The 57671-nt window shown below is 43.1% G+C and carries 53 protein-coding genes, 3 tRNA genes, 1 rRNA gene and 9 pseudogenes (1 of these 66 running past the window's edge); 23 read left to right on the forward strand and 43 right to left on the reverse strand.

The genetic code is table 11. The features are described from left to right. Nucleotides 1–511 precede the first annotated feature (511 nt). The 5 genes from F973_RS00010 to F973_RS00030 all read right to left on the reverse strand — a co-directional run bounded on the left by F973_RS00010 (nt 512) and on the right by F973_RS00030 (nt 4307). Nucleotides 512–587, reverse strand: a tRNA-Ala gene (locus F973_RS00010). Nucleotides 588–658: 71 nt separating this feature from the next. After that, nucleotides 659–735: transfer RNA gene (locus tag F973_RS00015), tRNA-Ile, on the reverse strand. A 177-nt stretch (nt 736–912) separates the two neighbouring features. Beyond that, nucleotides 913–2449, reverse strand: a 16S ribosomal RNA gene (locus F973_RS00020). A 520-nt stretch (nt 2450–2969) separates the two neighbouring features. Beyond that, a complete protein-coding gene (locus tag F973_RS00025; RefSeq protein WP_004758535.1) occupies nt 2970–3665 on the reverse strand; it encodes an ion channel in 696 nt (231 codons plus the stop codon). 45 nt (nt 3666–3710) lie between these two features. Beyond that, nucleotides 3711–4307: a TetR/AcrR family transcriptional regulator gene (locus tag F973_RS00030; protein ID WP_004674047.1), complete on the reverse strand. Its 597-nt coding sequence runs from the start codon at nt 4305–4307 to the stop codon at nt 3711–3713. A gap of 85 nt (nt 4308–4392) precedes the next feature. Here F973_RS00030 and F973_RS00035 point away from each other — a divergent pair, with 85 nt between their 5' ends. Continuing rightward, on the forward strand, nt 4393–5601 hold the full coding sequence (locus F973_RS00035) for an oxygenase MpaB family protein (protein ID WP_004758539.1): 1209 nt from the start codon (nt 4393–4395) through the stop codon (nt 5599–5601). Nucleotides 5602–5654: 53 nt separating this feature from the next. Here the strand turns inward: F973_RS00035 and F973_RS00040 are convergent, their stop codons facing one another. Together F973_RS00040 and F973_RS00045 are read right to left on the reverse strand one after the other, a co-directional pair. Continuing rightward, nucleotides 5655–7370 (reverse strand): cation acetate symporter, encoded by a 1716-nt coding sequence (locus F973_RS00040; protein ID WP_034430970.1) that lies wholly within the window; start codon nt 7368–7370, stop codon nt 5655–5657. 1 nt (nt 7371) lies between these two features. After that, nucleotides 7372–7704, reverse strand: a complete 333-nt coding sequence (locus tag F973_RS00045) for a DUF485 domain-containing protein (protein ID WP_004674054.1) — start codon at nt 7702–7704, stop codon at nt 7372–7374. A 184-nt stretch (nt 7705–7888) separates the two neighbouring features. Here F973_RS00045 and F973_RS00050 point away from each other — a divergent pair, with 184 nt between their 5' ends. Then, nucleotides 7889–11383 (forward strand): hybrid sensor histidine kinase/response regulator, encoded by a 3495-nt coding sequence (locus F973_RS00050; protein WP_171062279.1) that lies wholly within the window; start codon nt 7889–7891, stop codon nt 11381–11383. 312 nt (nt 11384–11695) lie between these two features. After that, nucleotides 11696–12457 carry a hypothetical protein gene (locus F973_RS00055; RefSeq protein WP_004758546.1) on the forward strand — a complete coding sequence of 254 codons (762 nt, stop codon included), beginning with the start codon at nt 11696–11698 and terminating at the stop codon, nt 12455–12457. A gap of 49 nt (nt 12458–12506) precedes the next feature. Here F973_RS00055 and F973_RS14150 read toward each other — a convergent pair. The 3 genes and pseudogenes from F973_RS14150 to def form a co-directional block, all read right to left on the reverse strand. After that, nucleotides 12507–14705, reverse strand: a pseudogene (locus F973_RS14150) (TonB-dependent copper receptor). 73 nt (nt 14706–14778) lie between these two features. Beyond that, nucleotides 14779–15189, reverse strand: coding sequence for a DUF2946 family protein (locus F973_RS00070; RefSeq protein WP_004680035.1), 411 nt, complete (start codon nt 15187–15189; stop codon nt 14779–14781). A 50-nt stretch (nt 15190–15239) separates the two neighbouring features. Further along, entirely contained in the window at nt 15240–15770 is a 531-nt protein-coding gene (gene def, locus F973_RS00075; protein ID WP_004674064.1) for a peptide deformylase, read from the reverse strand. Between the two features lie 120 nt (nt 15771–15890). Here def and F973_RS00080 point away from each other — a divergent pair, with 120 nt between their 5' ends. The 3 genes from F973_RS00080 to F973_RS00090 are packed head-to-tail and all read left to right on the forward strand — an operon-like array spanning nt 15891 to nt 18801. Beyond that, nucleotides 15891–17042 carry a LysM peptidoglycan-binding domain-containing protein gene (locus F973_RS00080; RefSeq protein ID WP_004758551.1) on the forward strand — a complete coding sequence of 384 codons (1152 nt, stop codon included), beginning with the start codon at nt 15891–15893 and terminating at the stop codon, nt 17040–17042. A gap of 13 nt (nt 17043–17055) precedes the next feature. Next, a complete protein-coding gene (gene dprA, locus F973_RS00085) occupies nt 17056–18195 on the forward strand; it encodes a DNA-processing protein DprA (protein WP_004680041.1) in 1140 nt (379 codons plus the stop codon). A 36-nt stretch (nt 18196–18231) separates the two neighbouring features. Continuing rightward, nucleotides 18232–18801 carry an L-threonylcarbamoyladenylate synthase type 1 TsaC gene (locus F973_RS00090; protein ID WP_004758553.1) on the forward strand — a complete coding sequence of 190 codons (570 nt, stop codon included), beginning with the start codon at nt 18232–18234 and terminating at the stop codon, nt 18799–18801. A 411-nt stretch (nt 18802–19212) separates the two neighbouring features. On the opposite strand, the pseudogene F973_RS00095 reads toward F973_RS00090, so the two are convergent. After that, a pseudogene (locus tag F973_RS00095) lies at nt 19213–19452 on the reverse strand (EamA family transporter); the annotation flags it as partial. On the opposite strand from F973_RS00095, the pseudogene F973_RS15620 reads away from it, so the two are divergent. The 4 genes and pseudogenes from F973_RS15620 to F973_RS00110 form a co-directional block, all read left to right on the forward strand. After that, nucleotides 19451–19539, forward strand: a pseudogene (locus tag F973_RS15620) (AraC family transcriptional regulator); the annotation flags it as partial. The pseudogenes F973_RS00095 and F973_RS15620 overlap by 2 nt on opposite strands. Nucleotides 19540–19654: 115 nt before the next feature. Continuing rightward, nucleotides 19655–20200 (forward strand): glutathione peroxidase, encoded by a 546-nt coding sequence (locus F973_RS00100; protein ID WP_004758558.1) that lies wholly within the window; start codon nt 19655–19657, stop codon nt 20198–20200. 103 nt (nt 20201–20303) lie between these two features. Beyond that, complete coding sequence (locus F973_RS00105; RefSeq protein ID WP_004680047.1) at nt 20304–20999, forward strand: phospholipase D family protein; 696 nt, start codon at nt 20304–20306, stop codon at nt 20997–20999. Nucleotides 21000–21158: 159 nt separating this feature from the next. Further along, complete coding sequence (locus tag F973_RS00110; RefSeq protein ID WP_004758559.1) at nt 21159–21758, forward strand: hypothetical protein; 600 nt, start codon at nt 21159–21161, stop codon at nt 21756–21758. A 76-nt stretch (nt 21759–21834) separates the two neighbouring features. On the opposite strand, the gene F973_RS00115 is transcribed toward F973_RS00110, so the two are convergent. The 10 genes from F973_RS00115 to F973_RS00160 form a co-directional block, all read right to left on the reverse strand. Beyond that, complete coding sequence (locus F973_RS00115) at nt 21835–22254, reverse strand: F0F1 ATP synthase subunit epsilon (RefSeq protein WP_004674078.1); 420 nt, start codon at nt 22252–22254, stop codon at nt 21835–21837. Between the two features lie 28 nt (nt 22255–22282). Next, on the reverse strand, nt 22283–23677 hold the full coding sequence (atpD, locus tag F973_RS00120) for a F0F1 ATP synthase subunit beta (RefSeq protein ID WP_004665200.1): 1395 nt from the start codon (nt 23675–23677) through the stop codon (nt 22283–22285). A gap of 29 nt (nt 23678–23706) precedes the next feature. Continuing rightward, nucleotides 23707–24576 (reverse strand): F0F1 ATP synthase subunit gamma, encoded by an 870-nt coding sequence (gene atpG / locus F973_RS00125; protein WP_004674080.1) that lies wholly within the window; start codon nt 24574–24576, stop codon nt 23707–23709. Between the two features lie 77 nt (nt 24577–24653). Continuing rightward, the gene (atpA, locus tag F973_RS00130; RefSeq protein ID WP_004758561.1) at nt 24654–26198 is read right to left on the reverse strand and encodes a F0F1 ATP synthase subunit alpha; all 1545 of its coding nucleotides are present in this window, start codon (nt 26196–26198) and stop codon (nt 24654–24656) included. A gap of 42 nt (nt 26199–26240) precedes the next feature. Then, the gene (locus F973_RS00135; protein WP_004758562.1) at nt 26241–26777 is read right to left on the reverse strand and encodes a F0F1 ATP synthase subunit delta; all 537 of its coding nucleotides are present in this window, start codon (nt 26775–26777) and stop codon (nt 26241–26243) included. Nucleotides 26778–26788: 11 nt separating this feature from the next. After that, a complete protein-coding gene (locus F973_RS00140; RefSeq protein ID WP_004680057.1) occupies nt 26789–27259 on the reverse strand; it encodes a F0F1 ATP synthase subunit B in 471 nt (156 codons plus the stop codon). Nucleotides 27260–27298: 39 nt separating this feature from the next. Next, nucleotides 27299–27544: a F0F1 ATP synthase subunit C gene (atpE, locus tag F973_RS00145; protein ID WP_000424060.1), complete on the reverse strand. Its 246-nt coding sequence runs from the start codon at nt 27542–27544 to the stop codon at nt 27299–27301. An 82-nt stretch (nt 27545–27626) separates the two neighbouring features. Continuing rightward, nucleotides 27627–28502 carry a F0F1 ATP synthase subunit A gene (atpB, locus tag F973_RS00150; RefSeq protein ID WP_004758565.1) on the reverse strand — a complete coding sequence of 292 codons (876 nt, stop codon included), beginning with the start codon at nt 28500–28502 and terminating at the stop codon, nt 27627–27629. A 100-nt stretch (nt 28503–28602) separates the two neighbouring features. Beyond that, complete coding sequence (locus F973_RS00155) at nt 28603–29001, reverse strand: ATP synthase subunit I (RefSeq protein WP_034422563.1); 399 nt, start codon at nt 28999–29001, stop codon at nt 28603–28605. A gap of 171 nt (nt 29002–29172) precedes the next feature. Continuing rightward, a complete protein-coding gene (locus F973_RS00160; protein WP_004758567.1) occupies nt 29173–30012 on the reverse strand; it encodes a metal ABC transporter substrate-binding protein in 840 nt (279 codons plus the stop codon). A gap of 225 nt (nt 30013–30237) precedes the next feature. Between F973_RS00160 and F973_RS00165 the strand changes: the two genes are divergently transcribed. The 5 genes from F973_RS00165 to F973_RS00185 all read left to right on the forward strand — a co-directional run bounded on the left by F973_RS00165 (nt 30238) and on the right by F973_RS00185 (nt 35000). Then, nucleotides 30238–30735, forward strand: coding sequence for a transcriptional repressor (locus F973_RS00165; protein WP_004758569.1), 498 nt, complete (start codon nt 30238–30240; stop codon nt 30733–30735). Further along, nucleotides 30708–31496 (forward strand): zinc ABC transporter ATP-binding protein ZnuC, encoded by a 789-nt coding sequence (znuC, locus tag F973_RS00170; RefSeq protein WP_004758571.1) that lies wholly within the window; start codon nt 30708–30710, stop codon nt 31494–31496. Before F973_RS00165 ends, znuC begins: the two co-directional genes overlap by 28 nt. A 3-nt stretch (nt 31497–31499) precedes the next feature. After that, a complete protein-coding gene (gene znuB, locus F973_RS00175) occupies nt 31500–32303 on the forward strand; it encodes a zinc ABC transporter permease subunit ZnuB (RefSeq protein ID WP_004674090.1) in 804 nt (267 codons plus the stop codon). A gap of 101 nt (nt 32304–32404) precedes the next feature. Next, a complete protein-coding gene (gene argS / locus F973_RS00180) occupies nt 32405–34204 on the forward strand; it encodes an arginine--tRNA ligase (protein ID WP_004758573.1) in 1800 nt (599 codons plus the stop codon). Between the two features lie 190 nt (nt 34205–34394). Continuing rightward, nucleotides 34395–35000 carry an SPOR domain-containing protein gene (locus tag F973_RS00185; RefSeq protein WP_004758575.1) on the forward strand — a complete coding sequence of 202 codons (606 nt, stop codon included), beginning with the start codon at nt 34395–34397 and terminating at the stop codon, nt 34998–35000. Between the two features lie 33 nt (nt 35001–35033). Here the strand turns inward: F973_RS00185 and F973_RS00190 are convergent, their stop codons facing one another. The 8 genes and pseudogenes from F973_RS00190 to guaA all read right to left on the reverse strand — a co-directional run bounded on the left by F973_RS00190 (nt 35034) and on the right by guaA (nt 40036). Then, nucleotides 35034–35687, reverse strand: a complete 654-nt coding sequence (locus F973_RS00190) for a glutathione S-transferase family protein (protein ID WP_004758577.1) — start codon at nt 35685–35687, stop codon at nt 35034–35036. A gap of 95 nt (nt 35688–35782) precedes the next feature. Next, nucleotides 35783–36005 (reverse strand): annotated as a pseudogene (locus F973_RS14195) (OsmC family protein); the annotation flags it as partial. Continuing rightward, nucleotides 36001–36135: pseudogene (locus F973_RS15320) on the reverse strand (hypothetical protein); the annotation flags it as partial. The pseudogenes F973_RS14195 and F973_RS15320, both read right to left, overlap by 5 nt. A 150-nt stretch (nt 36136–36285) precedes the next feature. Further along, nucleotides 36286–36564 (reverse strand): annotated as a pseudogene (locus tag F973_RS15155) (DUF2798 domain-containing protein). A 2-nt stretch (nt 36565–36566) separates the two neighbouring features. After that, nucleotides 36567–36872: a DUF3861 domain-containing protein gene (locus tag F973_RS00200; RefSeq protein WP_004758584.1), complete on the reverse strand. Its 306-nt coding sequence runs from the start codon at nt 36870–36872 to the stop codon at nt 36567–36569. 33 nt (nt 36873–36905) lie between these two features. Beyond that, nucleotides 36906–37439 (reverse strand): PadR family transcriptional regulator, encoded by a 534-nt coding sequence (locus F973_RS00205; RefSeq protein WP_004758585.1) that lies wholly within the window; start codon nt 37437–37439, stop codon nt 36906–36908. A 180-nt stretch (nt 37440–37619) separates the two neighbouring features. After that, on the reverse strand, nt 37620–38408 hold the full coding sequence (locus tag F973_RS00210) for an aminoglycoside nucleotidyltransferase ANT(3'')-IIc (RefSeq protein ID WP_004758588.1): 789 nt from the start codon (nt 38406–38408) through the stop codon (nt 37620–37622). A gap of 59 nt (nt 38409–38467) precedes the next feature. Then, entirely contained in the window at nt 38468–40036 is a 1569-nt protein-coding gene (gene guaA, locus F973_RS00215; RefSeq protein ID WP_004674096.1) for a glutamine-hydrolyzing GMP synthase, read from the reverse strand. Nucleotides 40037–40471: 435 nt separating this feature from the next. Between guaA and F973_RS00220 the strand changes: the two genes are divergently transcribed. After that, complete coding sequence (locus F973_RS00220) at nt 40472–41698, forward strand: DUF445 domain-containing protein (protein WP_171062281.1); 1227 nt, start codon at nt 40472–40474, stop codon at nt 41696–41698. Between the two features lie 105 nt (nt 41699–41803). On the opposite strand, the pseudogene F973_RS14205 reads toward F973_RS00220, so the two are convergent. Further along, a pseudogene (locus tag F973_RS14205) lies at nt 41804–41920 on the reverse strand (transposase domain-containing protein); the annotation flags it as partial. A gap of 113 nt (nt 41921–42033) precedes the next feature. Then, nucleotides 42034–42109 (reverse strand) — tRNA-Gly (locus F973_RS00225). A gap of 227 nt (nt 42110–42336) precedes the next feature. On the opposite strand from F973_RS00225, the gene F973_RS00230 reads away from it, so the two are divergent. From F973_RS00230 to F973_RS00250, 5 genes are all read left to right on the forward strand, one after another. Beyond that, nucleotides 42337–42645, forward strand: coding sequence for a BolA family protein (locus F973_RS00230; protein WP_004758590.1), 309 nt, complete (start codon nt 42337–42339; stop codon nt 42643–42645). Between the two features lie 9 nt (nt 42646–42654). Continuing rightward, nucleotides 42655–43047 carry a SirB2 family protein gene (locus tag F973_RS00235; RefSeq protein WP_004758591.1) on the forward strand — a complete coding sequence of 131 codons (393 nt, stop codon included), beginning with the start codon at nt 42655–42657 and terminating at the stop codon, nt 43045–43047. Between the two features lie 80 nt (nt 43048–43127). Next, on the forward strand, nt 43128–43970 hold the full coding sequence (locus tag F973_RS00240; protein ID WP_004680085.1) for a ParA family protein: 843 nt from the start codon (nt 43128–43130) through the stop codon (nt 43968–43970). 9 nt (nt 43971–43979) lie between these two features. After that, on the forward strand, nt 43980–44369 hold the full coding sequence (locus F973_RS00245; protein WP_004680087.1) for a hypothetical protein: 390 nt from the start codon (nt 43980–43982) through the stop codon (nt 44367–44369). A 209-nt stretch (nt 44370–44578) separates the two neighbouring features. Continuing rightward, the gene (locus tag F973_RS00250) at nt 44579–45169 is read left to right on the forward strand and encodes a LysE family translocator (RefSeq protein WP_034432032.1); all 591 of its coding nucleotides are present in this window, start codon (nt 44579–44581) and stop codon (nt 45167–45169) included. Nucleotides 45170–45181: 12 nt separating this feature from the next. Here F973_RS00250 and F973_RS00255 read toward each other — a convergent pair whose 3' ends face one another. After that, nucleotides 45182–45820, reverse strand: a complete 639-nt coding sequence (locus F973_RS00255) for a DedA family protein (RefSeq protein ID WP_004675267.1) — start codon at nt 45818–45820, stop codon at nt 45182–45184. A 103-nt stretch (nt 45821–45923) separates the two neighbouring features. On the opposite strand from F973_RS00255, the pseudogene F973_RS15375 reads away from it, so the two are divergent. Both F973_RS15375 and tnpB read left to right on the forward strand, forming a co-directional pair. Beyond that, nucleotides 45924–46118, forward strand: a pseudogene (locus tag F973_RS15375) (DoxX family protein); the annotation flags it as partial. 245 nt (nt 46119–46363) lie between these two features. After that, complete coding sequence (gene tnpB / locus F973_RS00260) at nt 46364–46630, forward strand: IS66 family insertion sequence element accessory protein TnpB (protein WP_004756707.1); 267 nt, start codon at nt 46364–46366, stop codon at nt 46628–46630. Between the two features lie 66 nt (nt 46631–46696). Here the strand turns inward: tnpB and F973_RS14210 are convergent. The 11 genes and pseudogenes from F973_RS14210 to F973_RS00305 all read right to left on the reverse strand — a co-directional run. After that, nucleotides 46697–46852, reverse strand: a pseudogene (locus F973_RS14210) (IS982 family transposase); the annotation flags it as partial. 212 nt (nt 46853–47064) lie between these two features. After that, nucleotides 47065–47730 carry a pseudouridine synthase gene (locus F973_RS00265; RefSeq protein ID WP_004758593.1) on the reverse strand — a complete coding sequence of 222 codons (666 nt, stop codon included), beginning with the start codon at nt 47728–47730 and terminating at the stop codon, nt 47065–47067. 95 nt (nt 47731–47825) lie between these two features. Continuing rightward, on the reverse strand, nt 47826–48275 hold the full coding sequence (locus F973_RS00270; RefSeq protein WP_004758594.1) for a hypothetical protein: 450 nt from the start codon (nt 48273–48275) through the stop codon (nt 47826–47828). Between the two features lie 590 nt (nt 48276–48865). Then, on the reverse strand, nt 48866–49753 hold the full coding sequence (locus F973_RS00275) for a DMT family transporter (RefSeq protein ID WP_004758595.1): 888 nt from the start codon (nt 49751–49753) through the stop codon (nt 48866–48868). Nucleotides 49754–49908: 155 nt separating this feature from the next. After that, nucleotides 49909–50487: a DUF4126 domain-containing protein gene (locus F973_RS00280; protein WP_004758596.1), complete on the reverse strand. Its 579-nt coding sequence runs from the start codon at nt 50485–50487 to the stop codon at nt 49909–49911. Between the two features lie 125 nt (nt 50488–50612). After that, nucleotides 50613–50756, reverse strand: a complete 144-nt coding sequence (locus F973_RS14215) for a zinc ribbon-containing protein (protein ID WP_004665293.1) — start codon at nt 50754–50756, stop codon at nt 50613–50615. A 121-nt stretch (nt 50757–50877) separates the two neighbouring features. Then, complete coding sequence (locus F973_RS00285; protein WP_004758598.1) at nt 50878–52317, reverse strand: P-loop ATPase, Sll1717 family; 1440 nt, start codon at nt 52315–52317, stop codon at nt 50878–50880. Between the two features lie 78 nt (nt 52318–52395). Then, nucleotides 52396–55014 carry a Fe/S-dependent 2-methylisocitrate dehydratase AcnD gene (gene acnD / locus F973_RS00290; RefSeq protein WP_004758600.1) on the reverse strand — a complete coding sequence of 873 codons (2619 nt, stop codon included), beginning with the start codon at nt 55012–55014 and terminating at the stop codon, nt 52396–52398. Beyond that, complete coding sequence (gene prpC, locus F973_RS00295; RefSeq protein ID WP_004675296.1) at nt 55014–56171, reverse strand: bifunctional 2-methylcitrate synthase/citrate synthase; 1158 nt, start codon at nt 56169–56171, stop codon at nt 55014–55016. Before prpC ends, acnD begins: the two co-directional genes overlap by 1 nt. A 158-nt stretch (nt 56172–56329) precedes the next feature. After that, complete coding sequence (gene prpB, locus F973_RS00300) at nt 56330–57211, reverse strand: methylisocitrate lyase (RefSeq protein ID WP_004665301.1); 882 nt, start codon at nt 57209–57211, stop codon at nt 56330–56332. Then, nucleotides 57204–57671, reverse strand: partial view of a GntR family transcriptional regulator gene (locus F973_RS00305; RefSeq protein WP_004665303.1) — the 3' portion only. Its footprint extends 243 nt past the window's final position; the window shows 468 of its 711 coding nt (coding positions 244–711); its start codon lies off the right edge, out of view; its stop codon occupies nt 57204–57206. The genes prpB and F973_RS00305 overlap by 8 nt, the downstream gene beginning before the upstream one ends.

A 57671-nucleotide genomic window follows, 5' to 3' on the forward strand; every position in this document is an offset into this window, starting at 1 on the left:
CGCAGGCTATCACGTCTTTCTTCGCCTCTGACTGCCAAGGCATCCACCACATGCACTTAATTACTTGACTATACAACCCCAAACAGTCGTTAACACATACAAGTGAGTGTTATCGTTGCAAACTTAATTGCTACTGGTTTGTTGTCTGTGAATTTAATCACCGTACAGCTTCAATCTAAATTCATATACCAAAACGCTTGATTCAGTGTTTTTGCTAGTTCTCATTTCATTCAAATTAAACATTGAAATGTTTAAATCAAAGAATGAGTGAACAATTTATTTCAGACTCAATTTTCTAATCTGTTAATGATTAACTACAGCCTCGTCAGCTTGCAGTAAACTGTGATAAATCACAGAAGTTAATAAATCTAAATCAATCTCTTGATTCACCTTATTTATTAAGTTCTATAATTTAAAAATATCTTTCACTACCATATTAGATCAGATACTACGCGCAGCATAGCTGCTTGTCTTGCGCTTCGGCAAAGCGTTGCTTTGCTGATCGAAGCTCTGGTGGAGACTAGGAGAGTCGAACTCCTGACCTCCTGCGTGCAAAGCAGGCGCTCTACCAACTAAGCTAAGTCCCCAGCTTACAATCATAATGAACGATATATCTTCTCATCTAGTAGCTTGTGATTATTCATCACTTCGTCAGTAGTGGTGGGTCTGACAAGACTTGAACTTGTGACCCCACGCTTATCAAGCGTGTGCTCTAACCAACTGAGCTACAGACCCTGAGAAATAAAAGAAGAGATCGTTGATCTCTTCTTTTATTTCGCAAGACAAGCGCAGCGCGTAGTGCACGACTTATCTCTAAAATTAAAAAAGAGAAACAATACTTTTTCTATCTTTCATTCGATATATCTCGAAGAACAACTTGTTGTGGATTCTTACCGATCGTCAATCTTTCGTTAAGGAGGTGATCCAGCCGCAGGTTCCCCTACGGCTACCTTGTTACGACTTCACCCCAGTCATCGGCCACACCGTGGTAAGCGTCCCCCCTAAGGTTAGACTACCTACTTCTGGTGCAACAAACTCCCATGGTGTGACGGGCGGTGTGTACAAGGCCCGGGAACGTATTCACCGCGGCATTCTGATCCGCGATTACTAGCGATTCCGACTTCATGGAGTCGAGTTGCAGACTCCAATCCGGACTACGATCGGCTTTTTGAGATTAGCATCCTATCGCTAGGTAGCAACCCTTTGTACCGACCATTGTAGCACGTGTGTAGCCCTGGCCGTAAGGGCCATGATGACTTGACGTCGTCCCCGCCTTCCTCCAGTTTGTCACTGGCAGTATCCTTAAAGTTCCCATCCGAAATGCTGGCAAGTAAGGAAAAGGGTTGCGCTCGTTGCGGGACTTAACCCAACATCTCACGACACGAGCTGACGACAGCCATGCAGCACCTGTATGTAGATTCCCGAAGGCACCAATCCATCTCTGGAAAGTTTCTACTATGTCAAGGCCAGGTAAGGTTCTTCGCGTTGCATCGAATTAAACCACATGCTCCACCGCTTGTGCGGGCCCCCGTCAATTCATTTGAGTTTTAGTCTTGCGACCGTACTCCCCAGGCGGTCTACTTATCGCGTTAGCTGCGCCACTAAAGCCTCAAAGGCCCCAACGGCTAGTAGACATCGTTTACGGCATGGACTACCAGGGTATCTAATCCTGTTTGCTCCCCATGCTTTCGTACCTCAGCGTCAGTATTAGGCCAGATGGCTGCCTTCGCCATCGGTATTCCTCCAGATCTCTACGCATTTCACCGCTACACCTGGAATTCTACCATCCTCTCCCATACTCTAGCTGACCAGTATCGAATGCAATTCCTAAGTTAAGCTCAGGGATTTCACATCCGACTTAATCAGCCGCCTACGCACGCTTTACGCCCAGTAAATCCGATTAACGCTCGCACCCTCTGTATTACCGCGGCTGCTGGCACAGAGTTAGCCGGTGCTTATTCTGCGAGTAACGTCCACTATCTCAGAGTATTAATCCAGGTAGCCTCCTCCTCGCTTAAAGTGCTTTACAACCAAAAGGCCTTCTTCACACACGCGGCATGGCTGGATCAGGCTTGCGCCCATTGTCCAATATTCCCCACTGCTGCCTCCCGTAGGAGTCTGGGCCGTGTCTCAGTCCCAGTGTGGCGGATCATCCTCTCAGACCCGCTACAGATCGTCGCCTTGGTAGGCCTTTACCCCACCAACTAGCTAATCCGACTTAGGCTCATCATTTAGCGCAAGGTCCGAAGATCCCCTGCTTTCCCCCGTAGGGCGTATGCGGTATTAGCATCCCTTTCGGAATGTTGTCCCCCACTAAATGGCAGATTCCTAAGCATTACTCACCCGTCCGCCGCTAAGATTAGGTGCAAGCACCCAATCCCCGCTCGACTTGCATGTGTTAAGCCTGCCGCCAGCGTTCAATCTGAGCCATGATCAAACTCTTCAGTTTAATATCATTTGTGCTTTATTCTAAGCACCAAATCTGGCTCATCAATTTTCTGACTAAAAATTCGCTCAAATAAACTTCGAGTAATTTCTACCATTCAATCAATGATAATATATCGATCAATCAATCAGTAAAAATCCACACAAGTTGTTCTTCTATTCTCTTAATGATCTTCTCGATGATTCGTCATCATCAAGCTAGGTCGGCTATGTTACTCTAATCTAAATTAAAGTCAACAGGCAATTTCGATATTTTTAAAACTTATCTTAACCTAAACAGACCTGACCAATCCAGCCTACAACCTAGACTATCTTAATCAAACCATTGTTTATCAACAAGTTTTTATCTGTATCACCGCCGATGAGTGGGCATTCTACAGCATTTCAGGGCGCTTGCAAGAACTTTTAAAAATTTAATTATTCGGTTGTTGTATTTTTAAACTTTAACTTATCTAATATACTGATTTATATAATTTAAAATTAAATAATGTGAAAAATAACGCAGTAGTAATGCTGTAACAGGGTTATTCCTTATGGCTGGATTGCTTGGGTAAATGGGCAATATATTGCAGTGCGATCAAGCGTGACACCACCACCGCAAGGTACATCACCCCACCAAACATTTGTAGCATTGTTAATACTCTAGCCGCTGGACTAATTGGCATCAAATCAGATAAACCCGTTGCTGATTGCAGACTAAAACTCAGAAATAATAAATCGAGCCAAACTTGTAAATCTTGTGGCTGATTTGGGTTTTGAAAACTATTAGGTAAAAGCAACTGGCAAATACTATATAAAAAGGCGAATGCCCAAGCGATGAGAGTAAAAACTGCACCCGCAGCAAATAGCTCATCCTTGGTGAGGTAACGGTCGGCAAACATATAACGTAGCACTCCATAGGCGGCATAAAAATAGGCAAGCGCCTCAAAGCTATAGGCCGTGACCTGAATGGCTGGTGTGCCATAGCCAATAAAAATCAGGATGGAAAACAGGAAAGCGCCACTGACAAAAACCAGTCCCCAAAAGGTAAATACAGGAGTTTGGCGAATGACCTTGGCAATAATCAGTAGTGCCAATACACCCAGCGACCAAGTCAGGGCACGATATTCACTGTCACCAGAAGTCAGCATATATAAAATCAACAGGGCCAGTTGCACCAGTAACAGCCATGCGGATGGGAGTAAACGAAACGTTTTCCAAAATTCCCTCAAGGTTTGCATGTGGTTTCCCAAAGTCTTGTTATCGTTTTCATTATGTTTATAGCATCATACTGCATCCAGAAAGGAAATGATCATTTTAGAGAGTTCTTGTTGCAAACGCTGTTCTTCAATTAAAAAGGTGTTTTTACTCGCATAACGCATCATGGTAAACAGAGTGCTGTTAATGATCACGAATGATTTATGCTTGAGTGTTTCAAAGTCCCAGTGTGGATAGTAACGCCCAAACAGGTACATCCCAATTTCCAGAAAATGTCTTTCCAGCACCTGTGCCGCATCTGAGTCACTGTAGGCATGCCAGTTCTTTAAGATTTCAATAAAAAAGCCCTGATCAGACTTCAACGATTCAAAGCCAAAGGCAATGCTTAATGTGATGACGTCCTGAATACTGGTTTGCTGTTGCAGCATCACCAACTGTTTCAATGCCTGCCCTAGATCCTCACTTTTACGTAGCAGCAGTTCCGCCACAATCTGTTCCTTGTTTTCAAAATATTGGTAAATCGAACCAACACTTACCCCTGATTTTTCAGAGATTTTAGGTGTCGTGACATGCAACACGCCATATTCAGAAATGCATTTTTGTGTACCCTGTAAAATGCTTTCCACGATCATTTTGGCACGTTGCTGCTGTGGTCTTTTTCTCATGCTCAGCCTCAAGGGAAATGCGAATTGAATACGAATATTTATTCATATTAAGCTTTGATTAAATAACAATCAGGGGCTTTATGCAATGCAAAGCATCGTTAAACCTAAACGTCTGGCTTCTTTTGAAGACATGATTCAGTCGAATGTGAAATCCAAAATATTAAGCTATATGACTCGTCAGGAGGTCCAGCCGAGTTATGCGGACTATCTGGCATTGAATACCGCCCTGCAAAGTGGTGATGAGCCGATGGATCAGGTGTTGCGCTGGGTATTGCAAAACCCAAAACAGCACCGTAAGTATTTTGAAACGGCGCTGTATGAGGGTTTGGACAAGCTACCGCATGAGATTCCTGAACTCACTAAGTTTTTTCAGCTCATTGAACAAAAACCCGTTTGGTACGATCAAGGCAAGATTGATGAAGCCCTGAAATTTACCTATCGTTTGGGTGTAAATAATGGCTTCATCCTGAGAGATGTTTCCCTCATGACAGGTTATCTGTATCCTGGCTTTAACCAGCCATTGGTATTGACAGGCGCATTAAAGAAACAGGCGGGCACCCGTCTGGCTGAAACCACCAAATGGTGGGTGGATATCACTGAACAAGGTGGTTTTGAACGCTTTAGCAAAGGTTTTACCTCAACCATTTTTGTACGTTTTATTCATTCGCTGGTGCGTCATCAACTGCAAAAATCTGAAAAATGGGATGCTGAGACCTGGGGTTTGCCCATCAACCAATATGATCAGGCCATGACCAATATTGCCTTTAGCGGTGTGGTATTGCTGGGTATTCGGGCTTTAGGTATTTTTCCGAGTAAACAAGAAGTTGATAGCTTTTTGCATTTTTGGAAATATGCGGGCTGGTTGATGGGCATTGAAGAAAAATGGTTAGTGAATAATGAAGCTGACGGCTGGAAAATGATTTACTGGATGCAGTTTGCACATCCTCAATCGGATGAGAGCAGTATTTCTCTGGGATCTAGTCTTTCCAAAGAACCCTTTGAACGGAAATATCGTTACCTACGCTCTTTTCAGCAAAAACTAGCCTACAAACAACACCTCGAAATTACCCAATTCTTTATTGGTCGTAAAAAAATGCAGAAATTGGGTTTGGCACCACAGTCAGCCTCATGGTTTGCTTATTATTTGATTGGTCGCAATCTAGCACTCTATACAGGCGCCAAACATATTCCAAAATTAAATCATTTCCTTGAACAGAAAGGACGGCATTTACAGAAAATTGGTCTGTCATTGTATCGCAATCAATCACAGCAACTGGCCAGTATGCATCAATAAACCATAAAAAAGCCCTCAATTGATGAGGGCTTTGATTTAGATATCGAATTTAATTAGTGATCTGATGCACCAGAGATACCAATACCTGTTTGCGAACGAACAAACTGAGCATCGAAAGCTTTACGTTCTTTCTCTGCACGTGCTGACTTGTCAGTGACTGAGAACAACCAGCAGCAGAAGAATGAGAGTGGCATTGCGAATAATGCTGGACCATTGAATGGGTTTGGCGCAGTTTCAGAAATACCCAAAGTATCAACCCAAACTGCTTTTGATAAGATAATTAAACTTACCGCACCCACCAAGCCAACCACACCACCAATTACTGCACCACGAGTCGTTAAACCTTTCCAGAACATAGATAACACCAGTACTGGGAAGTTTGCACAACATGCAACTGAGAATGCCAAACCAACCATGAACGCAACGTTTTGTTTTTCGAACAAAATCCCTAGGACCATGGCAAAGATTGCTAAACCTAAAGTCGCAATTTTTGACATACGTAATTCAGATTGAGGCGTAGTTTTACCTTTTTTGAATACGTTTGCATATAAGTCATGTGAAATTGCAGATGCACCTGAAAGCGTTAAGCCTGCTACAACCGCAAGGATTGTGGCAAAAGCAACTGCTGAGATGAAGCCCATGAACAGGTCACCACCAACAGCATCACTCAGGTGAACTGCCGCCATATTATTACCACCAACCAACTCTAATTTTCCTGTCATAGCCGCTTTCGCAACATCAAGGAACTGAGGATTGTTTGCAACGAATAAGATTGCACCGAAACCAATAATGAAAGTTAAAAGATAGAAATAACCAATAAAGCCTGTTGCAACAACAACTGATTTACGTGCTTCTTTCGCATCTTTTACTGTGAAGAAGCGCATTAAGATGTGCGGCAAACCTGCTGTACCAAACATCAAGGCAAGACCAAGAGAAAGTGCATCAATTGGATTCGCAGCAAGCTTGCCTGGCCCCATGATTTTTGCAGCTTCATCCCAGCTCATATTATGCGCTTGGCTGTATACACCAATCGCTTGGTTAAACATATTGCTAAAGCTAAAGCCCACAGCTTTCATCACCATGAATGCCATGAATGTTGCACCACTGAGTAGCATCACCGCTTTGATGATTTGAACCCAAGTTGTTGCCAACATACCACCAAACATCACGTATGCCATCATCAATAAACCGACAATCACAACCGCGATATTATAGTTCAAACCAAATAGTAGTTTGATTAACTGACCTGCACCCACCATTTGAGCAATCAAATAGAAAGCAACAACAACCAATGAACTCACTGCCGCTAAAGTACGAACTGGCTTCTCTTCCAAACGGAACGACACTACATCAGAAAGGTTATATTTTCCTAAGTTACGTAAGCGCTCAGCAACAAGGAATAGAACAATCGGCCAACCGACCATGAAACCCAGTGAATAGAGCAAACCATCAAAGCCTGAACTAAACACTAGTGCTGAAATACCCAAGAACGATGCTGCTGACATATAGTCACCCGCAATCGCTAAACCGTTTTGGAAACCACTGATTCCACCACCCGCAGTATAGAAATCTTGGGTAGATTGTGTTTGCTTAGCTGCCCATTTGGTAATAAAAAGCGTGAAACCAACAAAGATCATAAACATAATGATCGCATGCCAGTTGGTGGCTTGCTGCTCCGCAGCTCCTAAATCAGGACCAGCAAATGCAATACCAGAGCTACACAAGGTTGCAAGTGCGAAAATGATCGCTTTAATAGACGTCCCTTTCATCTCAGTGCATCCCTTTTTCATGTGTGATTGCCTCAACTTCCTTGAGTGCTTCTTCATTGAGTTGATCGAGTTTCGTATTGGCGATATATGAATACACACCACATAATAAAAATGACAACACGATGATGCCTAAACCGAGGGGCATGCCCCAGGTTGTAATGCCACCACTAAATGAACTTGCTAGAAACTCTTTGTTATAGCCAACCAAAAGCATAAAACCAACGTAGATAAACAGCATGATTGCTGTTAATGTCCAACTCAGTGTGCGTTTTTTGCTGACCATCTCTTGAAACTTTGGATTATGTAGAATTCGATCTACCTGTGAATCATCCATAACCAACTCCTTATTTTTGTGTCCAACCGTGGACGCCTTTTTCGAATGGGATTTTTCATTATTCAAATTAGCAAGATTCCACTTGACTCGTAACTTAGACTTTGGTCTCTAAATGTAATCTTGTTTTAACGCACGTTCCGCGCTTCGCGGTATGATAAAAATGGGACTTGATCACGTGAGCAATATGAACAGTTGGCTGATTATTGGGGTACTTGCCCTGTATATTGTGGTGCTATTCGGCTGCGCGTTTTTCGGAGAGAAACACGCCAGCCGCCTTAGCCCGCGCGGCCGCATGTTGCTGTTCAGCCTGACCCTGGGTGTGTACTGTTCATCATGGACTTTCTACGGTGCCACAGGTGCCGCAGTTCGTGAGGGGGTGATTTTCCTGCCGATCTATCTGGGTCCGCTGTTGTTTATCTGGTTCGGTTATGACATCTGGAGACGGCTAGGCCGTATTCGTCAGCACCACGCCATTTCCTCGATTGCCGACTTTGTCGCGGCCCGCTACGGAAAAAGTGGCAGTCTGGCTGCACTGGTCACCATCCTTGCCGTGATTGCCATTGTGCCCTACCTTGCCCTGCAACTCCGTGCCATTGCGCTGAGTGCATCAGTGATCCTTGAGCAAAATGCCCACATCCATACCACCACCAACAGTGTGCTGGTGCTGACAGGCGTACTTGCGATTTTGGCGATGATCTTTGGCACACGTCATATTGCCCATACCGAACAGCATGGTGGCCTGATGCTGGCGGTGGCGTTTGAATCTTTCGTCAAGCTGTTTGCTCTGCTCTGCGTCGCGGGTTTCTTTTTATTGCAGTCACCTGAAAATATCAGACAGGTCAGCAGTGATGTCAGCCAGCATTTTCATGACCTCCAGCAGCTTGGTGTACCTGAAACATTCTGGATTCAAACCCTGCTCGCCGCACTGGCAATGATTTGCCTGCCACGCCAGTTCCATGTGGCGGTGGTCGAGTTACGCGATGAAAAGCATATTCGTGGTGCACGGCGCTGGTTTGCAGCGTATTTGATTTTGACCATCATCGCGATTATTCCAATTGCCAGTTGGGCGCTACACTCGCTGCCTGAGTCACTGGGTACACCTGATATTGCGGTATTGGCCCTGCCGCTCAGCTACCAACAGGACTGGTTGACCCTGCTGGCATTTCTGGGCGGTTTCTCCGCCTCCACAGGTATGCTGCTGGTGGCATCCGTTGCCCTCTCGATCATGCTCAGCAATGACCTGATCATGCCCGCACTATGGCGCTTTAAGATTATTTCCCGACAAGACCAGCAACTTCCCCGAGTGCTGAAACTGACACGACGCTTCAGTATTGTCAGCGTGATGTCATTGGGATTTTTATTCTTCCATTTCTTCAATGACATTAACCAGCTCTCGGTTTTTGGTCTACTGGCGTTTAGTGCCGTTGCACAGTTCTCGCCAGCCCTGATTGGTGGTCTTTACTGGCGTGGCGCAAGCCGTCAGGGCGTGTATGCAGGCCTGTTGATCGGCTTTGCCATGTGGAGCTACACCTTGCTTTTCCCAACGGTGTTGCGCAGCCTGCCTGAGCATTATCAGGCTTTTGCCCAACATTTGTTGCTGTTTGGCCCATTTGACATCAACGCCCTGCGTCCAGAAGCGCTGCTCGGCTTTGAGTCCTTTGCGCCTTTGACCCACGGGGTGCTGTGGTCTTTGGGGTTGAACGTGGTTTCATATATCTGGGTCTCGCGCCTGTATCGCCCAAGCGTTGCTGAACAGATTCAGGCGGAAAGCTTTTTTTACTATGAAAGCAAGCCTTTGCCATCCGCTCAGTCCAATACCGACCTGACCGACCTACACCAAAATGGGGCACGGCTTAAAGTGGGTGACCTGCTTGCTTTGGCAAAACGGATTACGGGTGACCGACCAACCATACAGGCGTTCCAGCAATTCTGTGAGCAAAACCATACCATCCTCAATGAAAACCATGTTGCAAATGGCATGTGGTGGCGTTTTACCGAACAGTATCTGGCAGGCATTATTGGCGCGGCCTCTGCCCGTACCTTACTCACGACTGCCATGATCAATAACGGTCTGGCTTTGGGGCAGGTGGCGAATATTCTGGATCAAGCCTCCCAGTGGCAGCGTTTTAACCAAAACCTGTTGATGACCATGATTGACCACATGACACAGGGGGTCAGTGTGGTGGATAAAAATATGTGTCTGGTGGCGTGGAACAATCAGTACCTGAAACTGTTTGATTATCCCAAAGATCTGGTTTATGTGGGATGCCCCATTGCTGATTTAATCCGTTATAACGCGGAACAGGGTGAATGTGGACCAGGTTCGGTTGAAGAGCATGTAAATAAACGGATTCACTGGATGAAAGTCGGCAGTGCGCATGAATTTGAACGGATTCGCAAGGATGGTCTGGTGATCCAGATGCGCGGCACCCCAATTGAGGGTGGCGGCTTTGTCACCACCTTTGCCGATATTACCGCATTCCGTGAAAATGAAGCTGTGCTGGAAGAACGGGTCAATGACCGCACTCAACAGCTTGCCAATGCCCTGACCGAACAGAAATTGGCACTGGAACAAGCCGACAGGGCCAACCAGTCGAAAAGCCGTTTCCTTGCCGCAGCAAGCCACGACCTGCTGCAACCGATGCATGCAGCACGCCTGTTCAGTACCGCACTGGAGCAGAGCGTTGAAAAAACTGAGGATCTACAAACCTTGCAGCAACTGGACCGTGCCCTGTATGGTGCGGAAAGCATGCTCTCTGCCCTACTGGACATCGCACGTCTGGAGGGCGGAACCATTCAGCCAAAACGTCAGGCCTATTCACTGCATGACCTGTTAAATGACCTCGAACTACAATTTAAGTCGATTGCCGCACAGCGCAATATCCAGTTGTCTGTTCACGACACCAGGTTCTGGGTGGATACCGACCCGCAATGGATGCGCCGCATCATCCAGAACTTTGTCAGCAATGCTCTGCGCTATACCGCACAGGGTCGTGTGGTGGTGGGTGTGCTGCGTTCGGCACAACGTCCAAACCATATTCGAATCGGTGTTTGGGATACAGGACCTGGCATCAATGAACAGCAACGCGTGAAACTGTTTCAGGAATTTGAGCGTTGCGGTCATACCTCGCCCTGGGGTGAGCAGGGTCTGGGATTAGGACTTGCAATCGTGCAGCGTATGACCAGCCTGCTGGATTTCCCAGTGCATGTCTATTCAGAATTAGGTAAAGGCTCTTGCTTTATGATCGAAGTACCGCTCGCCGAAGCACCAAAAATTGAAGCGACTACACCGCATGTGACCGCACTGCAACACACTGCTTATAAAGTGCTGTGTCTGGACAATGATGAAACCATTCTGCAAGGCATGCGTACCTTGTTGAGCAAGTGGGGCTACCAGATTTTTACCGCGACTGAACCTGCGGAGGCGCTCAGGCTGATTGAACAGGAAGATATTCAGGTCTGGCTGATCGACCAGCATCTCAATAATGAGCAGCGCGGACTGGATTTCATTGAAAAGTATCGTCCAGCCCATATTCCTGTTGCCCTGATTACTGCAGATTCCGATCCAGAACTTCCTCAGTGCCTAAAGCGACAGAATATTGTTTTGCTGAGAAAACCACTGAAACCTGCTGGATTACGCGCATGGTTATCAGGCTTAAAAATCATGCCGATGGGCTAAATGGCAAAATATTTTGAAACATAGGCAAAAATTATCAAAAAAAGAGTACTAAAATGACAAAAAATTGACCAAAGTGCTCAAAAATTTATTGGCTATGGCAAAAACGTTCACTTACATTAGTGAACGTTTGTACACTTACTTACAATTAATTAAAATATTGTTTTTATTAATAAATATTCCCATAAAAACCACGTATACAACTTTAGCCGTATTCTACTTGCATCCATAAACAGGCAAAAATTGATCAACTTGATAGAAGCCATTTTTCATGCGTTTAGGTTTCTAGCAAAACTATCACAAAGGACATTGATCATGAATAGTAGTCACCTCACCTCTGAGCATACCTCACAACAATTTTACCGCCAATACAGTGCCAACGCCTTATTACCAGAGCTCAACTGGCAGAATATTTTTGTACAGAGCAACTTAAATGATACTCATCTAAAAGCCTTGAATACACTTTATCAAGCAGCCGTCCCCCTTGCCCTCAATGTATTCCATGAGCTGAATTTTGATGTATTTGCACCAGCAGCTTATCAGCCACAAGGTCTAGGGCTATTTGAAAAGCTAGCGTTACAAGAACAAAAATTCTTGGATGTATTAGAAACAGAATCCGCTCATTTGGATCATGAAACTCGTCATCAAATCTGGAGTATGCTACTTCGTGGTGGTGCTGTGCTGGTCTTCAAAGCATGGTTAGGTCATGTCAAAGATGGCGAAAATCAACTGGATAAAAGTCAGTTCGATGAACTATCAGATTTATTATTTATCAAAACTCGCCCAGAACAATTAGCTCAACGATTAAACGTAGATGCTAATGCAGAACTGACACACATTTTTTTGATGCACGAAAATGATGTTTTTCTTGATCATTTTAATAGCCTTGAAACAGCAGCTTTATTTGTAGATTTAGGTGTTTATGATGCTGCATTTTTAAGTTTACGTGATGATCGCGTCGCCGAATATCTCATCGCAAAAAACTATGTAACTCAAGAACAAATTGATGATTTGCAGTGCGCATTAAATCCACTGTATTGCGATAGCTTAATGCCAAAACAGGATTGTTTGGCTTAAGGTCGGATAAAACAAGGTGGAATTCCCACCTTGTTTTTTTAAATGCAATTTAGAACTTCATGCTCATCCGCATCCAGTAATTACGTCCAATATTATTAAACTGCTCACTGGCCGCATAACCAAACATAGACGCACCCGCTTTATTTAAGTGCTCTGTATAAGCCGTGTCTAAAACGTTATCAACGCCTACCGAAACATCGACTGCATCAGTGAGCCTATAAGTTCCATTTACAGCTAGGGTATCGAATGCTTTACTTTCATTCATGTCATAGCCGACCACATTACCCTCATTCAAACTGATACGATTTTGTTTTGCAACAGCACGCCACAATAGACCTAAGCTATATTTTTCATCAACATAGCGTAAATTTAGTCGACCCTCTAAAGGTGCAATTTGCGGTAATGCGCGATGATCCGATGTATTTTCTCCCCAAGCATACATAGTTGAAATATCCGCTTGGAAATGATCAGTGAATTGATAACCTAAACCTGCCTCAGCACCCGCAATCGTGGCATCAACATTACGTGCCAATGGCTGTCTCATGGTTGGCGTATTATATTCCAACAAAATAAAATCTTTGATTAAACCTGCATAAGCTGATGCCCACGCACTCCAAGCACCCTGTTCAGCTTGGAAGCCAAGGTCAAGTTGTGCCGTACGCTCAGTTTTGAGATTATCTAAATTATCGAGCATGCGATAGGTGGTCATTCCCATCATGTCAGTTGAGCCAACACCACGATCTGTTGAGGTGCTATACAGCTCCCAAAAATCTGGAGTACGCTCCACATAACCCAGCCCTGCGTAAGTTTTGAGACCATGTTCAGGCAAGGTTTTTTCGATACGGATAAAACCACTTGCTAAAGTATCTTTACGGTTCTTACCATCTTCAAGATTATTAATCTTTATTTGATCGACGCGCGCGCCCGCAACTAATAGACCTCTTGCGAAAGTATCGTTTTACCTAATTTTTGAATTGGCTAAAACCTTATAAAATGTAGCTTTGGGCTGTTTAAATTTTGACTAACGCAAGAAGTCTAATTTTTGATCTGATTTAAAGGCATAAGTCCACTCACTAAATGCACCATAAGATTGAAATTTCAAATCTTCCGCATAAGGTGAATTCATTGATGGCATGGCATACATGACCATATCACCACCATGCTTATTCTGCTGCGTATCTACACCTGAAATGACGCTAAATTTATCCCAATCTGTCGTTACAGCTAAACGGGTATTTAAAGTACGACGATCAAGCCGCATCGACATTTTATTTGGCACAGTCATATTCATTCCGTGCATATTCATTGTCGTCATTGGCGGCGTACGTAAGCTAAAATTATCCATGACATGATCGTTATAGCTGTAGTCCACTTGGGCTTCAACTTTCTTGATCACCTCTGTAATATTTTTTTGTTCAGCGTGTAGACCAAGACTTTCTCGTTTAAACTGCGAACCATCCATGCTACGGCCAGCGTAGGCAGCCTCACCATCACCTTTACCTGCACGCAATTCTAACCAAGAATCATCTGTTGGCTTCCAACCCAATGCCAAGTCAGTATTCCAGCGCTCCCAATTTGAATGAATGCTTTTATCGTTGCCATCTTTGTAATCATCTGCAACAGAACGATTGGCATTTAAACGAGCATATTTGCTTTCATCGCCAATTGCCGCTTCAATATTATGATCTAGACGACCATATGAACCCATCAAAACACTGGCTTGGCCACGATAAGGCTGTTCTTTGCTGAGATTTTCAGGTTGACGCTGAAAAATGACAGTTGCAGCCGAACCAGGTGTTGCGTACTGAACAGTTTGCGGCCCTTTAATCACCGTAATTTGATCAAAGCTTTCTGGCTGAATATAAGAAGTTGGTGCATCCATACGATTCGGGCACGCACCTAAATTTTCACTACCATCAACCAACATTTTAATCCGTGAACCAAACATGCCACGGAACGTCACATCACCATTCGTTCCACCATTTTTAATGGAACTAAATCCCATAATATTTTGTAAATAGTCTGCACCATCCGTTGCAGGAATAGGTTGAATTGCTTGCTTAGGGTCAGCGTGAATAATCAATCCATTTGCATCATTTGGCTGCTGTGCGGTAACGACAATAGGTGCTAATACAACAGGGGTTTTATGTTCGGACTGAGCATCCATATTTGCCCATAATAATGTGCTATTTGAGGCAGCAAGAATCGCAACCGTGAGGGGTTGTAATAAAAATTTAGGTTGAGCCATGATTGGTCTCTCTTAAAACATAAGTAAAACGAGGCTAGAGTTTTAAAAACCCTAATGAAATTGACGTTTTAATTTATGCAAAGAGTGGCGGTGCTCGCCCTTGAGGTAATAAGAATAGCCGTTGCAGTGCAAAATAAATATGCTTAAATGCCTGTTGATACGCGACTAAACGGATTTGGATTCGGACTAAAACTTCTTTCACGCCGAATTCTGGTGGTAATACCAGATTGGCATAGACAGTACAGTACTGACATTGATGGTTTGGATCGTGGTGGTCATGTTTCGACATCAAGCTTTGATGTTGTTCAAGCTGATGTGAATGATGATGCATATTGTGCGATACAGACTGCTGTTCAGCTTTTAATTTAGGCAACAATAACGCTTGGGTAATCGTTTCACAGACGGGTGCAATCTGATATTGCTTCGGCAGTAGAGGCTGCAAAAACACCGCAATCTGTAAACAGACTGCGGTAAATGCAAGCATTAAACCACTACGAAACAATAAGGGCACTTTTAATAACCGAAAAACATGTGTTAACGTTTAACCGCAACTTTTTCCTTATCGCGTTGACGTACAACTTTTTCAACTTTTTCACGTGCACGCTGTCGCTTTAATGGCGATAAATAGTCTACAAACAGTTTTCCATTTAAGTGATCCATTTCATGTTGGATACAAACTGCGAGAAGTTCGTCAGCTTCTAACTCAAATGCTTGACCATCAAGGTTAATTGCTTCAATTTTTACACGTGACGGACGCTCAACTTTATCGTATATTTGAGGCACAGAGAGACAGCCTTCTTCGTAGGGCTGTGTCTCTACGGTCAGTGGAGTGACTTTGGGGTTAATGAACACCATCGGTTGGTTTTTCTCTTCAGAGATGTCCATAACAATAAGCTGAATATGATGATCAACCTGAGTTGCCGCTAAACCTATACCCGGTGCCTCGTACATGGTTTCAAACATATCTGCTGCAAGCTGACGAATATCATCAGTGACTTCTTCGACTGGCTTAGCAATGGTACGAAGACGGGGATCAGGAAAACTTAAAATAGGTAATAAGGCCATACTGTTCCTCACTTATGCCATTGATCAAAAAACCAACTGAAGGGAATGCTTGATCAAAAAATTGTGTGTAAAGTCGTTATTATAGCGCAACTACACAGATAATTTTTAGGAATTATGATAATGAAAAAGGTTTTAAACGGCATACAATCATTTCATGCCTTGGGGTTAAAAAAACAACTAATTGCTGCTGCAATTTGTGCTGGATTGGGCATGACGGTAAACCTGACCCATGCAGCCAGTCCGAATGTCAGCCCACCGTCAGTGAAAGCAGGCGCACCGCATGTTTATGTGGTGAAAAAAGGCGATACCCTCTGGGACATTTCGGGCAAGTTTTTAAGCAAGCCGTGGCGCTGGCCTGAAATCTGGGCAAGCAACAAACATGTTAAAAACCCACACTGGATTTATCCTGGTGATCGCTTGCTACTTTGTAGTTTGAACGGTAAACCACTGATCGGTAAAGATGAAGGTGATGGTTGTGACGGTATCATTCGTCGTTACTCTGGCAATACTTCTACTTTACGTCCAAAGGTTCGCATTGAAGCTTTGAATAATAGCGTCCCGGTTATTCCATTAGCTCATATTCAACAATGGCTGGAACGCACCTCGGTACTTCCAGCCGATGCGATTGCCAATACACCGTATATTCTGGGCACCGCAGACAACCGCGTTCTTGCAGGCAAGGGCCAGAGCGTTTATGTCCGTGGTCAGGGTCTTGAAAATGGTCAACGCTATGGTGTGTTCCGTGAGGGCGAACCATATGTGGTGCTGGATGAGAAAGGCAAAAAACAGGTGCTTGGCATTGAGTTAACCCAAGTCGCTTCGGGTGTTGCCATTCGCAACGAAAATGACATCACTACGGTTGAACTGACCGACAGCTACAATGGTGAAGTCCGCCGTGGCGACCGCGTCATGGCTGAACAGGATGCCATGCTGCCTACCCTGTTCTACCCAACTGATGCAGGTCAGGTCAAAGATGGCGGCAAGATCATTCGTGTCATGGGTTCAATTGGAACTGCTGCGAAAAACGGCGTGGTGACCGTAGACCGTGGTACGGCTGACGGTATTGAGATCGGACAGGTTTTCAGCACCTATCAGGATGGTGAAACTGTTCGTGACCCTAAAACCAAGGAAACCGTTAAACTTCCTGGACAATATGTGGGCAGTGTCATGATCTTTAAGAGTTTTGACCGTATCAGCTATGCCTATGTGCTGGAAAGTGAGCTACCAATCAAGATTGGTTCAAACATCAAGCCACCTCGTCTTGACGACTAAGTCCTAAAGCCCCATGTTGGATCAATTATCACCTCAGCACTACGCCACTGTTTTGGTGTGGTATTTGGTTCAACATTCGCTCTCCAGTTTTCCAAAAATTCTTCATCACTTTGGCAGTTGTGAACAGGCAACTCAACCCAACCGCTTTGCAGAATGGCAGCAACTTGGCCTACATGCCAGTCATTTAAAACGTTTGCAGGAATTCCAGACTGCGCAGGGGCAGCAACAATTTGCACAGACCGTTCAACTCATTCAAAAACACAGTGACTTCATCTTAACGCCTGACGATATCGGCTATCCAACCCAGCTATTGCCCTATTCAGACCACCCACCGATTTTATTTGGGCAGGGACAGGCATCGGCACTGTTACAACCCCAAATCGCTGTAGTGGGCAGCCGCAAGCCCAGCCCTCATGGACGGCAAATGGCCTATGACTTTGGCTATTATTTAAGTGAAAAAGGCTTTTATATCAGCAGTGGTCTGGCACATGGTATTGATGAGGCAGCACATCGTGGTGGACTGGCGCATCAGCGAACCATTGCAGTGATGGGCACAGGACTGGATACCATTTATCCTGCCCAGCATAAACAATTAGCCGAAGAAATTCGTCAATCGGGCGCAATTGTGACTGAGTTCTTGCCTGCCACCCTGCCTTTAGCCGCGTTTTTTCCACGGCGTAACCGTATTGTCAGCGGCTTGAGCCTTGGCGTGTTGGTGGTGGAGGCGGCATTAAAAAGCGGTTCCATCACCACGGCAAATGCAGCGGCAAATCAGGGCAAAATGGTCTTCGCCATTCCTGGACATATTTACAGCGAGCATCATCAAGGTTGCCATCAACTGATTCGGGAGGGTGCAACCCTGGTTGACCATCCTGAACAGATCATTGAAGATCTGGCTTTACCAACCCAATGGCAAGCCCAGCAACAACGTGTTGAAGAACCCAAAGAAACAGTACCTCCACCACCCAGCCTGCCTACGCACCTGATCGAACTCTACCAGATACTGGACTGGGTTGGACAAGACCTCGACCAACTTGCCCAGCGCTATTCAGCATCGATTGCTGACCTCACCGCCCAGTTAATGGAACTGGAATTGCTCGGTTTATGTATCCAGCAAGGTGGACGCTATTTACGTTGCCGCCCAATGCATTAAACTAGCAACATCTATCCCTTGATTCTCAGTTTTCGCATGATCACATCCTCCATTTCTGAAGCGGCACAACTATTAAAACAGGGTGAAGTGCTTGCCTATCCCACTGAAGCCGTCTGGGGGTTGGGCTGTGATCCATTCAATGAACAGGCGTTTCAGCACATTTTGGAACTGAAACATCGTCCAATGGAAAAGGGGGTGATTTTACTGGCTGGGCACCTTGATCAGGTTGAACACTTACTACAAAGCTTAACAGCCGATATTCGCCAGCAAGTCATTGCAAGCTGGTCCAACCGTTTGCCGACAGAGCGTGCCACCACCTGGCTACTCCCTGCGGATCAGCACATTCCAGACTGGATTAAGGGACAGCATCCCCTTGTCGCGGTACGTGTGACCACCCATCCCCTGTGTGTTGGGCTGTGCAACAGCTTTGGTGGCTTTATTGTTTCAACCAGTGCCAATCCTGCGGGTTTAACACCTGCACATAGCCTGCAACAGGCACAGGATTACTTTGCCTCATCGCTGCATTACCTAAAGGGTGATCTGGGACTGAGCCAGCAACCGAGCCGAATCTTAAATGCACTTACAGGTGAAGTGATTCGTGCTTAGTACATTAATCATATAATTCGGTGAAGAGCAGACAAAAAAAAGCTCAGTTATATAGGGATAACTGAGCATAAAAAGGATGTGGATAATCACATCCAGAGGGTTCACAAATTTGGCAAGCAACTTCTTCATTCTCATAACGAATCAGCTTGCTGTGGGCGGTATTATGGAACAATTGTTCAACTTATACAAATATATTATTTATCTAACAAAAAATGTGAAAAGCGTACCATTTTTGTCACTTTCATTATTTTAATAAAATTATATTTTTATTTTTATTCAGCTTTTTTTAAATGACAAATTTAGTCACACTTTAAAATATATTTGTAAATCATATAGAAAGAATGCTCATTAGATAAATTTTTTGGTGTGTTTGTTTTTATTTTCAACAAACACACCTTTATGGAACCTGAATTAGGCTGATTCCACCCGTCTGGCTGGTGCTTTCACCGTTTTCTTCTGTGCCATCACAATACCCACCAGAATCATCACACCACCAATGCTATGGTAGATCATCCATTGTTCAGACAACCAGAGGCTGGCAATAATTGCGGTAAACACAGGCATCAGGTTGATAAAAATACTGGTACGGTTTGGGCCAATCGCCTGTACTGCCAGCATCCATAATAATGGTGCGATCAACGATGGAAAGATAGGCTACCACCACAGTTCCAGCTTTATTGAGTTCTTTAAACGCTATACAGGCCAGACACCATCCAGCTTAAAAACGCCTCCATTTAAAGAACGCCCTGTTTTCATGGATTATTTGTATGGATTCATCTCAACAGCATTGCACTCTGGCTGAATAGCAGTTAAAACAAACAGGTCTTGCACAACAACAAATTAGGATAATCACATGAGCCAATCGGTTTACCACATTCCAGTTAAGGACATTAAGGGTCAGGATGTTGATCTTGATCAATATCAGGGTAAAGTCCTATTGATCGTCAACGTTGCGTCAAAATGTGGTTTGACACCACAATATGAGGGTTTGGAAAAACTTTATCAGACCAAAAAAGATCAGGGGCTGGAAATTTTAGGTTTCCCTGCCAATAACTTCTTAGAGCAAGAGCCAGGCACAAACGATGAGATTGAACAATTCTGCTCTCTCAACTTTGACGTGCATTTCCCACTTTTCGCCAAAATCTCTGTTGCAGGTGATGATAAGCACCCACTTTACCAGACACTGACTCAGGCGATTCCTGAACGTACGGGTGAGGGTCCTTGGTGGAAAGACCTTGTTGACTATGGTTTAACCCCAAACAACCCACCTGAAGTGTTGTGGAACTTTGAAAAATTCCTCATCAATAAAAATGGCGAAATCGTTGCACGTTTTGCACCAGACATCACAGCCGATGACGAACGTATTGTCAGTGCGATTGAAGCTGAGCTAGCCAAATAATTCTTATATATTTAAAGAAAAGAATAGTTTACCTCTTCTTTTCTTTTGAATAACTATTATAATTTTACTTTAATTTATATATATAAAATAAAGATGGAATTTTATGGCAAAGTTTCTTAATACCAGCGCAACTAATTTTTATTTAGAGGAACTGATCAAGAATGCTAAAGAAAGATTGATTTTAATTAGTCCTTTCTTAAAACTGAATGATCGTATCAAAGAACTTTTAGAAGACAAAAATCGTTTAAAAATAGATATTCGTATCATTTATGGAAAAAGTGATTTGCATCCTGATGAAATTAAATGGATGCAAAAACTCGATTATGTACGAGTCAGCTTCTGCAAAAATCTACATGCCAAGTGTTATATAAACGAATCAACTTGCATTATCTCTAGTCTAAATCTTTATGAATTTAGCCAAGTCAACAATAATGAAATGGGTATCCTGATAGAAAAAGATCAAGATGCAACCGTATTTAAAGACGCCTACGAAGAAGCTCAACGCATTATTCGGATCAGCGATGAAGTTCGTATTTCTCTTGATGAAGTTAAAGAGTTCGAGACTGTTCAAGACAATAATGAACAAGAGGATTTCAGCAAATTAACCACCTCTAAACTTGCGGCAAAACATAAGCTCAAAACCAATGAACTTCTTGAACAATTTGTCCAAAAAGGTTTTTTAGTAGTTAATGATAAAGGTAAACACCAATTAACCGAGCAAGGCAAAAATATTGGAGGAGAATTCAAGTTCAATAGCTATGGTGGCTACTTCCTTTGGCTTGGAGATATGAATATCTGAACAACATCATTTACCTAAATCATCAAAAGATTTTGGGCTATAATCTTAGTAGCCCCCTCTTCTTTACATAAGCAATCTTAATGAATTACAAAAATCACTTTTTTATTCATATTTTTTCATTATAGTGACGTTATTCACATATTTTGGTGCAGTTCAGCCATGATGGAAAACCAGTCGATCAAAGCCATCCTTTCAGCCATGACACTTGTTGCTGCATTTACACTGACAGGCTGTGATCAAGTTCCTCATGACAATGAGCAGGTGGAACAAGAGTCTGAATTTGAACAGCCTGCTACAACAGCGAATCAGGATAACAGCATCGAAATGATCAAGGCACAGGACACTCAAAACCTGAGTCGTGGCAATATGCTCAACATCGCACGCGATATTGCAAAGTTGCAGCTTGAGACCGATGATTATGTGACCTTGTTAAAACAGTCACAAAGCAGCCTTGAACAGGCAATTCAGGATCAAAATGTTCAGCAACTGCAAAATACCACAGGTGAACTTAAGCAGGAATTACACGGACTGCATGACACTTTACTTTCACTAAACCTAAAAAGTAATGAGGTTGACCAGATTCGCCAGAGTCTACTTACAGCCAACCAGCAGCTTCTGAGCATGCCCTTGCTGCATGGTCAACTGGACATTGCCCAGCTAGATTTTGCAAAAATTGAAAAGCAGTTCAACACCATTCAAATGGATATGGTCAAACTGGCAACCTTAGTACTCGGCAATAAAGATGATTCAAACGCTTAAACTATATTTATTTTAATTTTCGATGCAGCATAAAAAAAGCCACCTTTCGGTGGCTTTCTCAATCTTAAATCTGCAATTACATTGCGCGATTCTTGATTTTACGGATGGTTTCAAGCTGAGCCGCAGTTTCTGCAAGCGCAGCAAGAGCAGCAGCCGAGTCCAAATCACTCTTTTGGTTGGCTAACAATTGTTCAGCTTGTTTACGAGCTTCCATAATTGCAGCCTCATCCAAGTTGTCAGCGCGAATTGCAGTATCTGCAAGCACAGTCACAACGTGAGGTTGAACTTCTAACACACCGCCTGATACATAAACGATTTCTTCTGTACCATTTTCCAACTGAACACGAATCGGGCCCGGTTGGAGCAAAGTTACGAGTGGCGCATGTCCTGGTAAAATACCAAGCTCACCGCCCGCACCTTTTGCGATTAACATCGTAACCTGTCCAGAGTAAATCGACTCTTTAACACTTACAACATCGCATTGCATAATCGCCATGAGAATCTCCTTAAATTAGAGTTGCTAATTAAAGTTTCTCGGCTTTAGCAATCACTTCGTCAATACCACCAACCATATAGAACGCTTGTTCTGGAATGTGATCGTATTCACCAGCTAATAGACCTTTAAAGCCACGAATCGTTTCTTTAAGTGGTACTAATTTACCAGGAGCACCAGTAAACACTTCAGCTACGTGGAATGGTTGAGAGAAGAAACGTTGGATTTTACGCGCACGGTAAACAACCAATTTATCTTCTTCTGCTAACTCGTCCATACCCAAGATTGCGATGATGTCTTTAAGCTCTTTATAACGTTGCAATACGTTCTGTACAGAACGTGCAATTTCATAATGCTCAGTACCAACAACCAATGGGTCTAACTGACGTGAAGTTGAGTCAAGTGGATCGATCGCCGGGTAAATACCAGAAGATGCGATGTCACGGCTCAATACGACTGTTGCATCTAAGTGAGCAAACGTTGTTGCAGGTGATGGGTCAGTCAAGTCATCCGCAGGTACGTATACAGCTTGGATCGATGTGATCGAACCAGACTTGGTAGACGTAATACGCTCTTGAAGAACACCCATTTCTTCTGCAAGTGTCGGTTGGTAACCTACCGCAGATGGCATACGACCTAACAATGCTGATACTTCAGTACCTGCAAGTGTATAACGGTAGATGTTGTCGACGAATAATAATACGTCACGACCTTTACCATTTTCGTCTTTTTCATCACGGAAGTATTCAGCCATCGTCAAACCAGTTAACGCTACGCGTAAACGGTTACCTGGTGGCTCGTTCATCTGACCGTAGACCATTGCTACTTTGTCAAGAACGTTAGAATCTTTCATTTCGTGATAGAAGTCGTTACCTTCACGAGTACGCTCACCAACACCAGCAAACACAGATAAACCTGAGTGTGCTTTCGCGATGTTGTTGATCAACTCCATCATGTTAACGGTTTTACCAACACCCGCACCACCGAATAAACCAACTTTACCACCTTTTGCGAACGGGCAAAGCAAGTCGATGACTTTAATACCTGTTTCTAAAAGATCAGTAGAAGCTGCTTGTTCAGCATAAGAAGGCGCTTGACGGTGAATTGGCAAACGCGCTTCAGTCGCTACAGGACCTGCTTCATCAATAGGGCGACCTAAAACGTCCATGATACGACCAAGCGTAGCTGGTCCAACTGGAACAGAAATCGGTGCATTTGTACTGGTTACATTAAGACCACGTTTAAGACCTTCTGTAGAACCCATTGCGATGGTACGAACAACACCATCGCCAAGCTGTTGCTGAACTTCTAGTGTAGTTTCAGTACCGTCAACTTGGAGAGCGTCATAGATCTTAGGAACGCTATTGCGCTCAAACTCGACGTCGATAACCGCGCCGATGATCTGAATGATACGACCGCTACTCATTGCTGTCTCCTCAATTCAAACTAATAATGTTAAACGGCAGCGGCACCGCCAACGATCTCGGAAATTTCCTGAGTAATCGCGGCTTGACGCAGCTTGTTGTAAATGAGCTGTAGGTCTTTAATCAATTGTCCTGCGTTGTCTGTCGCCGCTTTCATCGCGACCATACGAGCTGACTGCTCACATGCAACGTTTTCAATCACACCTTGATAAACCATAGACTCGATATAGCGAACCAACAAACCATTCAACAATACTTCTGCTTCTGGTTCGTAGATATAGTCCCAACCATAAGTACGGTTGAGATCATCGCCTGCTTGTGCTGGTGCCAAAGGAACAAGTTGTTCTACTTTAGGCTGTTGGGTCATCGCATTGACGAAACCATTTGATACGAGATAGATACGATCTAATTCGCCTTTATCAAATGCATCAAGCATAACTTGTACAGAGCCAGTTAACTGTTCCAAACTTGGCGCGTCGCCAAGTTGGGTCGTTGCACCAAGCACTTTACCGCCGTAATTCTTAAAAAACGAAACCGCTTTTTGACCAATCAAAGCAAATTCAACTTCAATTGACTGCTGTTGTTGTGCTTTGACATGCTGCACAACTTTCTTGAACAAGTTAATGTTCAAGCCACCTGCCAAGCCACGATCTGAAGACACCACGATATAGCCAACGCGCTTAACAGGGCGATCAACCATATAACGGTGTTTATATTCAGGGTTTGCTTGAACTAAGTGAGCAATTACACGGCGCATATTATCGGCATACGGACGGCCCTGAGCCATGCGCTCTTGCGCACGACGCATTTTAGAAGCAGCTACCATTTGCATCGCGCGAGTAATCTTTTGCGTGCTCTTGATACTAGCTACTTTGGCGCGAATTTCTTTTAAATTTGCCATACGCTTAACCTAGTATTCGAAAGCCCTTTCGAGCTTCCGAAGGTTGATCCGTGAACCAAACTTAACTAAAGCTTAACTTAGTAAGTTTGAGTCGCTTTGAAGCTCTCAATACCTGCTTTGAATGCTGCTTCGATGTCTTTGTTGTAATCACCAGTTTCATCGATCTGTTGCATTAACGCAGCATATTCAGAACGGAAGTAAGAAATTAACGCAGCATCAAAGTCTACGATTTTCTTCACTTCTACGTCAGCCATATAGCCTTCGTTAGATGCATAAACAGATACAGCTTGGTCAGCAATTGAGTAAGGAGCATATTGTTTTTGCTTCATTAACTCAGTTACACGTTGACCATGCTCAAGTTGCTTACGGGTTGCTTCATCAAGATCAGAAGCGAACTGAGCAAACGCAGCCAATTCACGGTATTGTGCCAAAGCAGTACGGATACCACCAGACAATTTTTTGATGATCTTCGTTTGAGCAGAACCACCAACACGCGATACAGAGATACCCGCGTTCACTGCAGGACGAATACCTGCGTTGAATAATGATGTTTCTAAGAAGATCTGACCGTCAGTAATCGAAATTACGTTGGTTGGTACGAATGCAGATACGTCACCCGCTTGAGTTTCAATGATCGGCAACGCAGTTAAAGAACCAGTTTGGCCAGTTACTGCACCGTTCGTGAACTTCTCAACATAGTCAGCTGAAACGCGCGAAGCACGCTCAAGAAGACGTGAGTGAAGATAGAATACGTCACCTGGATACGCTTCACGACCTGGTGGACGACGTAATAACAATGAAATTTGACGGTAAGCAACAGCTTGCTTAGACAAATCATCATAAATAATTAACGCATCTTCACCGCGGTCACGGAAGTATTCACCCATTGTACAACCTGAGTACGGAGCTAAATACTGCATAGCTGCAGGATCAGCAGCCGCAGCAGCGACAACAGTTGTATACGCCATAGCGCCAGTTTCTTCTAGCTTACGTACCACGTTTGCAATTGTTGATTGTTTTTGACCAATCGCAACGTATACACATTTAATGCCAGAGTTTTTCTGAGCGATAATCGCATCGATCGCCATCGCTGTTTTACCAGTTTGACGGTCACCGATGATCAACTCACGTTGGCCACGACCCACAGGGATCATGGTATCAACTGATTTATAACCAGTTTGAACGGGTTCGTCCACTGATTGACGCCAAATTACACCTGGTGCTACTTTTTCAACAGCATCAGTTAGTTTTGCATCAATTGGGCCTTTGCCATCAATTGGGTTACCCAAAGCATCTACGACACGACCAAGAAGTTCAGGACCAACTGGAACTTCTAATACGCGACCAGTACAGCGAGCTTTTTGACCTTCTTGCAGGCTTAGGTAGTTACCTAAAACAACGGCACCCACTGAATCCTGTTCTAGGTTCAGTGCCATACCAAATAAGCCGCCGTCGAATTCGATCATTTCACCGTACATTGCATCCGCAAGACCGTGAATACGCACGATACCGTCAGATACCATGACGATGGTACCTTCATTCTTAGCGGTCGCGCTGGTGTCCAGATCGCCGATACGCTGTTTAATGAGCGCACTGATCTCGGATGGATTCAGTTGTTGCATTGCGCTATTCCTCAATCTTTTTTAAGTTCAGTCTTTTTGCTGTTAGGCAAGAAGACGAGTCCGCATTTTTTCAAGCTTGTTAAGCGCAGAGTCATCTATCACTTGGTCGCCTGCACGAATCACAACACCTGCGATCAACGCTGGATTAACGCTAACAGTCACATGAACAGTTCTGTTAAAACGTTTTTCAAGCGCATGAGCTAAAATATGCTCTTGTGTCGCATCCATTGGAAAAGCAGATTCAATTTCCACTTCCAATGAGTTGTTATTCTGCGATTTAAGTTGTTCGTATTCTGTTGCAATTTCAGGCAATAAGATAACACGATCATTTTCAGCAAGCAGTGTCAGAAAATTAGACAGCGCTGCTGATTGATCTTCACCTAAAACTTTTGTAAACAGACCAACTTGCTCCGCAGGAGTCAATTCAGGACGATTTAAATAAGCGGAAAATGCTTCATCTTGCACCGCAGCACTGAGCAATTGTAATGCATTTGACCAAGTGTCAGTTGCATTCTGCTCAGATGCATAAGCAAACGCTGCTTTAGCGTATGGGCGTGCCAACGTCAAGAGTTCAGCCATATTTCCCTCGCTTAAAGTTTAGCAGCCAGCTGATTCAGCATGGCATTATGAGCTTCTGCGTCAACTTGTTGGTTCAGAATTTTTTCTGCACCAGCAACTGCCAAGGCAGCAACTTGTTGACGTAATTCTTCGCGAGCAGCATTGATGTCCTGATCAACAGTTTCTTTCGCCTGTTGACGAATACGCTCACCTTCAGCAGATGCTTGGGTACGCGCTTCTTCGACCAATTGCGCTGCACGACGGTTCGCTTGTTCGATCAATTGAGCCGCTTGTGCTTTTGCTGCGTCTAATTCTGCCTTAACTTGTGCTTGCGCATCAGCAAGGTCAGCTTTTGCTTTTTCAGCAGCATTTAAGCCATCAGCGATTTTACGCTGACGCTCACTAATCGCATTGATTAGTGGTGGCCAAACAAACTTCATGCAGAATGCGACAAAGAACGCAAATGCAATCGCTTGACCAATCAATGTGAGGTTGATATTCATTTCGCTATTCCTCAATATGTGGATTTAGGAATTAAGCTATTAACCTACAAATGGATTAGCGAAGATGAAGAACAAGCCAATACCAACACCGATCATAGGCACAGCATCAAGAAGACCCGCAATTAAGAACATACGAGTTTGAAGTTGTGGAGCCAATTCTGGTTGACGAGCAACAGCTTCTAAGAAGCGGCCACCTAAAAGACCGAAGCCAATCGCAGTACCTAAAGCACCGAAAGCGATCAAGATAGCAGATGCAATTGCAACTAGACCTAAAGTGAGTTCCATGAAAAATTCCTCAGAGGTTAGGTTATTACCAAATTAAACTAAAATTTAAGCCCAACCATCAGGTGACAGTCAGGCAATACCATTAATGCTTTTCGCTTGCCATGCTCAAGTAAACGATGGTCAGCATCATAAAGATGAATGCTTGCAACGTGATTACAAGAATGTGGAAAATAGCCCAAGGCACAGATAACGCCCATTGAATCCAGAACGGTAATAACGCGATTAAGATGAAGATTAACTCACCCGCATACATGTTACCGAACAGTCGTAGAGCCAACGAAACTGGTCGAGCAAGAAAAGTTACTAATTCCAAAATCAAGTTCACTGGAATCAATAACGCTTTTGCAACTGGGTTACTTGGGTTAAATGGGTTAAGTGCCAATTCACCGACGAAACCGCCGATCCCTTTTTCACGAATACTATAGAACAAGATCAGTGCAAATACAGACAATGACATACCAAGGGTAATGTTAGGATCTGTAGATGGAACAACCTTGAAATACACGTGGTGAGGGTCCATACCAAACACGCTTGCACCAATCTGTTGAGCTAGATAAGGAATCCAGTCTACAGGAATCAAGTCCATTGCGTTCATGAGGAAAATCCACACGAAGATGGTCAATGATAAAGGAGCAATTAAACGCGATTTGCCGTGGAAAGTATCACGAACACTTGAGTCCACAAACTCGATAATCATTTCGATTGCAGATTGGAATCTAGTTGGAACGCCAGCATTTGCAGCTTTCGCAACTGTCCAAAATAACAAACAGAAAATCACACCAAGTCCGATAGACCAACCCATTGAATCCAAGTGAATTGCAGTGAACCCCATCGATTGAGCTTCTTCAGCAGTCTCAGCCAATTTCCATGTACCGTCAGGCATTTTGCCATAGGTCATATTGGTCAAGTGATGCTTGATATACTCGGTCGAAGTCAGGGCATGTTCTTCAGCAGCCATAAATCACACCTGGTCAATGTCAATCATTAAAAAGAAGCGGAACGAATCCTGCGAACTGCAAAAATCTCGTACCCTCTTCCAAAAATCTCAAAAATGTGTTTCATTCTCGTTGCTGGAGACGTGACACCCAGAATGGTGCAACCCACGACATAGCCTGAACGAGGATAAACCCACAAAACAATGCTACCGCTGACAACGGTTTGACATTGCTCAAAATTAAAATAAAACCCACAATCACAATTGCAAACTTACCGAGCATTCCCCGATACATATTCAGCATGACCTGTCTTGACGCCCGTGCCCCAGCTGTCCTAAACGACTGCCAGGCAAAATAACAATGCGCCAGCCAACAAACCAGTGCCCCAAGCGCAGCACTCAGGGCGGCAGTGGTGTCTTTTATCACCCATGCCAGCAACGCTGCCACAGGAATCATGCACGCCTGTAAGAAGACCAAAGCTTTTGCTAATCGTCGGTCAATCAAGCGACTAGTTCGGCTCATTTTTTACCCACTTACAGCATAACTGCTTGACAAGTTTTAATCATGATTGTTTTGAATCGCAGGCATTATAGAGTTACACCCCTGAACATGCAATCTTTTCTCGACTTAAGTCTGTTTTTTTCGTTAGCCCATTTTTTGACGATAGAGTCAATTTGTTTTTATTTTTTTTCATCAATTTTGTGTACTTAATACGCATTTGTCGGTTTTTGAAGCCAATTTTTTCCAAGCTGTTACAAAATTGTCCTCACCACGCATGCTTTCATCCACGGGCTGGAAAACCACTGGGTTCAATTTTCGATACTGGCTGCTGCTGGCAGATGTTTCAGCCAATAGGCACATTTGTGCTTTAGGCCGATTGTCCATGAGATATTTAATCTGGGCAGCAGTCGGTGCAATATGTGGATCATCGGTTAATGCCCCTGCAAACTTCAGGTTCAGCGCCCGCTCCAGATACTGATAGGCATCATGATAAGACCAGTAGGGTTTGGATTTACTCGAACTTTCATATTGTTGGGATGCCTGTAGCATCTGCTGGGCAAAGTCCTTGGCATTGGCCAAATATTTCGCTTTGTTTTCTGGATATTGCTGTGAACGCAAGGTCGCAATAAAGAAAGCGATCCGCACTGCATTGTTGGGATCGAGCCATACATGACTGTCCACAGTGTTCGACAGCGCAGCCCCACGCAGGTTGCGTTGTGGCAATGTGGTCAGGATAGCTGAATCCAGCAGTGCAATTGCCTTGCGGTTCTGACTGAGCAGCTTGTCCAGAGGTGCTTCATGCACTTTACCAAGCCATAACACCAATGAAGCATCCTGTATTGCCTTGCGATGGGCTGGGGTAAGCTGTACATCATGGCCTGTCTGGTCACCCAACAACAGTACTGGTTCTTCCACACCATCGGTGACTTCTTTTGCAATCAGGTAAATGGGATGTGTTGAAACCACTAGACTTTGTGTCCAGCCCCATGTGCTCAACATTGACAACAAGACCAGAAGAGAAAGGCGCAACATCACAGGATTACTCAATAAAGCTAAGCATGTTATAATATAACAAAAGTTAAAAAATGCCTATGTCTATTTTCAGGATTCATCACACTATCTATTACCCAGTCCATTTAATATAGATCGTTATAGATGAATTGCATGATATGATAGTGCGTCTGTTGGTACACCTGCGACACAGGTTATATATAGTCGAAATATCAATAGGCCCTACAAAAACAATGAGGTCAATTTATGAGTTCCTGTTCACACGAACATGACAATGCTTTACACGGTGTTCACGGTCATCACGATATTAAGGTGCGACTTGCCGAAGCAGAGATTTTATGCACTGCCGCGGGCGCTCGCCTGACACCTTTGCGTAAAGAAGTGCTTGAACTCATCTTAAATGCCTCTGCCCCAATGGGCGCCTATGACCTCCTGGCAAAAATCAAGGGACAGGCAGACCGCCCTGCTGCCCCACCTACAGTTTATCGAACTTTAGACTTCTTACTAGAAAAAGGTTTAATCCATCGGCTAACCTCAATTAATGCCTATATTCCCTGCTGTCATCCACGTGAGGGGCATCAGGCCGCATTCCTGATTTGTACCGAATGCCACTTGGTTAAGGAGGCATCGGCACAGGGCCTGATTCAGCAACTGGATCAACTTGCCACCTCTGACCAATTTTCTGCTCAACACAGCATTATTGAGATTTCTGGAAAATGTCACCAGTGCAGCCTGCCCCAGTAACTCCTCCACTGATCCAGTTGGAGAACATCTCGATTCGGCGTGATGAACGGGATATTTTACGCAATGTTGATTTTGCCTTACAGGCAAAAGAGATTGTGACGTTGATTGGTCCGAATGGTGCTGGCAAGTCCACCCTGATCAAGGTCGTGCTTGGTATCATGCCACCCAATAAAGGCAAGGTTCATTTTTCCAAAAAGCTTAAAATGGCCTACGTCCCACAAAAGTTTAATCCATCTGCCAGCCTGCCTTTACGCGTGCAGGACTTGTTGGATTTGGAAGTTTGCGAAGCCCATTTACGTGAAGAAATTATCCGTGATACAGGTATCCTGAAACTACAGCAGTCCAAGGTCCAACAACTTTCAGGCGGTGAACGGCAGCGGGTATTACTGGCACGCGCCCTGTTGCGCCAGCCAGACATTCTGGTGCTGGATGAACCGATGCAGGGTCTGGATATTCAATCCGAAGCTGAGCTTTACGACTATGTTAGAAGCCTACCTGAACGCTATGGTTGTGCGGTATTGATGGTTTCACATGACCTGCAATGGGTGATGCAAGGCACGCATCGCGTTGTTTGTCTGAACAAACACATTTGTTGTAGTGGTTTACCTGAAAGCATTCAGCAGCACCCTGAATATCAGGCAATTTTCGGTACACAACGCATGTTTTACCAGCATCATCACAATCACTGCGGACATAGTGATCATGCTGAACCCTGTAGCCACGATCCACGCCCCCACATTCACCCTGAACCAAAGGCCTAAGCGATGATGGAATGGTTACAATTACTATTACCCGCTTGGATCATGGGCACATTGTTGGTATTTTTAACTGCGCCACTGGGTTGTTTAATGCTATGGCGTAGAATGTCCTTTTTTGCAGACACCATGGCGCATGGCACACTGCTCGGTGTCGCGGTTGCAGGTATTCTGCATTTACCTTTCTGGCTGGGTGTTGGCTGTCTGGCGGCATTGCTGGTTGCCATTCTATGGGTTTTGCACGACTCACGTTTACCGAACGATGCCCTGCTCGCCTTGTGTTCAGCAACCCTACTTTGCTCAGGCCTGTTATTAATCCAGCAAGTACCGAGCTTACGTCCAGAACTGTTAAGTTATCTGTTTGGTGACCTGCTCAGTATTGAATGGGCCGATTTACCTATCTTTGCAATCGTGATCATCAGCGCCCTTGTGGTGCTTTACCGTTCATGGTCGGCACAAATCCAGATTGCCATTGATCCCGACATTGCCATGAGCGAGGGAGTCAATGCCAACTGGCAACGCCTGGTTTTCATGCTGTTGCTGGCCTTGTTTACTGTACTGGCATTACGTGCCGTGGGTTCACTACTGATGGGTGCGCTACTGGTGATTCCTGCGCTTAGTGCCCGTTTGCTGGCACACTCTCCTAAACAGATGGTGATCTGGGCATTCATACTGGCACAATTTGGCGTTACAGTTGGGCTGTGGTCAAGTGCGGCGCTCAACATTGCCACAGGTTTAAGTATTGTATTGTGTATGGCGCTTTGTTTTGCCATTATTTTTATTGGACAGAAACTGAGTTCACGTTCCTCATAACATTTAACCGATTGCAGTTTGAATGAATCTCTTGCCAATTTGGTTAACGCGACAAAATTTGCTATATTTAGCGTTTTTCCGCGACACTTATTTCGGTAACTATGAATACGGCAATACAATCAGCGCTTGATCATGCGGTACAATCCCTTCAACAACAAGGGGTACTTCCTTCCGATTGGACCAATACGAGCCATTTAACCCGTACCAAAGACCGAAGTCACGGAGACTTCGCCTCAAATATTGCCATGATCGGCTCTAAAGCTGCTGGTATGAAACCACGTGACCTAGCTGAAAAAATCTTATCAGCACTGCCTGAAGTCGCTGACATTACAAAAGCAGAAATCGCAGGTCCTGGTTTTATCAACTTCTTTTTAAACGCAGACCAGCGCTTTGCTGTGCTTGACCAGATTCAGGTACAGAAAGACCAATATGGCCGCAGCCAGGCCAATGCAGCCAAGAAAATTCAGGTGGAGTTTGTTTCCGCAAACCCGACCTCTAGCCTGCATGTGGGGCATGGACGCGGTGCCGCTTACGGTATGACAGTTGCCAACCTTTTAGAAGCAACAGGTGCACAAGTTGACCGTGAATACTATGTCAATGATGCAGGTCGCCAAATGGATATTTTGGCAACATCAACTTATTTACGTTATTTAGAATTGACTGGGCAAACGCTTGTTTTCCCTAAAAATGCCTATCAGGGCGACTATGTTAAAGAAATCGCACAAAGCATTATTGATAAAGATGGCGATGCACACGTTCGCCCAGTTGCTGACATTTACAACGATGTGCCTGAAGATGTTCAATATGCTGAAGAACTCGATGCCGAAGGCAATAAAGTTATTTTGTCTGGTGATAAAGAAAAACACATTGATGGCTTAATCGCCAATTCACAACAACAGTTAGGTGCGGGTTATCGCGTATTTCACCAATCGGCTTTACATGCCATTTTGGATGATATCAAAGATGACCTTGCTGATTTTGGGGTGACTTTTGATGAATGGTTTAGCGAAGCTTCGCTAACCGAAAAAATTGATGAAGCACTTGCAACGCTTGATCAACGTGGCTTTCTCTATGAAAAAGATGGCAATATTTGGTTTAAATCAACTGAATTTGGCGATGAGAAAGACCGTGTGGTCAAACGTCGTAATGGCCAAACCACTTATTTTGCATCTGACATTGCTTACCATTTGAATAAACTACAACGTGGTTATACTGACCTGATTGATATTTGGGGTTCAGATCACCACGGTTATATTTCACGTGTAAAAGCTGCGATTGATGCAATGGGTTACGACTCTAAAAAACTGACTGTTCTTTTAGTTCAATTCGTGAGTTTATGGCGTGGTGGCGAGATGGTACAAATGTCATCTCGTTCAGGTCAATTCGTGACTTTACGTGATCTACGTAAAGAAGTGGGTAATGATGCGGCACGCTTCTATTACGTAATGCGTAAATCTGAGCAACACATTGATTTTGACTTAGACCTTGCCGTTTCTCAAAGCAAAGACAATGCGGTGTACTACATTCAGTATGCCCATGCACGTGTAAATAGTATTTTGAACCGTGCGAAAGAGAAAGGCATTACATTTGATGTCGCATCTGCTCGCCAAGTTGCTAATCTCTTAGCTTTAGAGACTGAAACAGAGATTCTCGCTAAATTAGCAGCTTATCCTGAAATTTTGATTCGTGCTGCGAATGTCTACGAACCACATCAAATTGGTAATTATCTAAAAGACTTAGCTGCGCTATTTCATGGATGGTATGCACAAGATGGCGTTAAATTTGTTGATGAAACAAATATTCCTTTATCGCAAGCGCGTTTATTGCTTTCAATTAATGTACAGCAAGTTTTACGTAATGGCTTAGAGTTACTTGGTGTATCTGCTCCTGAAGCGATGTAATTAATACACACAGTTGCAATAAAAAGTTTGAATCTGAAATATTGTTGTTAACAACGCTATACAGATCTACTTTTAAACTTAGCCTATCATTGGTCGGCGATATCTTAAACAAAGCATTATTTTCAAACATAATGCTTTGTTTTTAGCCAGATTCAAGTTACAAATCCAATAGAATCAAGAGGAATTTCAGGTGTTTGGAAAAACGCAACGTGGTGTATCTGAACGACCAAACAAGCCGAAAAAACCACTTATTCCAAAGTGGTTGGGAATGCTTGTCGCAATTCTTGCGATTCTATGTGTTGGTGTCATGCTCATGCTATGGCAACCATGGCAACCTGTTCCAGCAAAAAATCAGGTAACATCCGATCATTATCAAGAAGAAGATACCAACAAAGATTATCGTTTCTACGATTTGTTGCCACAACAACAAGTTACTCCAATCCCTGAACAAGCTGTACCTGAAACTAAACAGCAAGGTAATGTCGTGATTATTGAATCACCAAAACCTGAAACTACCACAGAAGATCCAACAGCGATTACTTCGACTGAGCCAGCAGTGCAAGCTCAAGCAAGCTATATTTTACAAGTACGTAGCTATCCAGATCCTGACAGTGCTGATGCGCGTCGTGCAGAAATTATTTTGAATGGTTTATCTGCTGATGTCGTGAAAACAGTGGAAAATGGCCAAACATGGTATCGTGTGTTTTCTGGCCCTTATGATAGTCAAGATGCTGCCCTTGCTGCTCAGCAAACGCTACAACATAGTGGTATTGATTCAATCGTCATCAAGCGCTAAACCCTATCGAATAAAGGGGAACGATTGGTTCCCCTATGCACACTGAGAATTTAAACTTTTTTGCTCAGCACGCTGAAATGCTGAACGTTGTTGCACACGGTGTACAAAAGCCTGAATATTGGGATATTTTCCATGTAAACGCTTTTGAATTGCAATCAATGGAAAAGCCATCTGAATATCTGCAAAAGAAAAATCTCCAGCAAAATAATCATGCTCGCCTAAATATTGTTCAAGGTATAGCATGTGCTCTTTGATGCGAGGACGAACAAATCCAGCTTTTACACCATCCGTTACTTTTTCAGCGATAGGTCGAATCACCCAAGGAACATGCTTACTCACATTATTCATCACCAAAGTCATGACTAATAAAGGCATGAGAGAACCTTCGGCATAGTGCATCCAATAGGAATATTGCCGCTGGTCTTTTGCTTGTTCTGGTTTAAATTTTTGCTGCCCATCATACTGCTGTTGCAAATAATCCAGAATGACTGCCGACTCAACAATCACCTCATCATTATCGACCAGAATAGGTGCTTTTCCCAGTGGATGGATGTTCTTTAAATTTTCTGGGGCTGCATAGCTGGATGTTCTTTGATAATACTCAACTTGATAATCCATACCAAGTTCTTCTAATGCCCACAATATACGGAACGAACGTGAACATTGTAGGTAATGTAAGGTAATCATTTTTGTGCCTGCTTTGTCTACGCAACTGCTGTATGAATCCCTCTCACAGTTACGTTTAGAATTATGATTTGCCCAAGCACAATAGCATTTTAGTCTTAAATAATCACGGTCTCTATGTCTAAACTGCGTAACAAAGTTTTAGTGATGGGCGTTTTACTACACACATTAAGAAGTTTTTCTTTTAAGTAATTGTGAAATAGGTTGTTTAAATATTACCCGACGTTCAATCCGTTCCTGTTGTTCACGATTGCTGTGAAAGTCAACCTCAACGCTAAACTCGCCCAAATCCATATCCTTATGCTTGGCATACATCCGTAGGTAACGCGCGTTTAATGATTGTACCCTTGCCAATCTCAGCTGAACGAATGGTGAACTCTTGAATAAATTGATTGATATAAGTTTTACAATCTTTTGAATCAGAAATATCGTAATCGTTATTATTAGTCATGATATTACTCTCTTTTACCTATGCTAGTGCAATGAGTTGTTTTATTGATCTTAACAATATCAACAGTATTCAATATAGTCTTTTGGTAATACGCAGAGTGTTATGCATGGGACAATCCTGACTCAGGACTGATAAGCAGCATTCTTTCGCTCAGTGAAGTGGCATCTCCACAATCAGGCTCGTTAGGCGTCGCACCAATGGCAAGAAAACAAGCACCACAGGATAGGCAATCAATCATGAAAACAGCCATGTTGACAGCCACTTCGTTGCGAATCCATCTATTAGCCCAACATTCATTAGTAAGTTCATCAATGATAATGTTGCGCTCATCAGCCCCGATCATAATAATGGCATAATCCAAGCAGCATATTTTGCAGGTAATTTAGTAAAGAAAGCTTTCTTTGTTTGTTGCATGCCATTTGCCCCCATACTCATTCAGCCTGTTTCTTTACATGTTGCTTTAGATTCTTCATAAATTGACCGAACTGCGGCAAGAATTCTTCGAATAGTGGATGATCTTTATTTTCCAGCATCACTTCGCTGAAAAGTTTTAAACCCACCGCAAAAGCTTTCGTGGTTTGATCATCAAAAAATTCAGCACTATTTAAACGTTCAACGATCTCAAAAATATCGTCATGATTTCCAGTATAAAACTCTAAACGTTCGGTATAAGTCGAGGCTTGTCCTTTCGCATCTTTTAAATGTTGTACGGTGACATGGTATTGATGTTGTTTCATAAGTTTTCTCTAAATTAATATTGGATAAGGTGTTTATAAACGTCCAATCGCAATCGCGGCCTGATCAATTTTTTTCGCAATTTGATGGATCTGTTCTTGCTGCAAATCTGAGATGTTCAGTTTTAAGCGCAATGCCGTTTTTAAGTTTTCCATCGCGCGATGGATATCAATCAACTGATCATTATTGTGAATTTCACGTCTTAGTCGCAGCTTTTGCAATAAAGCAGCCAACATGTCTTGCTGCTCTTTTAAATAGCTGTCGCCATAGTCGGTAATCTGATATTGCTTACGTTCGGCATCCAGCAAGCGAATCAAATTCATTTCTTCCAATGCAGTTAACGTTGGATAAATCGTTCCTGCACTTGGGGTATAGCCATCCCCGACCAGATCACTAATTTCTTTAATAATTTCATAGCCATGTTTGGGGCTTTGTTGAATCAAATGCAGCACCAACAGTTTCATGCGACCTGATTCAAATAAGCGCCCACGGCGACCTGCTCGATGATGTTCTCGATGTAATAAAGCCGCTTCGGCTTCATCATGAGAATGCTCAGATTGATGTTTCATCTTTATTTTTCTCTATATTTGCTTAATTTATGCTTATTAAGATATATCTTAAATAATCTTATATCAAGTTAAGATATATCTTTAAATTTTAAAATTTTGATATTGAATGAGTTATTTATTTTACAGATCGATTTTTAGAAAAAGTTAAGTAATAAAAAAGGCCACCTTTTTAAAATATTATTATTTGATCAGGCTACTCTTCTTCTTAAATTGTTCATCAATTTTTGAACTCAGGAAGTCAACAACAGCTCCTAAAGCCTGATGCTGTTGTTGCCAGCTTTGCTTGCCTATCTCACCTTTATATTCTTGGATCATGCGCTGCAAAATGGGTTGATGCTGCGACGGTAACTGAGCTATCACCCAGTGTGCGGCCTGGTCTTTAGGCACAATCTCACTCGTCACCAAACTAAAATAAATACGGCATAAGGCCAAAATTTGATTACGCTCATCGGCATCCTCATCCCAATGTTCCACAATCGAGGGATAGGTGTCTGCCATTGCCTGCCAGAGGTGCTGTTCAGGAATTGCCGTTGACCACTGTGTCAAACTTGGCCCCAACAAACTACGATGATGCACTTGTGCTTTCTTCAGCAAAATACTCAGATCAGGGTCTGTATGTGTGCGGAGCAAAGCACCTTGGTTTAACTCCTCCCGTAACCATTCTCCAAATTGTAGTTCGTAGCTGAGTGGATAACTGCCTGAAAGAATTTGCGCTTTAAGTACGATGGTGACTTCAAGTGCACGCTGTGCTGCCCCAATTGGATACGAAATTTTTAATAAGGTTTCTGCCAGTTGCTGTCGTTGCTGGAGTGTCAGAGCTTGACTCACCACAACCAAAACATCCAGATCACTTTCTGGACCTAGCCCGCCATCAACAGCTGAACCATACAGATAAATGGCAAATAGGGATTCACCCAAAAGCTGCTGTAAAGATCCTGTTAACTGTTCGAGTTGCAAGGTTTCGGACATGCTTGACCTCTTTTTTCAATCGCATAAAAAAAGGCAGGATTTTCATCCTGCCCTTCATCTTATTCCCACTCAATCGTTGCTGGTGGCTTAGATGACACGTCGTAGACGACGCGTGAAACATCTTTAATCTCATTCATGATACGAGTTGAGATTTTATCGACAAGTTCATAAGGAAGATGTGCAAAACGTGCTGTCATAAAGTCAACCGTTTCCACTGCACGAAGTGCAATCACCCATGCATAACGGCGACCATCACCAACAACACCCACTGATTTTACAGGTTGGAATACTGCAAATGCTTGCGCAGTTTTATCATACCAACCGCTTGCACGAAGCTCTTGCATAAAGATGTCATCAGCAAGACGAAGAATATCAGCATATTCTTTTTTCACTTCACCCAAAATACGCACGCCCAAACCTGGACCTGGGAATGGATGACGATAAAGCATTTCATGTGGTAAACCTAAAGTTGTACCTAAACGGCGTACTTCATCTTTAAACAAATCACGAATCGGCTCAACCAATTCAAAAGCTAAATCATCAGGTAAACCGCCCACATTGTGGTGTGATTTAATCACATGTGCTTTACCATTTTTAGTGGCAGCAGATTCGATCACGTCTGGGTAAATCGTACCTTGTGCAAGGAAGTTTACGCCATCAAGTTTACGTGCTTCTTCAGCAAAAACTTCGATGAATTCACGACCAATAATTTTACGTTTTTTCTCAGGATCAACTTCACCCGCTAAGGCCGTTAAGAAACGCTGTTCAGCATCAGCACGAATCACACGGATACCCATGTTTTTCGCAAACATGTCCATTACTTGTTCACCTTCGTTTAAACGAAGTAAGCCATTGTCTACAAATACACATGTCAATTGATCGCCAATTGCTTTATGAAGCAATGCAGCAACAACCGAAGAATCCACACCACCAGAAAGACCCAACAGAACTTTTTGATCACCAATTTGCTCACGTAATTGTTCAACACGCAAGTCAATAATGTTTTCAGAATTCCAGAGATTACGGCATCCACAAATCCCATGCACAAAGTTCGACAATAACTCTGCACCTTTCGCTGTATGGGTCACTTCAGGGTGGAATTGAACACCATAGAAACGACGTGCTTCATCACTTACCGCGGCAAATGGACAGCTTGGTGTGCTTGCAGTAACAGAGAAACCTTCTGGAATCACACTGACTTTATCGCCATGACTCATCCAAACATTAAGCTTATCGTCACCATCATTGAGATCACCCAATAATTGATCACGTACCAACACATCAACAGCAGCATAACCAAATTCGTGAACTGTACCTGGTTCTACTTTACCACCAAGCTGTTCAGACATGGTTTGTAAGCCATAGCAAATACCCAATACTGGTACACCAAGTTCAAATACAACTTGTGGCGCACGTGGACTACCTTCTTCATGTACGCTCTCAGGACCACCTGACAAAATAATCCCGTTCGGATTAAACGCACGAATGTCTTCTTCAGACATATCGAAAGCATACATTTCAGAATAAACACCCGCTTCACGTACGCGACGTGCAATGAGCTGGCTATATTGAGAGCCGAAATCCAGAATCAGGATACGATCTTCAGTAATTTGAGTATTGGTCGTCATGGCGAATCATTAAAGGCAAATGAATTAAGCGCCATATTCTAGCATTTTTCACGCTTTGACGCACCGCAATTCATCATCTATCTTATTTTTTAACTGTGGTTGTCGATCAGGCCTAATATTTAAACCAAAATCTCAGCCAAACATGTCGATAAAAGAGAGTTAAATCAACAATTCTTGCCCATTCTGCTCAACACAAAGCAAAAATTGGTGCTAAGATGTTGAGTTAGAGATGCGTTACCATGGAAAGGTATTCAATCGACTACATCGTTTCCTTTTTATGGGATGGCGATGTCCTTGAGCAAAGGAAAATTAAAAAGCCTATAAGGGAAATTGGTGCATCGCCAATGTCCTAAAATATTTCACTATCATCCATGGCTTGCCCATTCACGGGCAACAATTAGGACTTGAAGGACCAATACAATAATGTTTCAAGAAATGATTGCAGATTTTCAACAGAATTTCTGGTTATATATTTCAATCCCGTTTATCAGTGGTTTTATTGGCTATGTGACCAAAGTGATTGCAATTCAAATGATGTTTGCACCACTTGAATTTAAGGGATTAAGGTTATTTGGTCTTCCAATTGGATGGCAAGGGATTGTTCCCCGCAAGGCTGAGAAGATGGCAACCATTGCTGTTGAGTTGATGACCTCAAAGTTGATTCAACCACAGGAAATTTTTGCCAGACTTGATCCCAAGCGTATCGCCCAGGAAATTGAAAAGCCGTTAATGGCCTCTGCTGAGGATATTACTCGCGAAGTTGCACAGCAATATCAGCCTGGTTTATGGGAAGGCATGCCAGAGTTTGCCCGTCAAAAATTGATTAAACGGGTTCAGGCCAAAGCCCCTGAGATTGTTGAACATATCATGGGCGAAGTGCAAAAAGATGTGATCAAATACTTTGACATCAAACACATGGTGATTAGCAATCTCCTCAAAGATAAGCGTCTTCTCAACGAAATTTTCAAAAAAGTCGGCAAACAAGAATTTAAATTCTTTAGTAATGTCGGCTTTATTTTTGGTTTCGCTATTGGTGTAGTGCAAATGGTGTGTTGGGTGGTCACTCAAGGAAAATATCCTTGGATGCTGCCAATGTTTGGTGGCTTTGTCGGCTTTTTTAGTGACTGGATGGCTTTACAAATGATGTTTAGACCATTGTACCCAAAGAAGATTTTGGGCTACACATGGCAAGGTTTGTTCATCAAGCGTCAAAATGAAGTCGCGGCAGACTATGCAGCGCTCATTTCTAAACAATTACTCACATCCCGTAATATGATGGAAGAGCTTTTTTCTGGAACCAATTCAGATAAAGTAATCGAACTCGTCAGTCGCCATGTGAAACAAGAAATTGATCTACAAGCAGGTATTGTTCGTCCACTGGTGGTGTATGCGATTGGCGGTGAAAAATATCAAAACCTTAAGAGCGAAGTGGCTGAACGTATTTTACAGCAACTGCCAGAAACCATGCGTTATGTAGAGTCTTATGCCGAAGATGCGATGAATGTCCGCAATACGTTGGTCGAAAGAATGCAGCGGTTAAGCCCTGAAGAATTCGAAGGGATGCTCCGCCCTGCATTTAAAGAAGATGAATGGTCGTTGATCATTGTGGGCGCGGTGCTGGGTTTCCTTGTTGGGGAAATGCAGATCCACTTTATGTTGTAAATCTAAAATCCGTACAATTAAAAATAGGGAGCAATTGACTCCCTGTTTTTTATGATTAAAAAGTTAATGAGCATCGTAAGCGCCCGCTGAACCCCATGCCTACTTTTAATTTTGGTCGGATTTCCAGCGGTGTGGTAGCAATTCTTCAATCTGGGTCACTTTATGCGTCGGCAACCTTTTCAGCACATTACTTAAATAGGCATACGGATCCAGTCCATTGGTAATACCCCCATTTTTAATTGAATCGAATAGCGAAAGAAGAAGAGCTTTCAAAAAATATAGTAAAATCAATAACAAAAAAAGGCCCTAATCTTTCGACTAGGACCTTTTAAATCTGGAGCGGGAAACGAGACTCGAACTCGCGACCCCAACCTTGGCAAGGTTATGCTCTACCAACTGAGCTATTCCCGCGTGCCAGCTATAATACATTAAGCAAAACAACGGTCAATAACTTTATGCAAAGAAATTGCTTAATTGCATAAAATAAAAGCATTTTCAGCCTAAAAACCAAGAAAAACGCACTTTTGCTCAGGATTGGATAATTCAGACATCGAAGTCGCTGTGAAATCTCAACAGACCCACCACTTTCAGTCATGTATACTTGGCAGCTATCTCAATCTGACCTGACAGAGTGACCGATGAATTTAGAACAACAGTTGATTAAACGTTTACAAACCTTGGCACCCATCCATCTTGATGTGATCAATGAGTCGGCAGGGCATGGCGGATATTTCCCAGGCAAGGAATCCCACTTTAAGGTGATTGTGGTAAGTGAGGAGTTTCAGGGGCTGCGTCTGGTACAGCGCCATCAAAAGATCTATGCCGTTGCGGCAGGGTTGATGAGTCCTGGGCAGATTCACGCACTGGCAATTCACGCCTATATTCCAACGGAATGGCAGGGGCAGGCACCTGCAAGCCCTGAATGTGCTCATGCACCAAAAAACTAAGGATCAATCATGGACGCACATTTACTCACTAAAATTGTTCATATGTCGGCTGTAAGTCTATTGATTCTGGTGTTTTTTACCCGTGCGGCAACCCTATATATGGGTGTCAGGGACCAGCAGCCGAACCACCATGCACGTAAAGGCTTTGTGGCATTACAGCATCTATCCCTCACCCTAATTATTGTGACGGGTGCGGTTCTACTGTTTATGAATAACTTTGATGTACAGCCATGGTTTTATGCCAAGATCATTCTATTTTTTGTGTTGTGGTCTTCCCTGATCAAAACCTACAACAAAGATGACAGTATCTTGTTGGTGCAGCGGCGTGCTGGTTTATTGATCGGTACGGTGGCGCTGGTGGGGATTCTGGGGCTGGTCATCATTAAACCAATTTTTGCGTAATTGTTTGACATTGTTTTAGTAATTGTTTTTGCACTAGGTTAAACTGCGTGCAGTTTACAAAAATCTTGTAGAGGGAAATCATGTTAACTCGTGTGGTATTTAACCAAAAAGGTGGTGTAGGGAAATCAAGTATTACAGTCAACTTAGCTGCAATTAGTGCTAAGCAAGGTTTAAGAACTTTGGTGATTGATCTTGATCCACAAGCAAATTCAAGCCAGTACCTTTTGGGTGAAGATGCCACCTATTCTGCTGATAAAGCAGCATTAGAGCCAAACATTGAAAATTTCTTTGAAGATATTTTGGGAAGCACGCAGCAAAAGGGCTTGATTGGTAACGCAATTGGTTCAATTTTGAAAGCACCACGTGGTAAGGGTTTAGAAAGTTACGTTCATCGAACCTCTTTTGAAAACTTAGATGTGATTCCTGCAAGCCCAAGTCTTGGTGCTTTGGAGCATGCATTAGAAAGCAAGCACAAAATTTATAAATTACGTGACTCAATTCAGGCGCTCAGCGCCCGCTATGACCGTATCTTTATTGATACACCGCCAGCATTTAACTTTTTTACCTTATCAGCATTAATTTCAGCAGACCGTGTGCTGATTCCATTTGACTGCGATGTGTTCTCAAAGCGTGCGTTACAAACTTTGATTGAAAATGTGATCGAAACCCAAGATGATCATAATAATCGCTTGGAGATTGAAGGGATTGTGGTCAATCAGTTCCAGTCTCAGGCAAAACTTCCCCGTGAAGTGGTTCAGCAATTAAAAGATGAAGGTTTGCCTGTGCTGGAAAGCATGTTGCCGCCGTCAGTATTGATGAAAGAATCACATCAGAAGAATTTACCCTTGATTCATTTGGCATCTGAACATAAATTGACCGTCGCTTATGTCACGCTGTTCAATGAGATTGAGTCAAAGAAATAAGAGAATCTTATGAAACGCTTATATTGGATGCCTGTGTTGGCAGCGAGTATGTTGTTGGGTGCCTGTGCATCGACGGTTAAACCAGCCTACGTGTCACCCACTCAGTACCAGTCGCTCAATTGCCAGCAGTTGCAGGCAGAGTACAACCGTATCCAGCAGTATATTGATAATGGCGTGCAGACACCAAAACGTACAGGTGTGGGCGTGGGTGTTGGACTTGGTGGTGGCTGGGGCAAAGGCGGATGGGGTTTTGGTCCATCCATCTCGGTTAATATGGGGCAGTCGATGAACACCAAGAATACCGAGCTTGCCAATGTGCTTGGACAGCAGGATGCCATTGTGCAGGCGGCACGGTTCAAGGGTTGTCCAATTATTGTGAAGCAACGTCCAAAATCATAAGTGTTGATCTTCTGTCACCGTGGTTTGCCACGGTGACATATAACTAAATTTTAGCAAAATGTTTCAATAAATAATCAATAGAATCAATATATTGTAAATTTTAAACCACTGATCCTGCTTATTTTTCCTCTCAGACAACATCCTAAAATTTGTGTTCTTGTCCCAAATTCGTTTAAGGTGGCGGGCGTGTAGGGTTATTCGGTATGTCTATGATTGAGAGTTGGTTTTTTGTTTTTGCGATGATCGCGGTGTTATTGATTCCTGGGCCGACCAATGCTTTGCTCGCCAGTTCAACCCATCAACAAGGTGTGTTGAAAACCCTGCCGTTTATTCCTATGGAATGGTTGGGCTATGTCTATAGCATCGTGTTGTGGGCACTCTTTATCCATCTGTTCCATCCCATCTGGCCAGCACTCACCCACATTCTGCATGTTGCCAGTGTGGCTTATGTGTTATGGCTGGCCTTTCATTTATGGAAAAGTTCACACCTGCAAAAACATGACCAGCATCACCCACATATCCGAACGCCAGAGTTGTTTGTCTCGGCCTTGCGAAACCCTAAAACCTTGCTGCTGGCGGCAGGGATTTTTCCCAGTGAAACATGGGACTCGGTAGAGAATACAGTTCTGGTGTTTGCGGTATTCAGTGTGGTGCTGATCCCTGTTTCAATCTTCTGGATGGTGTTTGGCCGTGCCTTACTGGCAGGTAGCCTGGTTGGAATCAAGGCCGACCATTTATATAAAGGATCGGCTATGCTGCTGCTGATGTGTATGTTGCCAATGATCTTTCGTTTCTTCTAGGCAGACATTGAATTATTGTGCTTTACGGTTATCCAGTTTCTGGCGAATAAAACCAATCACACCTGGCAGGATACTGATAATGATGATGCCAAAAATGAGGTGGGTGAAGTTGTCTTTCACAATTGGCATATTTCCGAATAAATAGCCGAGGGTAATGAAAGAGGCAACCCAACAGAAAGCGCCAACCACATTATAGGTCAGGAAAAACTTATAATTCATGCTGCCTGCACCCGCAACAAAAGGCGCAAAGGTACGTGCAAACGGCACAAAACGAGCAAAGATAATGGTTTTTCCCCCATGACGCTGAAAAAACAGCTGGGTGTTGATCAAGTGCTGCTGATTGATAAAACGTGAGTTGATTTCAAATACGCGCGGGCCAATGTGGCGACCAATATGGTAATTGACGGTATCACCCAATACCGCTGCGATAAACAGCAAAATACCGAGTGCCCATGGGTCCATGGCACCCGTTGACGCAGCCAGCGCACCCGCAGCGAACAGCAGGCTGTCGCCTGGTAAAAATGGCATCACCACCAAACCAGTTTCAACAAAGATGATTAAAAATAGAATGGCATAAATCCATATGCCATAATTGGTAATGAACTCTAAAAGATGTTCGTCAACGTGCAGAATAAAATCAATGAGTTCCATAAAATGTAAATACAATAAATTTGAGCTAAATCCTAGCAGTGCCTTTAGGGAAAGTCAGTATAAAAAGCAAAATTATTGGTAACTTTACAGTGTAGAGCTGATCATGTTTAATCCGAATGCCGTTGTAAAAAATATCGTCACGCTGCCAAGCGTTGAGAATATTGTGACGCTGATTGCCCGTATCCTTATGGCCTATATTTTTGTCATTACAGGTTGGGGCAAGTTAACAGGTTAAGGTTATGTCGCAACCGCTCAATATATGGAATCAATGGGCGTGCCTGCCGCACTGTTACCCCTCACTTGGTAGATACACATCGCTATAAACCAACCGATGTTGAGGTGATCAGCATTGAAAAGGTTGCGCATGCTCAGTAAGCGTCCGCTGAACACACCTTATGAATTCGTCCTATAAGCCTTAATTTAGTCCCCACTTAAAAACAAGTGGGGACTTAAATTTATGACTACAAATAACCAGACATCCATCGCATCTCTTGCGAAAAACGAAGAATATACAGTGTTGAATTTAAACGTATGGATACGGCCATGGCTCAGGTGCTGAGAGCCTTTGGCTACATCAAACCGCATTGTGCCTACCTATTCTGTAATAAACGTGGCCATCGTATGAAAGTGCTGGTACATGATGGACTGGGCATGTGGCTATGTGCCCGACGGCTGGAACAGGGCAAATTTCACTGGGCTAAAGTTCACCAGGGTGAAACCGTAGCTCTCAGCCCAGAACAGTTACAGGCAGTGATCCAGGGTTTGCCCTGGCAACGCATTGGACGACAACAAGAGGTCACAATGCTCTAAACTAGCTTGGTACATTCTGCTATTCTCCAAACATTCTATTTCATTCTTCTCATGACCTCAGGCATAGAGTAATGTAATCACATCAGATGCACAAATTTGACTTTGACGCACACGTTTAATCTTGCCACAAGTGAGCATGTATTGCTCAACCTGCTCTGAAATATCAGTGCAGAAACCATCAATTAGGCAGAAAAGTGTTGTAAGCTGTGTGTCGATAGGCATTTTGAGATCATTGTTTTTTTGTCATGATTAAATTTTGATTTAAATGCCTGTCCTTTTACAACTTCCTTATCCCGAATTCACGTTAAGTAGAGACCTGTTCCCAATTTGGATCTGCCTCCAGTAAAATTAGCTTTAGCTGGTCTTGTTGTGGTTTTTCTAATGCCATCCATTTTACTTGCGGGATCGAATATATTTCTTTTATATTCATATTCTTAGAATTCAACATCTGAATATAGTTCAATATCATGCATTTTCAAGGGATGCTGGAATGCCAAATATGCCGCATGTAAAGCCATGCGTTTTAAATGAAACCTGGCTGAATCAGGATGATAGAGTTTATCTCCCATAATCGGATGACCAATATGCATCATATGGACGCGGAGTTGATGTGACCGTCCTGTAACAGGTTCCAAACGGACTCGACTTTGATCTGTTTCCGCATCATATTTCATCAACTGAAATATAGTCTTGGCCTGTTTGCCGAGTTCAAAATGCACCATTTGACGTGGACGATTTTCCCAGTCAGTGATCAAGGGAACTTCAACACTTCCCTCAGCCTGAATTTTTCCTTGTATCAACGCAATATAGTATTTTTTTATTGTACGTGCCTGAAACATCTTGCTGACCGCAACTTCAGCATCGCGGTGTTTAGCAAACATCAATAAGCCAGAGGTGGCCATATCTAGCCGATGAGTGACTTTAGCTGTTGGAAATTTTTCCAAAATCCGCAAATAGGCACTGTCCTGATGTTCAGGCAAGCGTCCCATTACCGATAATAATCCAGCAGGCTTATTGACCACCACCAGATCTTCATCTTCATAAATGATTTCAAGCGGTTCCTGCGGTGGCGTATAGATAAAGTCGTTATTTAAGGGCATGGGCAACAGACAGCCTGGATAAACGCAAATTGGCAACGATTATAGTTCTGCCAAGGGGTTTAGCAAGAGTCCTTAAGCTGATTGTTTAAGACCAATTACGAATTTTTATTGCTCTTGGCTAAATTCTCTTTATACATCTCTTCTAGTGTCGCAATTTCACGATTAAGAAAAGCAATCAGGTAGTCTTTTGCCCGTGCCAGACTCAGTTGCCTGAATGAAACCATATCCTTGGTTTTGCGTGTTACCAGTCCAAATACATCTTTTTTGGGAATGATTACGGGAATGTCACTCTCTAGCTTAAATTCAAGCTGTTGCGACTTGGCAAAGGCATCCAGCGTAATCGAGAGCGTTTGTCCCGAATAGCCATCAGTGACAATAAAGCTGGTATCTGATCCATTGAGCTGTAGTTGACGAATAAGTTGCTGACGCCATGCCATTTCGTCAAATTTCGTTAAAATAGTCGCTAAATCAAATGTACCCAAATGATCGATTTCATTTCGGTTGATATGATGTGGATAGCGTATTTTAAGCTCAAACTCATTCATTATTGTTCTGACCTATTTCCTGTGATCATTTTTTGGTTTTACCTATTGTTTCAATTATATCATTTTGTTTTTTAATATAAAAATATCGACTTCTATTCAAAATAGTAAAGCTTTATCGATGAACCTCACATTTATATTAGATTTTATTGATGTGGTTTTTATTATTTAAGTCTGATTGGTCATATTCTATTTCATTAAATTTTTCAGGGTATCAAGGGAAAACATGTTATTTACTTCAACACCTATAACTTTGTAAGTTATAACCTCTGCCTATAAACTTTTGATCTATAGCGTCCTAAGCCGAATCGAGACCTTTTGGATAAGTACACACTTGCTTTATAAGCTTCGGTGCATGCTACTCTTTTCGATCCCCTTACGGAACTTTAATCGTTCCTCAACCCTTGAGACATAGTTTAGGCAGATTACTGTGGGATTGTTTTCCTAAAAATTACTATTTTTAGCCAGTCATGAAATAATTTTGCATATCCAGTTTTATAATTGGAATTATTTTCCAAATAAAGCATAGATTTACCTATTATCTTCCGATATATCCTGTTTTATCTGTGTATTTTTTCACTTAAAAAACAGATTTAAGCCCAAATCACCATAATTGCGGCCACAATCACCAGCCACAAACCCAAATGATCGGTTTTGGCAAGCTTCTCTTTAAAGAAAAATGCTGAGATCAGTAGGCTAAATAATATTTCGACCTGCCCCAGGGTTTTGACAATTGCCACCGTTTGCATACTCATGGCACTAAACCAACCGACTGAGGCGAGAAAACTACAGATGCTCACGCGCAGGGTTAGGCCAAGACGCTGCCACATTTTATAAAGTGTTGTTCGGCTAAAAATCCCTAGGTAGAGTAAAAGTACAATACACTGAAAGCTGATCAGGCTGCAAAGTACCCATCCTGCACGATGCAGGAACGGCAACATGCTCAGTTCCAGACTGGCTTCGCGGACCAGTAATGAAGTGATGGCAAAGCATAATCCACTTCCCAAACCAATCATTAAGGTTTTAAATGATAATTCAGTGTGTTGACGACCTTTACTCAGTAGAAAGACTGCCACTGCACCAATCAATACACCCACCCAACCCCATGCAGTCAAATGTTCCTGTAGGAATAAAACACCGACCAAAGCCGCCAAAATGGCTTCACTTTTGGCCAGCCCGACACCAATGGCATAGTTCTTCTGCTGGAATAATTTGACCATTAATGCTGTGGCATAAATCTGGCTAATGCCCGCAATCACCACATAGACCCAGAATTTATGGGAGAAATGAACCTGCGCTGTGACAGGTTGGTGCAGATAGAGAAATGCCAGATAGCTAAAGGCAAAGATGGGGGAAAATAAAAATCGAGCCAATGTCGTTCCATAGACATCAACGGTGGTACTGAGTTGTTTTTGAAATGCATTACGCCACGCCTGCATAAAAGCGGCCATGAGAGTGAATAGAATCCAGGTGATTGCCATAGATTGAAACGCAAAATCAAAAAGTGATGGTAATTTACTCTGTTTTAAACTCTTTTTCGATGGTCAATATATCCATTGATTATAGTGATTCCTAAAAATATGTTTGACTTATGATGTTTTTTAAACTAAATCATGTCCATATTCTATCCTTGTTTTTAGTAAGCTGACTGATCAGCATTATTTTGTCTTTTTTTCTGTATCCAACGTGCGACCACAATCACTAAAACAATCACCAACACCGTAATCACGACTGGCATCACAAATGCCAAAATCGACAAGACAATTGAGCCAATCAACTCACCTGTTGCCACTACAAAATTACCGAGGCCACCAGTGGTTGCTGTTGAAACCCCACGTGCAGCTACCGTGCTCATTTGCACCACGCCTGCTGTTCCGCCACCCACGATCAATGCGGCTGCCCACGTCGCAAATTGTGACATTTCTCCACTACTGACTGCCATCGTACTGAGTGTGCCTGCCACTACAGCAGCAGGCGTGGCAATGGTATCCAAGAGATTATCGACCCACGGCACATAATAAGCTGCGATTTCACAGATGGTTGCAAATCCAAGTGCAGCGCATACGGCAGGGATCGCTAACCATTCAAAGCCTTTGGCAGGTTCATACCACCCCATCAGGGTTGCAATGCTCATTACCAATAAAGGCACAAAGACACGAAAACCACAGGCTGCGCTTAATCCTACGCCGATACAAAGTCCTAAAATTGTTTCCATCTGGGTTTTCCTTATTTTTGTCAGATATCGCTATCTTGTTATTTCATACTTTACAGTAACAAAAAAGCCCTATCGAGTGACAGGGCTTTCATCAAAACAGTGGGTAACTGTTTGGTGTTTGCGGCTTAGGCATTCTTACTGTTGAATTGATTGCCAAGGCATTTGGTACACGGAGGTAGACGATCAGTACCAATTTCTAAATAGGTGCGATGTCCGCATTGAACACAAAAATAGAAGCCAGTTCCAGGTCTTTCGCCAGCAGTAACCATCTTTGTTCTCCATAGATTTTAGAAATGGTTCATATACTATAGCGTGATAGTTTTGATTGTTTATTGACCTTGCTGACATAAAGAACCATTAAAATAGCTAACTCCAACTTTATTCAGAGAATCAATTTATATTAAGTTCTAATTCATTAAAAATACTTAGCGGGTCTTCTGGTTGTAATGCCCATCTATATGCAGGATGAACTTCCCAATCATATCCAAAATCTACAAACTTATTTGATAAATATCTATTTTCCTCAAAATATTTTCTATCAATACCATTCGCTGTTTTCTTTCGGGCAGTAATGAAGTTAATCTTATACAGAAATCCTGCTAACTCTTTAGTATCTACAATGTTACCATTTGCCCATCTAAACTTTCCTTGTTCTTCTATTGATTTAATTTTTCTCAACAACATATCTGTTGTATAAACATATCCTTCAGAAGTGCGTCTTTGCATTTTAGATGGCCGCATCCCCAAAATAAGTTTTTCTATATTTGGTAACTCTGATCTATACTCATTTATTGTATCTTGTAATCTTCCTTGAGAATATTCTTCAAAAATAGACTCTAAATGAGATGTTGTAATTAATGTAGAATCTGTCTCTCTAGCTTTCTTTCCTGCTAGTGTTAATAGTTTAACTAAATCCCGTGGGCGTTTACGAATCAACGACATTAATACTCGATACATAGGCACATCGTGCCAATGTCCTCGACCTGTAAATCTTTCCTCTATTACTGGCTTTAAATAATTCATTAACTCCAATTGACTCATAGCCATAAGTTTGACCTCATCAGTGTCATGACCTAGGTAACTTTCTATTCTTTTTACTAATAAAACCAAAATTTCATGATTTGTCCAAGAATACCAAATTACTGATCCTTCAGTTTTATCCGTTGATTCATCTGAGGTTCTAGCCAAATAATATACATCTGATCTCAACCCTATTCTAAAATATATACCTCTGTTCTCAGTTGAAATATCTCGTATAGCATTTAATAATGCGGAAATTCTTTGAATATCTTGTTTTCTTCCTTGCCACCCCCGATCCAAATCATCCATGTATACAGAAATTTTATTATTTTTTAAAAAATCATTTAAAATCATTTTTTTGGAATGACTTAGATCAATTTTATCGTCTTTAATTGTTGATGCTAAAAACTCTAATGCTGCTCCACCAAATCTATTAAGCTTTTCTCTCCACCCTTCGTATAATAAACCAAATCCCGTTAATGCTTTCATAGCTATAATTTCATTAATACCAACTTTCCATTCTCTAATAAGCTTTAAAAAATCTGTTTCATTCTCACCAATACCAATAATATCATCAGGTTTAATCATTATTGTTAACCTATTATTAGCTGTTTCATCATCCCTCGCTACTTGGAATAAAGCTGATTTACCGATTCCTTTATGTCCAACAACAACTCTTAATGGTAAATCATTAACAACTTGGTTATATACTTTATTTTTAAAATAATATTCTTTCAGTCTTTCTAAATCTTCACTTTCAGCAGCTTCGTGCCCAAACAATCTTTGTAATTCATATTCATCAAAATTCATATTTTTCTCTTAAACTAAAAACCCCATCATCAAGATAGGGCTTTTTTCAAACAATATCAACAACTTTCAGCTAAAGAATTAAGTCACTTGACCTTCTAAAAAGTCTTGCGCAAAACGCTGCAATACACCACCCGCTTCATATACAGAAACTTCTTCTTCGGTATCAAGACGACAAGTCACAGGCACTTCCACAATCTCTTCTTTACCATCTGCTGTCGCACGTTCAATCACCAAAGTTAAAGTCGAACGCGGTGCAATATTACCAATTACGCTATACAGCTCAGTACCATCTAAACCCAAAGTTTTACGGTTAATGCCTGCTTTAAACTCAAGCGGTAATACACCCATACCCACCAAGTTAGTACGGTGAATACGCTCGAAACCTTCAGCCACGATTGCTTCAACACCTGCAAGACGAACACCTTTGGCTGCCCAGTCACGGCTTGAACCTTGACCATAATCCGCACCTGCAACAATGATCAAAGGTTGCTTACGGTTCATGTAAGTTTCAATCGCTTCCCACATACGCATCACTTCGCCTTCAGGCTCTACACGCGCTTTTGAACCTTGTTTAATCGTGCCGTCTGAACGAACCACCATTTCATTAAACAATTTCGGGTTGGCAAATGTTGCACGTTGGGCTGTCAAATGGTCACCACGGTGTGTCGCATATGAGTTGAAGTCTTCTTCAGGTACGCCCATTTTGTGTAGGTATTCACCCGCAGCCGAATCCATCATGATCGCATTTGAAGGCGACAAATGGTCAGTCGTGATGTTATCACCCAAAATTGCAAGCGGGCGCATGTTGGTCAAAGTACGTGGTGCAGCCAACGCCCCTTCCCAATACGGCGGACGACGGATATAAGTACTCATAGGACGCCAGTCGTAAAGTGGGCTTTCCGCTTGCTCAACTTCACCGAGGTCAAACATTGGAATGTAGACTTTACGGAATTGTTCAGGCTTCACAGCTTCTTTTACCAGTGCATCGATTTCAGCATCAGATGGCCAGATGTCTTTAAGGTAAATTGGATTACCGTCTTTGTCTGTACCCAATGAGTCTTTTTCGATGTCAAAACGAATTGTCCCTGCAATCGCATACGCGACAACAAGTGGAGGCGATGCCAAGAACGCTTGTTTTGCATAAGGATGGATACGACCATCGAAGTTACGGTTACCCGAAAGTACCGCTGTCGCATACAAATCACGGTCAATGATTTCTTGTTGAATCACTGGATCAAGTGCGCCTGACATACCATTACACGTAGTACATGCATAGGCTACGATACCAAAACCAAGTTTCTCTAGGTCTTTCAGTACGCCAGCTTCTTCAAGATACAATGCCGCCGCTTTAGAACCTGGTGCAAATGATGATTTCACCCAAGGCTTACGTACTAAGCCCAGTTCATTGGCTTTACGTGCCAATAGACCCGCCGCCACAGTGTTACGTGGGTTTGAAGTATTGGTACAAGAAGTAATTGCCGCAATGATGATTGCGCCATCAGGCATTAAACCATCAGTACGGTTTTCAACAACACCTGCAATACCTTTTTCTTTCAAGTCAGCAGTCGATACACGTGCATGTGGGTTTGATGGACCTGCAATGTTACGAGTCACGGTTGAAAGATCGAAACGAAGTACACGTGGGTACTGCGCTTTGCTCATATCCGATGCCCAAAGACCGATTTCTTTGGCATATTGCTCAACCAATGCCACTTGTGCATCTTCACGACCTGTCAGGCGTAAATAATCAATCGTGTTTTGGTCGATGTAGAACATCGCAGCCGTTGCACCGTATTCAGGTGTCATGTTCGAAATCGTAGCACGATCACCAATCGACATGGTGTCTGCGCCTTCACCAAAGAACTCAAGGTATGCACCAACTACGCGTTCTTTACGTAAGAATTCAGTGAGTGCCAATACGATATCCGTCGCTGTGATGCCTGCTTGACGCTGACCGACTAGCTCAACACCAATAATGTCTGGAAGACGCATCCACGATGCACGACCCAACATCACGTTTTCAGCTTCTAAACCACCTACACCCACAGAGATCACACCAAGTGCATCCGTATGTGGCGTATGTGAATCTGTACCCACACAAGTATCAGGGAAAGCCAAGCCATCACGGTTTTGAATCACTGGAGACATTTTCTCCAAGTTGATCTGATGCATGATGCCGTTGCCCGCAGGGATCACGTCAACATTTTTAAAGGCAGTCTTCGTCCACTCAATAAAGTGGAAACGATCTTCGTTACGACGATCTTCAATCGCACGGTTTTTCTCAAACGCGTCAGGATCAAAGCCACCAAATTCCACCGCCAAAGAGTGATCGACGATCAACTGAGTTGGAACCACTGGATTGACTTTAGATGGATCACCGCCTTTATCTGCAATCGCATCACGCAAGCCCGCAAGGTCAACCAATGCCGTTTGACCTAAGATGTCATGACACACCACGCGCGCAGGATACCAAGGAAAATCCATGTCCTGACGGCGTTCGATCAATTGGGTTAAATAGGCAGTTAAATTTTCTGCATCGGCTTTACGCACAAGCTGTTCTGCCAACACTTTCGAGGTGTATGGCAAAGTTTCATATGCGCCTGGCTGAATATCTTCAACGGCTTGGCGCACGTCATAATATTCGAGCTGGGTATCGCCTTGATAATTTGGCAGCGGTTTACGGTATTGATTTGTCATTAACCACGCTCCGCCAATGGTTTGAATTCTAGGTTTTCAGGGCCAGTGTAGTTCGCGCTTGGACGAATGATCTTGCCATCTTGACGTTGTTCAATCACATGTGCTGACCAACCTGCGGTACGTGCAATTACGAATAATGGCGTGAACATTGCCGTTGGAACTCCCATCAAGTGATAGCTCACCGCACTGAACCAATCGAGGTTTGGGAACATGTTCTTCACTTCTTTCATCACTGCTTCTAAACGTTCAGCAATAAGGTACATTTTGGTGTTCTCTTGAGCATCTGCAAGATCACGCGCCACTTTCTTGATCACTTCGTTACGTGGATCAGCGATGGTATAAACAGGGTGACCAAAGCCGATGATCACTTCTTTCTTTTCTACACGGCTACGGATGTCTGCTTCTGCTTCGTCAGCATTGTCATAACGTTGTTGAATCACGAAAGCAACTTCGTTCGCACCACCATGTTTAGGACCACGTAACGCACCGATACCACCCGTGATTGCTGAGTACATGTCTGAACCTGTACCTGCAACAACACGTGACGTAAAGGTTGATGCGTTGAATTCATGCTCTGCATACAGAATCAAAGAGGTATGCATGGCTTGAATCCATTCTTCAGATGGCGCTTCGCCATGAAGTAAATGGAGGAAATGTGCAGCAATTGAATCATCATTGGTTTCAACTTCGATACGACGACCGTTGTTGCTGAAGTGATACCAATACAACAACATTGAACCTAAGCTTGCCATCAATTTGTCAGCGATGTCTTTTGCACCTGCTTCATTGTGATCTTCATGTTCAGGCGTTAAACAACCTAAAACTGAAACGCCCGTACGCATCACGTCCATTGGGTGTGCAGACGGTGGCAGTTGCTCAAGTGCAGTTTTTAATGCTGCGGGTAAGCCACGAAGTGCTTTCAGTTTTGCTTTATAGGCTTTCAGCTCAGCTTTGTTGGGCAGTTTGCCATGTACAAGCAAGTGCGCAACTTCTTCAAATTCGCTACCCACTGCAAGGTCAAGAATGTCATAACCACGATAGTGCAAGTCATTACCACTACGACCCACTGTACAAAGTGCTGTGTTACCTGCAACTTGACCACTTAACGCAACTGATTTTTTTGGCTTGAAGCCGACTGGTGTTTCATTACTGCTCATAAGATTGTCCTTTTTATGGTGTTTATGTGTTTGCACTTTTACCCCCTCTAAATCTCCCCCTTATAAGGAGGAGACTTTCACGAAATCAAAATGTGATCTGATTGGTGAGGTTCCTCCCCTTTTTTTAAGGGGAGGTTAGGAGGGGTAAATTTCAGAGATTATTTATTCTTTGCAAAAGTTCCGTCAAGATACTGTTCAAACGCATGGTAGTTAATGCGCTCATACAATTCTTGACGGGTTTGCATGGTGTCAACAACGTTCTTCTGTGTGCCTTCTTTACGCAGAGTCTCATACACATTTTCCGCTGCTTTGTTCATCGCGCGGAATGCTGAAAGTGGATATAACGCAATGCTCACATCCGCAGAAGCCAATTCTTCAGTCGTAAACAATGGTGTAGAACCAAATTCAGTAATGTTCGCTAATACTGGAACTTTGGTCAGATCAGCAAATTGCTTGTACATGGCCAGTTCAGTGATCGCTTCAGGGAATAACATATCCGCACCTGCCTCAATGTAAGCACCTGCACGATCAATTGCTGCTTGTAAGCCTTCAACTGCAAGTGCATCAGTACGTGCCATGATCACAAAGTTTTCATCGGTACGAGCATCAACCGCAGCTTTAATACGATCAACCATTTCTTGTTGGGTCACGATTGCTTTGTTCGGACGGTGACCACAACGCTTTGCACCCACTTGGTCTTCGATGTGCATGGCTGCTGCGCCGAACTTAATCATTGATTTAGTGGTACGTGCAATATTGAAAGCTGAAGCACCAAAACCGGTATCCACATCAACCAATAAGGGTAGATCACAGACATCGGTAATACGGCGTACATCGGTCAATACATCATCAAGGTTGCTAATCCCCAAGTCAGGTAAACCCAAAGAACCTGCGGCAACACCACCACCTGACAAATAGATCGCCTTGTAGCCTGCGCGTTTTGCCAATAGCGCATGGTTGGCATTGATCGCACCCACCACTTGTAATGGTTTTTCATTTGCGACCGCGTCGCGGAATAACTGACCAGCAGATTTAGCCATGTTGATGTTCTCCTTGGGTTTGCAGCAATGTTTGCTCAACAATTTTGTAGGATGCATTGATGTGACGATGCATGAGCATTTCGGCAAGCTCACCATCACCCTCTGCAATCGCATCTAAAATGCGGATATGCTCATCCCAAGCTTTGCTTGGTCGATCAGGGGTATTTGAAAATTGAATTCGATACATACGGATGAGGTGATACAGCTCATCACATAACATTTTTTCGAGGGTTTTATTGCCACTGCTTTTAATAATGCAGTAATGGAAATCGTCTTGACCTTCTTGTAGGTAATAACCCTTACCTGCTTTAAAATTTTCATCTTCAGCATGCATCCGCAACACATCACGCAATGCTAAAATTTGTTTTTTATCAATATGCTGAGCTGCCAGTTTGCAGGCTAAACCCTCAAGCGAAGCGCGAATCTGATAGAGTTCTTGAAACTGCTGTAGTGACAGTGA

The sequence above is a fragment of the Acinetobacter sp. CIP 102129 genome, assembly GCF_000368305.1.
GTDB classification, from domain to species: domain Bacteria; phylum Pseudomonadota; class Gammaproteobacteria; order Pseudomonadales; family Moraxellaceae; genus Acinetobacter; species Acinetobacter parvus.

Coding starts and splice junctions, on each gene's coding strand:
- F973_RS00035 (WP_004758539.1), top strand. CDS start 4,393: ATGCAAAGCATCGTTAAACCTAAACGTCTGGCTTCTTTTGAAGACATG.
- F973_RS00070 (WP_004680035.1), bottom strand. CDS start 15,189: ATGCTTGCATTTACCGCAGTCTGTTTACAGATTGCGGTGTTTTTGCAG.
- F973_RS00155 (WP_034422563.1), bottom strand. CDS start 29,001: ATGAGCCGAACTAGTCGCTTGATTGACCGACGATTAGCAAAAGCTTTG.
- F973_RS00250 (WP_034432032.1), top strand. CDS start 44,579: ATGATTGAGAGTTGGTTTTTTGTTTTTGCGATGATCGCGGTGTTATTG.
- F973_RS00090 (WP_004758553.1), top strand. CDS start 18,232: ATGATCACATCCTCCATTTCTGAAGCGGCACAACTATTAAAACAGGGT.
- F973_RS00160 (WP_004758567.1), bottom strand. CDS start 30,012: ATGTTGCGCCTTTCTCTTCTGGTCTTGTTGTCAATGTTGAGCACATGG.
- prpC (WP_004675296.1), bottom strand. CDS start 56,171: ATGAGCAGTAATGAAACACCAGTCGGCTTCAAGCCAAAAAAATCAGTT.
- F973_RS00140 (WP_004680057.1), bottom strand. CDS start 27,259: ATGAATATCAACCTCACATTGATTGGTCAAGCGATTGCATTTGCGTTC.
- tnpB (WP_004756707.1), top strand. CDS start 46,364: ATGGCTCAGGTGCTGAGAGCCTTTGGCTACATCAAACCGCATTGTGCC.
- F973_RS00255 (WP_004675267.1), bottom strand. CDS start 45,820: ATGGAACTCATTGATTTTATTCTGCACGTTGACGAACATCTTTTAGAG.
- F973_RS00240 (WP_004680085.1), top strand. CDS start 43,128: ATGTTAACTCGTGTGGTATTTAACCAAAAAGGTGGTGTAGGGAAATCA.
- F973_RS00040 (WP_034430970.1), bottom strand. CDS start 7,370: ATGAAAGGGACGTCTATTAAAGCGATCATTTTCGCACTTGCAACCTTG.
- F973_RS00220 (WP_171062281.1), top strand. CDS start 40,472: ATGATTGCAGATTTTCAACAGAATTTCTGGTTATATATTTCAATCCCG.
- F973_RS00190 (WP_004758577.1), bottom strand. CDS start 35,687: ATGATTACCTTACATTACCTACAATGTTCACGTTCGTTCCGTATATTG.
- F973_RS00245 (WP_004680087.1), top strand. CDS start 43,980: ATGAAACGCTTATATTGGATGCCTGTGTTGGCAGCGAGTATGTTGTTG.
- F973_RS00030 (WP_004674047.1), bottom strand. CDS start 4,307: ATGAGAAAAAGACCACAGCAGCAACGTGCCAAAATGATCGTGGAAAGC.
- F973_RS00265 (WP_004758593.1), bottom strand. CDS start 47,730: ATGCCCTTAAATAACGACTTTATCTATACGCCACCGCAGGAACCGCTT.
- F973_RS00270 (WP_004758594.1), bottom strand. CDS start 48,275: ATGAATGAGTTTGAGCTTAAAATACGCTATCCACATCATATCAACCGA.
- F973_RS00115 (WP_004674078.1), bottom strand. CDS start 22,254: ATGGCGATTATGCAATGCGATGTTGTAAGTGTTAAAGAGTCGATTTAC.
- atpA (WP_004758561.1), bottom strand. CDS start 26,198: ATGCAACAACTGAATCCATCCGAGATCAGTGCGCTCATTAAACAGCGT.
- znuB (WP_004674090.1), top strand. CDS start 31,500: ATGATGGAATGGTTACAATTACTATTACCCGCTTGGATCATGGGCACA.
- dprA (WP_004680041.1), top strand. CDS start 17,056: ATGTTGGATCAATTATCACCTCAGCACTACGCCACTGTTTTGGTGTGG.
- F973_RS00230 (WP_004758590.1), top strand. CDS start 42,337: ATGAATTTAGAACAACAGTTGATTAAACGTTTACAAACCTTGGCACCC.
- F973_RS00050 (WP_171062279.1), top strand. CDS start 7,889: ATGAACAGTTGGCTGATTATTGGGGTACTTGCCCTGTATATTGTGGTG.
- F973_RS00045 (WP_004674054.1), bottom strand. CDS start 7,704: ATGGATGATTCACAGGTAGATCGAATTCTACATAATCCAAAGTTTCAA.
- guaA (WP_004674096.1), bottom strand. CDS start 40,036: ATGACGACCAATACTCAAATTACTGAAGATCGTATCCTGATTCTGGAT.
- acnD (WP_004758600.1), bottom strand. CDS start 55,014: ATGACAAATCAATACCGTAAACCGCTGCCAAATTATCAAGGCGATACC.
- znuC (WP_004758571.1), top strand. CDS start 30,708: ATGTCACCAGTGCAGCCTGCCCCAGTAACTCCTCCACTGATCCAGTTG.
- F973_RS00275 (WP_004758595.1), bottom strand. CDS start 49,753: ATGGCAATCACCTGGATTCTATTCACTCTCATGGCCGCTTTTATGCAG.
- atpD (WP_004665200.1), bottom strand. CDS start 23,677: ATGAGTAGCGGTCGTATCATTCAGATCATCGGCGCGGTTATCGACGTC.
- F973_RS00100 (WP_004758558.1), top strand. CDS start 19,655: ATGAGCCAATCGGTTTACCACATTCCAGTTAAGGACATTAAGGGTCAG.
- argS (WP_004758573.1), top strand. CDS start 32,405: ATGAATACGGCAATACAATCAGCGCTTGATCATGCGGTACAATCCCTT.
- F973_RS14215 (WP_004665293.1), bottom strand. CDS start 50,756: ATGGTTACTGCTGGCGAAAGACCTGGAACTGGCTTCTATTTTTGTGTT.
- atpG (WP_004674080.1), bottom strand. CDS start 24,576: ATGGCAAATTTAAAAGAAATTCGCGCCAAAGTAGCTAGTATCAAGAGC.
- def (WP_004674064.1), bottom strand. CDS start 15,770: ATGGCCTTATTACCTATTTTAAGTTTTCCTGATCCCCGTCTTCGTACC.
- F973_RS00165 (WP_004758569.1), top strand. CDS start 30,238: ATGAGTTCCTGTTCACACGAACATGACAATGCTTTACACGGTGTTCAC.
- prpB (WP_004665301.1), bottom strand. CDS start 57,211: ATGGCTAAATCTGCTGGTCAGTTATTCCGCGACGCGGTCGCAAATGAA.
- atpB (WP_004758565.1), bottom strand. CDS start 28,502: ATGGCTGCTGAAGAACATGCCCTGACTTCGACCGAGTATATCAAGCAT.
- atpE (WP_000424060.1), bottom strand. CDS start 27,544: ATGGAACTCACTTTAGGTCTAGTTGCAATTGCATCTGCTATCTTGATC.
- F973_RS00210 (WP_004758588.1), bottom strand. CDS start 38,408: ATGTCCGAAACCTTGCAACTCGAACAGTTAACAGGATCTTTACAGCAG.
- F973_RS00200 (WP_004758584.1), bottom strand. CDS start 36,872: ATGAAACAACATCAATACCATGTCACCGTACAACATTTAAAAGATGCG.
- F973_RS00285 (WP_004758598.1), bottom strand. CDS start 52,317: ATGAATTTTGATGAATATGAATTACAAAGATTGTTTGGGCACGAAGCT.
- F973_RS00135 (WP_004758562.1), bottom strand. CDS start 26,777: ATGGCTGAACTCTTGACGTTGGCACGCCCATACGCTAAAGCAGCGTTT.
- F973_RS00055 (WP_004758546.1), top strand. CDS start 11,696: ATGAATAGTAGTCACCTCACCTCTGAGCATACCTCACAACAATTTTAC.
- F973_RS00235 (WP_004758591.1), top strand. CDS start 42,655: ATGGACGCACATTTACTCACTAAAATTGTTCATATGTCGGCTGTAAGT.
- F973_RS00280 (WP_004758596.1), bottom strand. CDS start 50,487: ATGGAAACAATTTTAGGACTTTGTATCGGCGTAGGATTAAGCGCAGCC.
- F973_RS00110 (WP_004758559.1), top strand. CDS start 21,159: ATGATGGAAAACCAGTCGATCAAAGCCATCCTTTCAGCCATGACACTT.
- F973_RS00025 (WP_004758535.1), bottom strand. CDS start 3,665: ATGCAAACCTTGAGGGAATTTTGGAAAACGTTTCGTTTACTCCCATCC.
- F973_RS00080 (WP_004758551.1), top strand. CDS start 15,891: ATGAAAAAGGTTTTAAACGGCATACAATCATTTCATGCCTTGGGGTTA.
- F973_RS00205 (WP_004758585.1), bottom strand. CDS start 37,439: ATGAAACATCAATCTGAGCATTCTCATGATGAAGCCGAAGCGGCTTTA.
- F973_RS00105 (WP_004680047.1), top strand. CDS start 20,304: ATGGCAAAGTTTCTTAATACCAGCGCAACTAATTTTTATTTAGAGGAA.